65 protein-coding genes and 1 other annotated feature (1 of these 66 cut by a window edge) are annotated in these 57671 nt (G+C 44.9%); of the genes, 4 read left to right on the top strand and 61 right to left on the bottom strand.

The window, feature by feature from the left end; translation table 11 throughout:
* The 5 genes from bshB1 to ASD24_RS14375 form a co-directional block, all read right to left on the bottom strand.
* On the bottom strand, positions 1 to 497 hold the 5' portion of the coding sequence (gene bshB1, locus ASD24_RS14395; protein WP_056696775.1) for a bacillithiol biosynthesis deacetylase BshB1. Its footprint begins 205 nt before the window's first position; the window shows 497 of its 702 coding nt (coding positions 1–497); the start codon lies at positions 495 to 497; its stop codon lies beyond the left edge, outside the window.
* A complete protein-coding gene (gene mgsA, locus ASD24_RS14390) occupies positions 494 to 934 on the bottom strand; it encodes a methylglyoxal synthase (RefSeq protein ID WP_056696773.1) in 441 nt (146 codons plus the stop codon). The genes bshB1 and mgsA overlap by 4 nt, the downstream gene beginning before the upstream one ends.
* A 54-nt stretch (positions 935 to 988) precedes the next feature.
* Complete coding sequence (gene dapB, locus ASD24_RS14385; protein WP_056696772.1) at positions 989 to 1792, bottom strand: 4-hydroxy-tetrahydrodipicolinate reductase; 804 nt, start codon at positions 1790 to 1792, stop codon at positions 989 to 991.
* Positions 1793 to 1869: 77 nt separating this feature from the next.
* Positions 1870 to 2394: a tetratricopeptide repeat protein gene (locus ASD24_RS14380; RefSeq protein WP_235540563.1), complete on the bottom strand. Its 525-nt coding sequence runs from the start codon at positions 2392 to 2394 to the stop codon at positions 1870 to 1872.
* Between the two features lie 51 nt (positions 2395 to 2445).
* On the bottom strand, positions 2446 to 2775 hold the full coding sequence (locus ASD24_RS14375; RefSeq protein ID WP_056696770.1) for a nucleotide pyrophosphohydrolase: 330 nt from the start codon (positions 2773 to 2775) through the stop codon (positions 2446 to 2448).
* Between the two features lie 219 nt (positions 2776 to 2994).
* Here ASD24_RS14375 and ASD24_RS14370 point away from each other — a divergent pair, with 219 nt between their 5' ends.
* Entirely contained in the window at positions 2995 to 3864 is an 870-nt protein-coding gene (locus ASD24_RS14370; protein WP_056696767.1) for a YitT family protein, read from the top strand.
* Between the two features lie 97 nt (positions 3865 to 3961).
* Here ASD24_RS14370 and ASD24_RS14365 read toward each other — a convergent pair whose 3' ends face one another.
* From ASD24_RS14365 to mtrB, 32 genes are all read right to left on the bottom strand, one after another.
* Positions 3962 to 4831 carry a sporulation protein YpjB gene (locus tag ASD24_RS14365; RefSeq protein WP_056696765.1) on the bottom strand — a complete coding sequence of 290 codons (870 nt, stop codon included), beginning with the start codon at positions 4829 to 4831 and terminating at the stop codon, positions 3962 to 3964.
* 65 nt (positions 4832 to 4896) lie between these two features.
* Positions 4897 to 5523, bottom strand: a complete 627-nt coding sequence (locus ASD24_RS14360) for a DUF1405 domain-containing protein (protein WP_056696763.1) — start codon at positions 5521 to 5523, stop codon at positions 4897 to 4899.
* 98 nt (positions 5524 to 5621) lie between these two features.
* Positions 5622 to 6506, bottom strand: a complete 885-nt coding sequence (locus ASD24_RS14355) for a menaquinol-cytochrome c reductase cytochrome b/c subunit (protein ID WP_056696762.1) — start codon at positions 6504 to 6506, stop codon at positions 5622 to 5624.
* A gap of 21 nt (positions 6507 to 6527) precedes the next feature.
* Entirely contained in the window at positions 6528 to 7199 is a 672-nt protein-coding gene (gene qcrB / locus ASD24_RS14350) for a menaquinol-cytochrome c reductase cytochrome b subunit (protein WP_056696759.1), read from the bottom strand.
* A gap of 15 nt (positions 7200 to 7214) precedes the next feature.
* Positions 7215 to 7757, bottom strand: coding sequence for a ubiquinol-cytochrome c reductase iron-sulfur subunit (locus tag ASD24_RS14345; protein ID WP_056696757.1), 543 nt, complete (start codon positions 7755 to 7757; stop codon positions 7215 to 7217).
* Between the two features lie 193 nt (positions 7758 to 7950).
* Positions 7951 to 8373 (bottom strand): DUF2487 family protein, encoded by a 423-nt coding sequence (locus tag ASD24_RS14340; RefSeq protein ID WP_056696756.1) that lies wholly within the window; start codon positions 8371 to 8373, stop codon positions 7951 to 7953.
* Positions 8374 to 8591: 218 nt separating this feature from the next.
* Entirely contained in the window at positions 8592 to 8771 is a 180-nt protein-coding gene (locus ASD24_RS14335) for an IDEAL domain-containing protein (protein WP_056696754.1), read from the bottom strand.
* 23 nt (positions 8772 to 8794) lie between these two features.
* A complete protein-coding gene (locus ASD24_RS14330) occupies positions 8795 to 9301 on the bottom strand; it encodes a gamma carbonic anhydrase family protein (protein ID WP_056696753.1) in 507 nt (168 codons plus the stop codon).
* A 44-nt stretch (positions 9302 to 9345) separates the two neighbouring features.
* Positions 9346 to 10476: a hypothetical protein gene (locus ASD24_RS14325; RefSeq protein WP_056696751.1), complete on the bottom strand. Its 1131-nt coding sequence runs from the start codon at positions 10474 to 10476 to the stop codon at positions 9346 to 9348.
* 251 nt (positions 10477 to 10727) lie between these two features.
* Complete coding sequence (locus tag ASD24_RS14320) at positions 10728 to 11327, bottom strand: histidine phosphatase family protein (RefSeq protein WP_056696748.1); 600 nt, start codon at positions 11325 to 11327, stop codon at positions 10728 to 10730.
* A gap of 41 nt (positions 11328 to 11368) precedes the next feature.
* The gene (locus ASD24_RS14315) at positions 11369 to 12004 is read right to left on the bottom strand and encodes a hypothetical protein (protein WP_056696746.1); all 636 of its coding nucleotides are present in this window, start codon (positions 12002 to 12004) and stop codon (positions 11369 to 11371) included.
* Positions 12001 to 12594, bottom strand: a complete 594-nt coding sequence (locus ASD24_RS14310; RefSeq protein ID WP_056696744.1) for an RNA polymerase sigma factor — start codon at positions 12592 to 12594, stop codon at positions 12001 to 12003. Before ASD24_RS14310 ends, ASD24_RS14315 begins: the two co-directional genes overlap by 4 nt.
* A gap of 713 nt (positions 12595 to 13307) precedes the next feature.
* Entirely contained in the window at positions 13308 to 14402 is a 1095-nt protein-coding gene (locus ASD24_RS14305; RefSeq protein ID WP_056696743.1) for a prephenate dehydrogenase, read from the bottom strand.
* 27 nt (positions 14403 to 14429) lie between these two features.
* Positions 14430 to 15530 carry a histidinol-phosphate transaminase gene (gene hisC / locus ASD24_RS14300; RefSeq protein ID WP_056696741.1) on the bottom strand — a complete coding sequence of 367 codons (1101 nt, stop codon included), beginning with the start codon at positions 15528 to 15530 and terminating at the stop codon, positions 14430 to 14432.
* A gap of 73 nt (positions 15531 to 15603) precedes the next feature.
* Complete coding sequence (gene trpA / locus ASD24_RS14295) at positions 15604 to 16410, bottom strand: tryptophan synthase subunit alpha (RefSeq protein ID WP_056696739.1); 807 nt, start codon at positions 16408 to 16410, stop codon at positions 15604 to 15606.
* Entirely contained in the window at positions 16407 to 17606 is a 1200-nt protein-coding gene (gene trpB, locus ASD24_RS14290; RefSeq protein ID WP_056696737.1) for a tryptophan synthase subunit beta, read from the bottom strand. Before trpB ends, trpA begins: the two co-directional genes overlap by 4 nt.
* Positions 17603 to 18301, bottom strand: coding sequence for a phosphoribosylanthranilate isomerase (locus ASD24_RS14285; RefSeq protein WP_056696976.1), 699 nt, complete (start codon positions 18299 to 18301; stop codon positions 17603 to 17605). The genes trpB and ASD24_RS14285 overlap by 4 nt, the downstream gene beginning before the upstream one ends.
* A gap of 38 nt (positions 18302 to 18339) precedes the next feature.
* A complete protein-coding gene (trpC, locus tag ASD24_RS14280; RefSeq protein ID WP_056696735.1) occupies positions 18340 to 19128 on the bottom strand; it encodes an indole-3-glycerol phosphate synthase TrpC in 789 nt (262 codons plus the stop codon).
* Positions 19118 to 20179, bottom strand: a complete 1062-nt coding sequence (gene trpD, locus ASD24_RS14275) for an anthranilate phosphoribosyltransferase (RefSeq protein ID WP_056696974.1) — start codon at positions 20177 to 20179, stop codon at positions 19118 to 19120. The genes trpC and trpD overlap by 11 nt, the downstream gene beginning before the upstream one ends.
* 49 nt (positions 20180 to 20228) lie before the next feature.
* The gene (gene trpE / locus ASD24_RS14270) at positions 20229 to 21800 is read right to left on the bottom strand and encodes an anthranilate synthase component I (RefSeq protein ID WP_056696733.1); all 1572 of its coding nucleotides are present in this window, start codon (positions 21798 to 21800) and stop codon (positions 20229 to 20231) included.
* Positions 21801 to 22274: 474 nt separating this feature from the next.
* A complete protein-coding gene (aroH, locus tag ASD24_RS14265; RefSeq protein WP_056696731.1) occupies positions 22275 to 22652 on the bottom strand; it encodes a chorismate mutase in 378 nt (125 codons plus the stop codon).
* 4 nt (positions 22653 to 22656) lie between these two features.
* Positions 22657 to 23751, bottom strand: a complete 1095-nt coding sequence (gene aroB / locus ASD24_RS14260) for a 3-dehydroquinate synthase (RefSeq protein WP_056696729.1) — start codon at positions 23749 to 23751, stop codon at positions 22657 to 22659.
* A 1-nt stretch (position 23752) separates the two neighbouring features.
* The gene (gene aroC, locus ASD24_RS14255) at positions 23753 to 24922 is read right to left on the bottom strand and encodes a chorismate synthase (RefSeq protein ID WP_056696727.1); all 1170 of its coding nucleotides are present in this window, start codon (positions 24920 to 24922) and stop codon (positions 23753 to 23755) included.
* Between the two features lie 265 nt (positions 24923 to 25187).
* Positions 25188 to 25982: a CheR family methyltransferase gene (locus ASD24_RS14250; RefSeq protein ID WP_056696724.1), complete on the bottom strand. Its 795-nt coding sequence runs from the start codon at positions 25980 to 25982 to the stop codon at positions 25188 to 25190.
* A gap of 23 nt (positions 25983 to 26005) precedes the next feature.
* On the bottom strand, positions 26006 to 26449 hold the full coding sequence (ndk, locus tag ASD24_RS14245; protein WP_056696723.1) for a nucleoside-diphosphate kinase: 444 nt from the start codon (positions 26447 to 26449) through the stop codon (positions 26006 to 26008).
* Positions 26450 to 26609: 160 nt separating this feature from the next.
* Positions 26610 to 27584, bottom strand: coding sequence for a polyprenyl synthetase family protein (locus ASD24_RS14240; protein WP_056696721.1), 975 nt, complete (start codon positions 27582 to 27584; stop codon positions 26610 to 26612).
* 334 nt (positions 27585 to 27918) lie between these two features.
* Entirely contained in the window at positions 27919 to 28536 is a 618-nt protein-coding gene (locus ASD24_RS14235) for a UbiX family flavin prenyltransferase (RefSeq protein WP_056696719.1), read from the bottom strand.
* Positions 28537 to 28538: 2 nt separating this feature from the next.
* The gene (locus ASD24_RS14230) at positions 28539 to 29405 is read right to left on the bottom strand and encodes a UbiA-like polyprenyltransferase (protein ID WP_056696717.1); all 867 of its coding nucleotides are present in this window, start codon (positions 29403 to 29405) and stop codon (positions 28539 to 28541) included.
* The gene (locus ASD24_RS14225) at positions 29398 to 30126 is read right to left on the bottom strand and encodes a demethylmenaquinone methyltransferase (RefSeq protein ID WP_056696715.1); all 729 of its coding nucleotides are present in this window, start codon (positions 30124 to 30126) and stop codon (positions 29398 to 29400) included. Before ASD24_RS14225 ends, ASD24_RS14230 begins: the two co-directional genes overlap by 8 nt.
* A gap of 11 nt (positions 30127 to 30137) precedes the next feature.
* Entirely contained in the window at positions 30138 to 31001 is an 864-nt protein-coding gene (locus ASD24_RS14220) for a heptaprenyl diphosphate synthase component 1 (RefSeq protein WP_056696713.1), read from the bottom strand.
* Between the two features lie 103 nt (positions 31002 to 31104).
* Positions 31105 to 31656, bottom strand: a complete 552-nt coding sequence (locus ASD24_RS14215; RefSeq protein WP_056696712.1) for a hypothetical protein — start codon at positions 31654 to 31656, stop codon at positions 31105 to 31107.
* A 98-nt stretch (positions 31657 to 31754) separates the two neighbouring features.
* The gene (mtrB, locus tag ASD24_RS14210; protein ID WP_056696710.1) at positions 31755 to 31976 is read right to left on the bottom strand and encodes a trp RNA-binding attenuation protein MtrB; all 222 of its coding nucleotides are present in this window, start codon (positions 31974 to 31976) and stop codon (positions 31755 to 31757) included.
* Between the two features lie 149 nt (positions 31977 to 32125).
* On the opposite strand from mtrB, the gene ASD24_RS30310 reads away from it, so the two are divergent.
* Positions 32126 to 32287 (top strand): hypothetical protein, encoded by a 162-nt coding sequence (locus ASD24_RS30310; protein WP_156395447.1) that lies wholly within the window; start codon positions 32126 to 32128, stop codon positions 32285 to 32287.
* 67 nt (positions 32288 to 32354) lie between these two features.
* Here the strand turns inward: ASD24_RS30310 and ASD24_RS14205 are convergent, their stop codons facing one another.
* The 21 genes from ASD24_RS14205 to ASD24_RS14100 all read right to left on the bottom strand — a co-directional run bounded on the left by ASD24_RS14205 (position 32355) and on the right by ASD24_RS14100 (position 52108).
* On the bottom strand, positions 32355 to 32627 hold the full coding sequence (locus ASD24_RS14205; protein WP_024630670.1) for an HU family DNA-binding protein: 273 nt from the start codon (positions 32625 to 32627) through the stop codon (positions 32355 to 32357).
* A gap of 219 nt (positions 32628 to 32846) precedes the next feature.
* Positions 32847 to 33833: an ABC transporter permease gene (locus ASD24_RS14200; protein WP_056696708.1), complete on the bottom strand. Its 987-nt coding sequence runs from the start codon at positions 33831 to 33833 to the stop codon at positions 32847 to 32849.
* Positions 33830 to 35347 carry a sugar ABC transporter ATP-binding protein gene (locus tag ASD24_RS14195; RefSeq protein ID WP_056696706.1) on the bottom strand — a complete coding sequence of 506 codons (1518 nt, stop codon included), beginning with the start codon at positions 35345 to 35347 and terminating at the stop codon, positions 33830 to 33832. Before ASD24_RS14195 ends, ASD24_RS14200 begins: the two co-directional genes overlap by 4 nt.
* A gap of 168 nt (positions 35348 to 35515) precedes the next feature.
* Entirely contained in the window at positions 35516 to 36610 is a 1095-nt protein-coding gene (locus ASD24_RS14190; protein ID WP_056696704.1) for a sugar ABC transporter substrate-binding protein, read from the bottom strand.
* A 218-nt stretch (positions 36611 to 36828) separates the two neighbouring features.
* Complete coding sequence (gene spoIVA / locus ASD24_RS14185) at positions 36829 to 38307, bottom strand: stage IV sporulation protein A (protein ID WP_056696702.1); 1479 nt, start codon at positions 38305 to 38307, stop codon at positions 36829 to 36831.
* 483 nt (positions 38308 to 38790) lie between these two features.
* Positions 38791 to 39561 carry a hypothetical protein gene (locus ASD24_RS14180; RefSeq protein WP_056696700.1) on the bottom strand — a complete coding sequence of 257 codons (771 nt, stop codon included), beginning with the start codon at positions 39559 to 39561 and terminating at the stop codon, positions 38791 to 38793.
* Positions 39562 to 39643: 82 nt separating this feature from the next.
* Entirely contained in the window at positions 39644 to 39997 is a 354-nt protein-coding gene (locus ASD24_RS14175; protein WP_056696698.1) for a 2Fe-2S iron-sulfur cluster-binding protein, read from the bottom strand.
* Between the two features lie 17 nt (positions 39998 to 40014).
* Positions 40015 to 40632 (bottom strand): hypothetical protein, encoded by a 618-nt coding sequence (locus ASD24_RS14170; RefSeq protein ID WP_056696696.1) that lies wholly within the window; start codon positions 40630 to 40632, stop codon positions 40015 to 40017.
* A gap of 87 nt (positions 40633 to 40719) precedes the next feature.
* Positions 40720 to 40899 carry a DUF2768 family protein gene (locus tag ASD24_RS14165; RefSeq protein ID WP_056696694.1) on the bottom strand — a complete coding sequence of 60 codons (180 nt, stop codon included), beginning with the start codon at positions 40897 to 40899 and terminating at the stop codon, positions 40720 to 40722.
* A gap of 172 nt (positions 40900 to 41071) precedes the next feature.
* Positions 41072 to 41347: a stage VI sporulation protein F gene (locus ASD24_RS14160; protein WP_056696692.1), complete on the bottom strand. Its 276-nt coding sequence runs from the start codon at positions 41345 to 41347 to the stop codon at positions 41072 to 41074.
* A gap of 96 nt (positions 41348 to 41443) precedes the next feature.
* The gene (locus ASD24_RS14155; protein WP_056696690.1) at positions 41444 to 42484 is read right to left on the bottom strand and encodes an NAD(P)H-dependent glycerol-3-phosphate dehydrogenase; all 1041 of its coding nucleotides are present in this window, start codon (positions 42482 to 42484) and stop codon (positions 41444 to 41446) included.
* Entirely contained in the window at positions 42477 to 43100 is a 624-nt protein-coding gene (gene plsY / locus ASD24_RS14150) for a glycerol-3-phosphate 1-O-acyltransferase PlsY (protein ID WP_056696688.1), read from the bottom strand. The genes ASD24_RS14155 and plsY overlap by 8 nt, the downstream gene beginning before the upstream one ends.
* An 11-nt stretch (positions 43101 to 43111) precedes the next feature.
* A complete protein-coding gene (gene der / locus ASD24_RS14145; protein WP_056696686.1) occupies positions 43112 to 44434 on the bottom strand; it encodes a ribosome biogenesis GTPase Der in 1323 nt (440 codons plus the stop codon).
* Between the two features lie 186 nt (positions 44435 to 44620).
* Positions 44621 to 45835 (bottom strand): 30S ribosomal protein S1, encoded by a 1215-nt coding sequence (gene rpsA, locus ASD24_RS14140; protein WP_056696682.1) that lies wholly within the window; start codon positions 45833 to 45835, stop codon positions 44621 to 44623.
* A gap of 142 nt (positions 45836 to 45977) precedes the next feature.
* Positions 45978 to 46565: a lysophospholipid acyltransferase family protein gene (locus ASD24_RS14135; protein ID WP_056696680.1), complete on the bottom strand. Its 588-nt coding sequence runs from the start codon at positions 46563 to 46565 to the stop codon at positions 45978 to 45980.
* On the bottom strand, positions 46562 to 47266 hold the full coding sequence (cmk, locus tag ASD24_RS14130; protein ID WP_056696678.1) for a (d)CMP kinase: 705 nt from the start codon (positions 47264 to 47266) through the stop codon (positions 46562 to 46564). Before cmk ends, ASD24_RS14135 begins: the two co-directional genes overlap by 4 nt.
* A gap of 394 nt (positions 47267 to 47660) precedes the next feature.
* The gene (locus tag ASD24_RS14120; RefSeq protein ID WP_056696675.1) at positions 47661 to 48314 is read right to left on the bottom strand and encodes a flagellar brake protein; all 654 of its coding nucleotides are present in this window, start codon (positions 48312 to 48314) and stop codon (positions 47661 to 47663) included.
* 154 nt (positions 48315 to 48468) lie between these two features.
* Positions 48469 to 49815: a germination protein YpeB gene (gene ypeB / locus ASD24_RS14115; RefSeq protein ID WP_056696673.1), complete on the bottom strand. Its 1347-nt coding sequence runs from the start codon at positions 49813 to 49815 to the stop codon at positions 48469 to 48471.
* Positions 49816 to 50212: 397 nt separating this feature from the next.
* A complete protein-coding gene (gene prsW, locus ASD24_RS14110; protein WP_056696672.1) occupies positions 50213 to 50908 on the bottom strand; it encodes a glutamic-type intramembrane protease PrsW in 696 nt (231 codons plus the stop codon).
* 43 nt (positions 50909 to 50951) lie between these two features.
* Entirely contained in the window at positions 50952 to 51566 is a 615-nt protein-coding gene (locus ASD24_RS14105) for a genetic competence negative regulator (RefSeq protein ID WP_056696670.1), read from the bottom strand.
* A gap of 188 nt (positions 51567 to 51754) precedes the next feature.
* Positions 51755 to 52108 carry a hypothetical protein gene (locus ASD24_RS14100; protein WP_056696669.1) on the bottom strand — a complete coding sequence of 118 codons (354 nt, stop codon included), beginning with the start codon at positions 52106 to 52108 and terminating at the stop codon, positions 51755 to 51757.
* Between the two features lie 95 nt (positions 52109 to 52203).
* On the opposite strand from ASD24_RS14100, the gene ASD24_RS14095 reads away from it, so the two are divergent.
* Entirely contained in the window at positions 52204 to 53112 is a 909-nt protein-coding gene (locus tag ASD24_RS14095) for a polysaccharide deacetylase family protein (protein WP_056696972.1), read from the top strand.
* A 73-nt stretch (positions 53113 to 53185) separates the two neighbouring features.
* Here ASD24_RS14095 and ASD24_RS14090 read toward each other — a convergent pair whose 3' ends face one another.
* On the bottom strand, positions 53186 to 53641 hold the full coding sequence (locus ASD24_RS14090) for a hypothetical protein (protein ID WP_056696667.1): 456 nt from the start codon (positions 53639 to 53641) through the stop codon (positions 53186 to 53188).
* The gene (locus tag ASD24_RS14085) at positions 53638 to 54231 is read right to left on the bottom strand and encodes a CPBP family intramembrane glutamic endopeptidase (protein ID WP_056696666.1); all 594 of its coding nucleotides are present in this window, start codon (positions 54229 to 54231) and stop codon (positions 53638 to 53640) included. The genes ASD24_RS14090 and ASD24_RS14085 overlap by 4 nt, the downstream gene beginning before the upstream one ends.
* A gap of 343 nt (positions 54232 to 54574) precedes the next feature.
* Positions 54575 to 54806 (top strand) — a binding site (T-box leader).
* A 199-nt stretch (positions 54807 to 55005) separates the two neighbouring features.
* Here ASD24_RS14085 and serA point away from each other — a divergent pair.
* On the top strand, positions 55006 to 56598 hold the full coding sequence (serA, locus tag ASD24_RS14080; RefSeq protein ID WP_056696662.1) for a phosphoglycerate dehydrogenase: 1593 nt from the start codon (positions 55006 to 55008) through the stop codon (positions 56596 to 56598).
* 102 nt (positions 56599 to 56700) lie between these two features.
* On the opposite strand, the gene ASD24_RS30305 is transcribed toward serA, so the two are convergent.
* Positions 56701 to 57671 (bottom strand): BclA C-terminal domain-containing protein (locus ASD24_RS30305; RefSeq protein WP_056696659.1); only part of this gene is annotated, 971 nt, incomplete at its 5' end.

Raw genomic sequence — 57671 nt, 5'->3', positions numbered from 1 at the left:
TGTTCATAGTGTTCCGAAATATCTACAATCAAATCCGTTTTGCCGATATCGTTAATAAAGTAAAAATAACATTCCTTCACTTGCACAGCTGGCAATTCCGGCATGTAATTTCTTAGTTTCGCATTAAATACAGCTTCCTGCACAATTTTACTGCACATCACATGATCCGGATGGCGATCCTCCCAATATGGAGCAAATACCACATGTGGGGCATGGCGACGAATCTCAGCCGTTACCGCTTGAATATGCTCTGGCGTTATGTATAGGCCTCGATCAGGCAGTCCCAGATTTGACCGACACGAAAGACCGAGGACGCGGGAGGCTTCCTCCGCTTCCTCGGCCCTGCGCTCCACCGTACCGTTCGATGACATCTCAGCTCGGGTTAAATCGCACACGCCAACCTTTAATCCGGCTGCCGTGTGTTTCGCGATAGTTCCACCCATACCAATTTCCGCATCATCTGCGTGAGCGCCAAAAATGAGTATATCTAAACTCATTGCGTATCACCCGGTTCTATACCCGCCTCTGGCTTATATTTGTGAACAAGCTCTCTCCATGCAAAATCACCACGATCCAATGCTTTAACAAGAATCTCGGCTGTTGCAATATTGGTTGCCAGAGGAATGCCTTGAACATCACATAGACGAAGAAGTGCATTAATATCTGGTTCGTGTGGCTGTGCCATCAGTGGATCACGCAAGAAAATAATAAGATCCATCTCATTCTGCGCAACCAACGCACCAATCTGTTGATCTCCACCCAGCGGACCGGATTCGAATCGGTGGATCTGTAGAGATGTGCCTTCCATTATACGAAGACCTGTAGTGCCGGTGGAATATAATTGGTGGTCAGTAAATACAGGTTCATATGCTGTCACGAAGTTGACCATTTCTTCTTTTTTGCGATCATGGGCAATAAATGCAATTTTTAACATGACAATCTCCTTTTGGGTTCAGGTTCAAAACGTCCGGGTTTTGAACAGCCTCTTTTAGTCGATAAAGTTATCGAAACCGTAGATGAGTCCTGTATATTCCATAACTTTTTGGATACCAATTTTAACACCTGGCATATAACCTGCACGTTCATAGGAGTCATGACGAATTTTGAGCGTTTGGCCAAAATCACCAAATACAACTTCCTGTTGTGCAAATACGCCCGGTAGACGAACGCTATGAATGCGGAAGCCATTATAATATCCACCACGAGATCCCTCGATAAGCTCTTCTTCATTCGGGTTACCTTGGCGAAGTTCCTCACGGTTGGCTGCAATCAGCTCAGCCGTTTTGATGGCCGTTCCTGAGGGAGCATCCAACTTCTGATCCCCATGATACTCAATGATCTCCACATTAGGCATATGTTTGGCTGCTTGTGCCGCAAATCTCATCATTAAAATAGCTCCAATGGAGAAGTTAGGGGCAATCAAACCTCCGATACCTTTGTCCTGACACTGCTTGTCCAGTTGCTCAATTTGTTCGGTTGTAAACCCTGTAACGCCCATAACGGGTCTTACCCCATATCGGATCGCAATTTCAGTATGTTTAAACGCATATTGTGGGATTGTAAAATCAACCATAACCTGCGGTTTAGACTCAGCAAAAGCCATTTCAATATCGTCGGTCACCAATACTCCACACTCTGGAAGACCGACGAGTGTTCCGGCGTCTGTGCCGGCGCCGGAACGGTTAACTGCTGCTGCCAATTCTAATTCAGGATCTTGAAGCACCAATTTCACCACTTCTCGGCCCATCCGGCCAGCCGCTCCAATTACGGCAACTCTGATTGTTTCACTCATCTTGGCTGCATCTCCTCGCTATGTTTGATCAGTAGTCCGAATCCGTTCTATGCTAATGTCGCCATTAGAATGGATTCTTATTGAATAGAATTCATACGCTGTTTGATTTGGTCGAGCAATAGATGCAATTGCCTATTCTGCGGATCCAGAGACAATGCATCACGTACAGCCTTTGTTGCAAGATCGAACTCGTTCAGATCGCTGTATGCAAGAGCTAGCATCACATGTGCCTCCACAGATAAGGGATCAAGCTTAACGGCTTGCTTCAGCAGCCTAGCGGCTTGCACATAACGTTCATGTGTCCCACTTCCTGCCTGTTCTAACATGCCCTTTGCTTGAATGCTCAGTTGCTTCGCTTCGAGCGTCTGCAAATGCAATCTGTACTCCTCCGTGTCCTGAGACAACTCCACAGCCTTGCGAGCATATTGCAATGCAGGACTAAGGTGCTGACTGCGCGCATGCGTGATGGAACAGCGATAGTAGAGCTCCGCATGTTCCGGGTGAGCGTGAATGGCTGATTCGAACCACCGAATCGCCTGCTCAAAATCATTTTGCAAAATACAGCGATATGCTTGCTGCATGTAATCTTCCGGCTTCATCATCCAAGCTGTCCCTCCCCAATCGGGTGATGGTACAGCATATGTAATCTACGCCTAATCGGTGTTTTTTGGAGTCCACCGATTAGCATCGCGTGTATTAAATTTATGCATGACTTTATCGTGTGCCTGAGCCAGGTCAATGCCGAGCGAATTGGCAAAACAAATCGTGATAAATAAAATATCTCCAAGTTCCAGTTCAATCGAGTTATCTGCTTCAGAAGCCTTCTTCGGCTTCTCACCAAACTCATGATTCACTTCCCGTGCAAGCTCCCCTACTTCTTCTGACATGCGAGCCAGCATGGCGAGTGGACTGAAGTACCCCTCTTTGAACTGTGAGATATAGAGATCAACCTCACGCTGCATTTCTGCGATGCTTTTCTCCATGAGAACGGATTCTCCTTTTGAAATAATGTCGTATTTGTTCATAATAATATCAGTTATTTAGATACACTTCCACAATATAAACCACAAATCATTTTTAAAGAATCTACAAAAAGGTATACTAAGATGGGAATGATTGCTGTAAGTGCGTGTTCAAAAAGGAAAGCTGACTTTTTGAACAATCTCTTTAACATTCTAAATTTACATACGGTGAGGGATCTTATGAGTACAGTTAAATCGTTGGTGCAATTCAAATTAATTCTGCCTATTTTGCTCGGTACAGCCTTGTACGCATTCGGACTGCTCTATTTCATCATCCCTAACCAGTTGATGGAAGGCGGAGTCACCGGAGTCACCGTGTTGGTTAACTATGCATTTGGCATCTCTCCTTCACTCACAACCTTAATTCTGAACGTGCCACTTTTCCTGATTGGACTCAAAATTTTGGGTGGCAAACAGATGATCTATACCGGCGTGGGGATCGGCGCGCTCACTATTTTCCTATGGTTGTTTGAAAAAATGATTCATTTGGGGTGGATTGAACCCCTCCATACGGAAAATGACCTCTTGCTTGCTGCGCTATATGCTGGTGTTACACTTGGCGCAGGCCTCGGGATCGTCTTTCGCTGGGGCGGAACGACAGGTGGTTCTGATATTATCGCTCGCATTCTGAATCGAAAATATGGCTGGAGTATGGGACGTATACTGCTGGGGATTGATTTTATCATTATCGGGATCTCTCTGATTTACATCCCAAAAGAAAAAATTCTGTATACGCTTGTGGCTGTGTTTATCGCTTCAAAAGTCATTGATTTTATTCAGGAAGGGGCTTACTCTGCTCGTGCGTTTATGATTATCAGTGACCATGCTCCCGAAATTGCTGATCTGATTACCCGGGAAATGGATCGCGGAGTAACACTCATTCCCGCTATTGGAGCCTACTCGAAACAAGCTAAGCACGTGGCATACTGCGTTATTTCTCGTCAAGAATTTAGACGTTTGCAAACGATCGTGCGTTCTGTTGATCCACGTGCATTTGTCATTATCAGTGACGTACATGACGTGCACGGTGAGGGTTTCAAGGAAAACTAAACTACTCATAATGAAAAGACCTCTAACCCAAGAAATCAGCCGTACGACGGCCTTCCTTGTGGACAGAGGTCTCTTCATATCTTAGATGTATTCTTGCTTATCTCCGAAAAGGAAATATTCCTTGTTGTTGAGCCCGATATTTCCGAAATCCTGCGTAACTTAGAGCCGCAACAATCACTGACGTAATTAACATCCCTGCTGCTCTCCGATCCGGCCCTTGTACAAATGGAACGAAGGCACTTTCGTCTTTTTCACGTCCGAACAACTGATTCACCAACTCTTCACCATGTATCATCATAGCCTGTAGTTGTGAGAGATCAGGTTGTTTTCCCATCGTTAGCCCTTTTGTATGGGACAGCCAGGCGTCCAGTTGCGCAATCTCGTAGGGTTCACGCCGAATCAGTGCTGCTGGACGAACGGTCTCATAATGCTCTTCCAGCGCAGCATACCGACTTAACAATGTCGCAGCATTTTGTCGCTGGTTCGCCGCTAAAGACAAAGCCTGAAGATCGTCTTTTATAATTTTATAGTACTGAAGCCATAATGGTTTTGCAGGATTAGCCAGGCTATCGGCAGCCAGTCTTAATTTAGCTGAAGCTTGCTGTAGAGCTGTAGTATCACTTTTAATTCGTACAGCAGCCTCTTTTACTTCAACCACCGTCTCAGATAAGGCATGAATGCCCTCCACCGTCGTTTGACCTTCGAACGATATATGTTCCAGTCCATTACTGATCCTAAGAATACTGCCTCTGACCTTCTCCACATCCTGCTCCAGTGCGTAACGGTATAATAGAGCTGCTTCTTCATTCATCTGCTGAATCGAAAGATTGGCTGAAATAGATTCTTCGACTTGACCATTCTCACCATTACTTTGCGCAGAACCACTATATGACAAGTTCGCCCAGAACAGTAGAGCCATGAACGATATTATCCATAACCTTAATGTACTCTTGAACTTTCTCTTCATGGACATCCCCCCCACCATCAATCTATGGCAGGTTTTCCTTCCTTAGAACAGGCTCGTACGTGAAATTAACTCCGTTTGGCTTGCCTCAATGCAAGCCATGACACCAGAATACTTAGTAGCGTTAAGACCACTGTAAAATTGCGCACCAGATCTACATGATCCCAGAGTGTGTAAGGTAGCCATGGGTAGATATCATACGTGTAATCCATCGCATCATTAAGTAAGGTCCACAACGCCGCAATTAGAAGTGCCACCCAGCGGAAACCGAAAAATCGAACATACAACAAAGCTTCAATGGCCATAGCACCATGTGATGCAATCAACATCCAATCCTGCCAAGCTGCCGCATTTCCCTGCGACCATCCAGCGAAAATGATAGAGATCGCCCACACACCATACTTAACTGAGGTCACTACCGCTAACGCTTGTATCACATGTCCAATACGATTAACCCATTGCGATTTCGGTTTATACAAAATCCATAATAAGGACAGCGTAAAGAATAAGCTTGCCGTTGGGCTGTCAGGCACAAATACAATTTGCCAAAGCGGCTGCTTCTCTAGCGTGTCTACCAACTGATTACCATACCATATGTATCCATATACTGTTCCTAATGCATTACACCAAAATAGAAGCCACAGGAAATAACGGTTAGTCAGAAATTCCCTACTCCAAAAAAACGATAAAGACACGTTCGCTTCCCCTTCCTACATCCTTGTTTTCAAGTATAGCTAAAGTCTCCAAAAAACCTGACCGTATAAACGATCAGGTTTCATTGGTTAATTCGATTTTACTGTTCTGCCTTCTGTTTCGCAAGCCATTCTGTCAGATGGGTAATCTCCTCATCTGTAACGCCTTGAGCAATAGCTTGGTCATACATCTTAGGCATCGTATTATATCCTTCTTTGATAATCGTCAGAATCTCTTCCTGACTATGTTTGTCACCTACACCTCGGAGAGATGGGCCTGCTGCTCCACCCTTCATATCAGCTGCATGACATCCAATACAGCCCGCCTTCTTGAACGTTTCCATCGCTGGATCATCCTTTTCGACGATAGCAACTTCCTGTTGCTGTCCTGGTGCATTCGAAGTAGGGAGTCCCTGTTCAGCCCTCTCGTGCGCTTCTTCTTCCCGTTGAATGTGCTCAGGCTTCTGACCTGACGCCTCAAGCTCATGCTTGTAGTGCGTCCAAGCAACATTCGTGAGATAGAATACAGAAAGGACAGACAGAATCATCAGCGATGAAGCAATCGGGCGCTTATAGAAGCGACGCTCCTTACCAGTGTCCAGAAACGGCGCCAGCAACAACGCACCAAAAGCAACTCCACTTACCCCCAGTACGCCGAGCAACACATAGTCACCAGAGGCATACGGATATTTCAAGTACTGATACAGAAATAGGAAGTACCAGTCAGGCATCGGAATAACCGATGCGCTAGGATTGGCCGGATAACCTAAAGGTGCAGGTTCGGATATGGTTAGTACGAGAATACCGACCAATACCACGACACCAACCATCCATTCCTTCAGCAAAAAGTTAGGGATGAACGCCTCAGACTTGCCCGGATAAGCCGTGTAATCTGGTGGCGTGATGAAACCCGCACCCTTGCGGACACGTGAATCACCAACATAGATAATCTTTTCCTCATCCTCTGACTTCGGTCCGTGAGCCATTACGATTCCTCCCTTCTCAAATTATAGTGGTCCTGAAATACCCTGTCTGCGGATCATAATAAAGTGTCCGACCAGTAGCACTAGAAGCACTGCGGGGAGGAAGAAAACGTGTAGGGCGAAGAAACGTGTTAACGTTTGTGCACCTACAATGGTACCGCCTTGTAAAAATTCTTTAATAATCGGGCCGAGCCACGGAACTGTGTTGGCGATTTCCAAAGTAACTTTGGTAGCAAAGTACGCTTTGTTATCCCATGGCAGTAAGTATCCTGTCAAACCAAGACCTAGCATGACGAAAAAGATTAACATTCCTACTACCCAGTTCATTTCACGCGGTGCCTTGTAAGAGCCTGTAAAGAACACACGCATCGTATGTAAGAACATCATTACGATGACAAGACTCGCTCCCCAGTGGTGCATTCCGCGTACAATTTGACCGAAGGCTACTTTGGTTTGCAAATACTCGACACTCGCATAAGCATTAATAATGTCAGGCACGTAGTACATCGTCAGAAACATTCCTGACAAAATTTGAATTACAGTGATAAAGAACGTCAACCCACCAAAACAGTACACGAATGCGGAAAAATGATGTGCCGGGTTCACGTGCTCTGGAACCTCATGATCCGCAACGTCCCTCCAGATGGGCGTGATATCGAGACGTTCGTCAATCCAGTCATAGATATTTTTAAACATCTGCGTCCACGCCTCCTAATTCACTCTGGTGTTCGGAACGATCTCGCCGAGGTATACCCAGCCTTGTTCCTCTTTGACCACGTACTCATCCAGCGGTTTCGGGGCCACGGCAAGATTTTTCCCTTCCTTGTCATAATGCGCACCATGACAAGGGCAATGATACTCATCAGGATAATTTTTGTCGCTGTTCCAACCTACGGTACAACCTAGATGTTTGCAAATAGGCGAAAGCGCATAAATCTTACCCTGCTCGTCTTTGCGAATCCAAGCCACCAACGAAGCATTGCTAAGATACCAACCGTCCTGTTGTTGTAGTTCAAATGTAAATTCTTGAGGTTCAGTTGTAATTTTGCTGATTTCTGCTACTTTGACAGAGGTACCTTCTCCCTTATGCTGCAAAATCGGATCCACCGCAAAACGGATCATGGGCAGAACTGCACCGGCGGCCATGTAGGCTGTAGCTCCACCAAGCGTGTACGTCAAAAACTGCCTGCGTGACATTTCCATCCTGCTTGGCGGTCTCTTTGAGTCTTCGTGCTGGTCATGCTCACTGCTCATACTGTCTCCAACCCCCTTTTTCAGCCAACTCTCTCAACCGTTTTCATTATCAGAAATTCCACGTCTTACTAGAACATACATAATCATATAGTAGCCCTAGAACACCGTCAAGAATTTGTCACACTTTTTTAAGGTTCAATTGTAAGCGTTATTACAAAAGTGTCGATTTTTTGTCACATTTACCAATTAGAATTCATCTTTTCCATAACTCACGGATTTTCTCCCCGATATACCGAGGGATTTCGTTTTTTTCCACGTTCTGAACGATATCTGAGCGAAGTAAAATCAAATCAGCATCAGGCATTTGTTCTTTATCCAATCGTCCATCTGATGACATTATAACCACATATTTGAAACCAGACACTTTAAGCTGTTTACACACTGTGTTTAATGCCATTGACATTTCCGGAATTTCAAAATGGAACGCCGGATAGGTCATAATTCGCCCTTTGAATGGGATTTCTACCAAGTCTAGAAAATCTCGAAGCCGCTCCAACGCTTCGGTAGCATCAACTGGCGATTGATTTCCTCTGAGTGCTGTATAAGGAATTAGACAGGTGTCCAGATAGAGTTGCAGCTCAGCCCAACTGTCTTGAGTCATCTCACTGAATTTCACTTCCCTATTTCCCCTCTCCATCCATTTTATTCCCATATTATATATGAGCATTTCACATAAATCTATTGATTTAAATTTGACCTTTCTTATTAACACCGCATAATTCGTACCAAACAGGGTTACCGATCTCAAAAAAATTCAATAAAAAAACAAGGAATGCGATATACACACTCCTTGTTGGTTCCATTCTATATGAATGTTTATTTAAACATTAAATATCAGCTTATGGCCTTCAGTTCATCCGTTAGACTCCGGAAAGCTACTTCGTCTCCAGTAGCCAGCGCTTTGTCGATTTCCATATACAGCTTTTCGCTACGCTGTTTACGAAGCGCCTCGTCCCACACCATCTCAGCAGCCAGCCCCAACATGACTTCATACGTAACTTTCATTTTATCCAATAGGATGCACCTCCAAAACGGATTTAAGAGCTCCTATATTCCTTTCCTTTGGCAACATAACCTAGTGAAGTTCTGGACATCCGCTCAAGATCAGCATCCGTCAATTCACGTATCACTTTGGCTGGTGTTCCCAAAGCAAGAGTATAGGGCGGAATTTTCGTATTCTCAGTAACTACTGAACCGGCGCCGATTAAGGAGTGTTCCCCTATTTCGGCTCCATTAAGAAGTATGGCTCCCATACCAATCAGTGAGCCAGTTCCAATCTGACAGCCATGAATAATAGCAGAATGTCCGACTGAAACATCATCTCCCAGAATCAAGGGCTGTTCTGTATTCACGTGACCAACCGTATTATCTTGTATATTACAACGCTGTCCAATGATGATCGGCGCTAAATCTGCCCTTAGCACAGCGTTAAACCAAACGGTAGACTCCTCGCCCATTCTCAAATCGCCAATAAGTTTCGCACCTTCAGCTACGTATACTGAAGGATGAAGCTGCGGCAGTATGCCTTGATATGGAATTATCATTCGTATCACTCCTTAATTTGGGAGTGATTTTAGCAACTTGTCCTTCATTTGTCAAACAAAACGGGTGAGATGTCTCCAGAAAGCGAACGACAGGATGCAGCAAGACGCGAACCCCATGCCGTCATTTGTACAGTTCGTCCATTCGCAACTTCCCCCATCCGAAGCATCCCGAGATGCAGCATCATTTTGATGATCCGGTTGTCGTAGATTGTCTCGGGCGTATCGTAGTAGAAGGGCTGAATGAACGTGCCTATTTGGCGAAACAGCGACTCTGTACTAGACCATTCATCGGCACATTCCCCTGTCCAATATACAATGGAGGATAGGTTTGGAATAGCACCTTTATACAGTCTTAACCAAAATCGAAATAGCTGTATCATTTCCGAAGTTTTCTCTGTTGAATTCTCAGCAGCTCGTTTTTCCTCGCCAGCGGACGTCAGTTGCAGTATTCCTTGTTCCTCACGGATGAGCCGATAGTGAAATGCATAGTCATACATGAAGGCGAATCGATCTGGATAATCCTTGAAGGAGCGACCATAGCCAAATCTCCAGCCTGCTTTGCCAACTAGCTCTTCGCTAACATGTAGATGCTCCATCACCTGCTGCTGTGAACGACGATACATCATGCCTTCAGCATTAAGTGCAATCTCATGTTGCTGCACATATTGCAGAAACAACCGAAGATCATCGACAAGCAAGTGATATTCGTCCCTATACATTGTCGGTTCGCTTGTGTTCGCAATGCCGGCTCTCAGATGGTTCGATAACACATCTCGGAATCTTAATTTCAGATCAAGAGGGACTTGGTACAAATATTTTGTATGCTGCGTCGTTCCATTGAACAACCAACCACTCTTATGGAAACGAGTGATCAGATCACGTGGACTAGCACCTGTCTCGTTTTCCTTTTTATCCATAGATTGACGTGCTATAGCAACCAGTTCCTCAATACCGAGATATTGGCGGGAATCGAATAACAGATTGTTCAAAAAACGTAATTGAACGGGATTCAGTTCATGAACCTGTTGTTCAAAAAAAGATCTGCTTCCCAGTGTGGTGAGAATACTCTGGATGAGTTCATGTTTGGAATTGGGCTTACACTCACACTGGTAATAATCTGCTATTCGATTCAGTTGGCCAATATCTGCAAAAGTAAGCATATCCGCTAGATTCATGGGTCATCGCCTCGCCAGCTAACTACTTATGACTATTTATTCAGAGCCTAGAGTAGTTTGGTTTTGTAAACATCGTTGACGGAATTCCCATGATCTAAACCTCTTTTTCAAATCTTTTATTAAATCTTTTATCTGTTAGTAACCATCCTATGCCTAGATGTGACTGATCAGAAGAAAAACAAGAGACAAGTATTCCTATTAGTCCTACTTAAACAATTCGCAGAAGACAAAAAAAAAACAACCCGAGTTCATTACTCAGATTGTTTGGCTGAATTCATTATAAGATGTTCTGTACAGTTGTATAAGAGAGGACTCCAGTCACACTGGGTTTTCTCCAGAATCGTAAGTGAGAGATTACCTATACGCTCTGTATACCGGTCTTTAAATATAGCGGATAACAGATTTGCCAGAAATGCTCCATGGGATACAATCAGGACATTCTTGTCCGGATATGCCGACCATAGATCCTCCAGAAACGCCAATGCACGCGCTTGGATATCCAAGATATGCTCCTGTCCTAGATCCAGTGACTCCCAGGTTGCACCCCAGCGAGCGATTCGTTCTTCTGAGGTTAAACCTTCGATCTGGCCGAACGCTCGCTCCTTAAGCCTTACATCCGGTTCTAGCATGGGTACATTCAGCAGCTTGGAAATAATCTCACCCGTCTCCTGAGCACGAGATAAACCACTAGTAATGATATAATCCCATTGATACTTCTCAGTGAGAAGACGTCTACCCAAACGCTCTGCTTGTTCACGACCTTCTGCATTCAAAGGGATATCTGTCTGCCCTTGAATACGTCCTGCAGCATTCCAATCTGTTAAACCATGACGTATAAGCCCGATCCGCATCTTATCCCTCATTTCTCAATACACGGTAATGATCATTGAAACTAAGCACGTGCACCCTGCTTACGCTTACTCGTTGTACGATGCATACGTCCAAGCGAGAATAACGCCATGCCAATGGCCAGTAAGGATAGAGCCATCCAGTATCCTGGATAGGTAGGACCCATACTCACGACAAACGGTTCAATGATGCTACCCCGATCCGCCCCTGGCATATTATACTGATACATCCCAGATGAAGATGGTTCGCTGCCAGCAACGGCTGTCTCCAAAATACCTGTGGAGATGACGCGTGGTTGCTCTGCTTCCGATACAGCCGGCTTAAACATCGCCATGTACAGGAAACTGCACAAAAAAATAGCCAGAAACGCAGCAATCCACAAAGACATATGCTTGCGCACTGCAGCAGAGAATCGATTTACTTTTGCCTCTTCAGGCAAGAGCCATGGTGACTCCGCATAAATGCGATCCATTACATTTCGATTTACTCGCTCTGCTTGTTGCTCTGTTACGGGTGTCGGTATGCTATGCAGCAGAAGTTGAGCTTCATGCCAAACTTCAAACTGCTGTGAGCACTCCTCACAACCAGCGAGATGAGCATGAAATGCAATCTGCTGAGGATGAGTTGCCGGCAAGTCCCAAACCATTGCAAACAGTTCCTGGGCTTCATTGCAATTCATCGGTTCTTCATCCCTTCATATGGCTCGTACACCGGTTCGAAGAAATAAGGCTCCAATTGAGTTTTTACGCTTGATCTTGCTCTGAACAATAACGATTTTACAGAACTTACGCTCTGCCCAAGAATATTAGCAATCTCTTGGTAGTCTAACTGATCATACTCACGGAGTATAATGGCAGAACGCTGCTTCTCCGGCAAATTGTTAATGGCATCCCTAACCAGCATCACCCGCTCACTGCGCAATACAGCATGCTCTGGAGCATTCTCCAAAGGAGCAATTGGCACAACGCCACTCTCTTCGAGTGGAACATTACCACTGCGCTGTTTGCGAAGCTCACTCAATACCGTATTTCTCGCAATGGTGTACAACCACGTAGAGAAAGAGGCATCCACCTCACGAAATGAGTGTAAACTGCGGAACGCCTTATAGAAAGTCTCAGAACAGAGATCTTCCGCAAGCAGCTCCATATTGGAACTTTTCAACATATGATATACGAAAGCCAGTATTTTACGCTGATAACGACGCATCAGCTCGGAATATAACTCCAGGTTACCTTCCTTGATCTCTCGAATCAACTGGGAATCCGTCATTTGAGTGCGACCCCTCCTCGCCCATCCATGTGCTTCTCCCCGTTCGACTCTATCCATGTATTACCGAACAGGCACAAAAAAGTTGCGGTTCTCACCGCATATAAACAGCGTTCAGCGCCAAATCAGGCCTTCCCGCCAAATTCCCCTATGTAATGGCAATTTCCCCAACGTTTCTACATTAACAATATTTATTGTACAACGGTCAGCCGTTGCTGGCAAATCTATTCCGTTCAACAGGAACCCGACCAGACATTCATATGCTTTCTTTTTCTCGTCTATGACCCCGTTGACTCAAAATAATCCTCCAATACCAATGAACCACCATTACAGAACTCTAACAGGAAACGAACCCCTATTTCACTCAGGCTTGTTTCGTCTCGTAATACCTTCTATATCTTCAAACGTAATAAGAATGAAAATGGTTGCGTTTATACAAACTTTTTCCTGAATTGACGGAAGCTATGATTATTTAAAATAATTACGCTTTATCTGTTGACAAAATGAAAACGTATACATATAATAAAGGTACAGTATGGTTTCTCTCCACTCCTATCCAATAACTGTATTGCTCCACGTGAGCAATGGCCGCTTATGTAAGCGGTCTTTTTTTTGTGTTCTTTTCTCAAATTTCAAGTAACAACTTAAGAACAAGCGAATTTTGCACGCAAATAAAGAGGGCTGTCGCCCTCTTCTTCACTTTCCTCTATGCATGTTTAGACCCAAACTTGATATCCAAGGGAAGCAAGTAATGTTCTCGCTCGCTCCATATCCTCTTCTTGTCGGAAGGATAGCCGCATGATGCCAGGGACGTCCACACGATTCTCGATAATTTCCAAGTTACTCAAGTTAATGTCATTTGCCCCAAGTTCGGTAGCAATCTTACCAATCATACCTGGCGCATCCTGAACATCCGTGTACAGATCATATAAAGACGAGATCATACCTTTCCGGCGCTCAGGAAGCACACTTCTGAACTCCCTGGCTTGACGAAAAGCCTCTTCAATCCCTTCCCCGTCCTGCTGTTCCAACATATCGGTGAACGCAGACATCTGGCTGTTCCAATCCTTCATTAAGCCTAGAAGTACCTCTCGGTTGCTAAGCAAAATGTCTCTCCATACAATTGCATCGCTTGATGCGATCCGGGTAATATCCCGGAAACCACCTGCTGCCAGCATTTTATAGAGTGGATTAGATTCGTTGTACTCCCGCACCTGATTGACAAGTGCTACTGCGATAACATGTGGCAAATGACTGATTGCTCCCACAATATCATCATGTAACAGGGGTTCGACTCGAACAATCTGTGCTCTAGTATATGTTAGGAGGTCAGACAATCGACTATAAGCTTCCTCGGGTACATGCACAGAAGGAGTCAATACATAATAAGCATTCTCAAACAATACAGCAGAAGCTGCGTCAACGCCTGCACGCTCTGATCCAGCCATCGGATGTCCTCCAATGAAATAGGCATCGGTCATTCGGACATGCTCAGCACACGCAGCAATTGAAGCCTTGGTGCTGCCAACATCCGTAATGATGCATCCTTTCTTCAAGGGAAGCTTCGCTAATTGTTGAAAATATGATTCCAATAAACCTACAGGTACACACAAAAAAATGAAGTCGGCATCCTGCACCGCTTCCTCCAGTGATAGCGTAGCATCATCTACTACACCACTTGCTATGTACTTGTCCTTAAGTTCAGGCAGATGGGCGTAGCCCATCACCGATACACCTGGCTTGCCTTTGAAGCAAAGCGCCAGGGAACCACCGATGAGCCCTACACCAATCATTGCAATTTTTAGTTTCATGTAGTCCTCACTCTTTCATCGCTAGAATTAAGGGCGTGCTACCGCCTTCTCTGCCAGCGTGTTCTCCAGTGCCGCAATAAATGCACGGTTCTGTTCTGTTGTTCCAACGGACACACGAATGTAAGTTGGATACACTTTGAAACCTGGACGCACGATAATACCTTGCTTAAGCAAAGATTGAAATGCTGTCGCTGATGGCATATCCAGATCAACCATAATGAAGTTACCTTGCGATGGGAAGTATGGCAAGCCAAGACGTGAGAACTCATTTTGCAGGAATTCACGTTCCTCCGTATTGCGCTGAGCACACTCTTTCACAAAAGCCTGATCCCTGATCGCTGCTGTCGCTGCCACCTGACCGAAACGTGAGGTGTTAAATGGCTCACGCACACGATTAATTAAGTCGATGATCTGCGGGCTCGCAATACCATATCCGATCCGCAAGGAAGCCAGACCATAGATTTTGGAGAATGTCCGCAAAATAACCAAGTTAGGATAGCGATCTAACATAGAAATACTTTGAGGATAAGCCTGATCCGTTACGAATTCATAATAGGCTTCATCCAGCACTACCATGACATGGGAAGGCACCCGATCCATAAACGCAGTCAATTCCTGTTCGGAAATGATTGTGCCTGTAGGATTATTAGGATTACATACCCATACCGCTTTTGTTTTATCATTGATCTGTGCCAGCATAGATGCCAAATCATGTGTCCCATCCTTCAATGGAACCTCAATGCTAACCGCACCCTCAATATCGGCGTTGCTTTTATACACCGAAAACGTCTGATCTGCCATGATTGTCTCGTCTCCCGGAAGGAAGAACGCCCGCGTAATCAGAGCAATGATCTCATCTGATCCGCAGCCAAAAATCAGATTATTACGATTCACACCAAGGTGCTCAGCAAGAACCTCTGTAAGCTCGGCAGAGCTGCCGTCCGGATATATGCTAACATTCACAACTTCCCTAGTTATAGCTTCCACTGCAGCAGGAGAGCTACCGTATGGATTCTCGTTGGAAGCCAGCTTGATGACTTGCTCAAGCCCCAGTTCACGTTTCACTTCTTCAATCGGTTTGCCTGGTTGGTACACCGGCAAATTAACAATCTGGGATTTAGGTTTCAATCCGACCACCGCCTGTTCATCAAATAAGGATCATGATGCCATTACATAACGAGGGAAAACTAAAGTAAAGTCCCTATCCTTTTAATTGTGCCACAAAGTTGCGAATTTGCAACAGCCCTGCCTGATGAGTCTCTGGATTCTCCAGGAGCGGGATGGCTTCCTCCACCTGACGAACAATGGCACTACCCACAACAACCCCATCACAAATACGGGAGAAATGCGCTACCTGTTCACGGCTAGAGATACCGAAACCAACAGCTACCGGAATGTCAGTTAAGCTTTTTACTGTTTCAATAAACTGCTCGACTCCTTCAAAGAAGGATGCTCTTTCTCCGGTTACACCCAGGGAAGATACGCAATAGATGAAGCCGCGTGCACCTGAGACGATACGCTCAATTCTCGCATTGGACGTAGGAGCAACCAGCGGTACCAAATGCACCCCAGCTGCTTCGGCACGGCGACGCATCTCTTCAGCTTCTTCAATCGGAAGATCCGGGATAATCATGCCACTGATGTCATGCTTGAGCAATTCATCAAAAAATACATCAAGCCCAGTCTGCAATACAGGATTATAATACGTAAACAAGACAAAAGGCATTTTCACTCCAGCCTCGCGCGCCTTAGCTGCCGTCTCCATACAAGTACGAATGGTAATTTGGCTTTTCAGTGCCCGCTCGGAAGCACGCTGAATGACAGGGCCGTCGGCAAGAGGATCTGAGTAAGGTACACCTAGCTCTAGAATATCTGCGCCTGCTTGTTCAAGCTCCTTAATAATCTCTACCGTTGTATCCACATTGGGATCTCCAACGGTTAGAAAAGGAATAAGTGCTGTCCGATTCTGCTCTTTCAATTGTTGGAAGGTTTGATCCATTAAATTCATGCGAATTGCCCTCCCGTATACTTCATGATGGATTCAACGTCCTTATCTCCACGACCTGATAGACAAATCACAACAATATCATCAGACGTGAGTTCAGGAGCAAGCTTAACTACCTGTGCAACGGCATGAGCAGACTCTAGAGCAGGTATAATTCCTTCGGTTCTTGAGAGCAATTGCAGCGCATCCAATGCTTCCTGATCTGTGATCGGAACATATTTCGCACGTTCGATATCTTTAAGATAGGAATGCTCTGGTCCAACACCCGGATAATCTAATCCAGCAGAGATGGAATGAGCCGGCTGAACCTGTCCATATTCATCCTGCAGCAAATAGCTCATAGAGCCTTGGAATACACCATGTGTTCCTTTGCTCATCGTTGCCGCATGAAATTCAGTATCCACACCTTTGCCTGCTGCTTCGACACCCACAAGCTTCACATCTGCATCACCAATAAATGGATAGAACATACCGATGGCATTACTTCCTCCACCTACTGCTGCAACAATAACATCAGGCAGACGACCTTCAAGCTCTTGAATCTGACGACGAGTCTCATCTCCAATCACCCGTTGGAAGTTACGCACCATCATTGGATATGGGTGTGGCCCTACAACTGAACCCAAGACATAGAATGTATCTTCTACGTTGCTAACCCAATAGCGCAGAGCTTCATTCCCTGCATCCTTCAATGTCCTCGTTCCTGACGTTACTGGTATTACTTCTGCACCGAGCAACTTCATCCGGAATACATTCAATTGTTGACGTTCTGTATCTTCTTCACCCATGAATACCTTACACTCTAAACCAAGCAAAGCAGCAACCGTTGCTGTAGCTACACCATGTTGACCTGCTCCTGTTTCAGCAATAACTTTCTTTTTGCCCATCCGTTTAGCAAGCAAGCCTTGCCCGATGGCATTATTGATTTTATGTGCACCCGTATGGTTCAGATCCTCGCGCTTCAGGTACACCTTAGGGCCACCCAAACGACGAGAGAGCTGTTCTGCATAATACAGTGGTGTCTCGCGACCAGAATACTCACTAAGCAGATAGTTTAATTCTTTATTGAATTCCTCATCTTCTGAAAAGCGGCTGTATGCTTCCTCTAGTTCAATTAATGCGTTCATTAGTGTCTCTGGAACAAAGCGGCCTCCGAAGGAGCCGAAACGCCCATGTTGATCCGGCAATTGATGTGTCATGCCTGCTTCACCCTCTCTACAAATGCTGTAATTTTTGCGATATCTTTTATTCCGTCCGTCTCTACTCCACTTGAGACATCAACACCATTCGGTGCATATGTCTGAATTAATTGTTGAATATTATCAGGCTGCAAACCTCCAGCCACAAACAAGACAATGCCGTGATTTCTCGCCCACTTCGCATAGGTTGGAATCCGCTCCCAAGCAAAGGTATGACCAGAACCACCCACATATTGAGGATCATACGTATCGAGTAATATAGCATCTATTGTGTGCACGTAACTATCAAGTATCTTTAACGTGGTATCATCCGCTTCGGTGCCCGACTCACTTTTCGGGAAAGAAAAAGCTTTGAACACTTCAGTCTGCCAACGTTGTTTCACCTGCTCACAGAACGCCGGCGTTTCCTGTCCATGTAGCTGTATCACGTCTAATTGTACCGCGTCCATGACGTGTTCAAGCTCTTCTAATGTAGGATTAACAAATACCCCGGTTAACTTCGGTCGATCCAATGTCGTCCACGCAAGCAATACTTCTTTTAATTCAGCAGCCCGCTTGGGTTCAATGCGGCGACGGGATTTAGCAAAAACAACACCAATATAATCAACAGGCAAGTTTACCATCGATTTTAGCACTTCAACGTCCTGAAGTCCACAAATTTTTACGGCCGCAGCCGGTTGCTTGTGCAGATTCATGTCTCTGCTCCCCGTACCGTCGTTTGTATATTCATTCATCATCTAGAACCCATTAATTCGTTCACAGCCGCTTCAACATCATCCTTACGCATCAGATGCTCCCCAACGAGGATTCCGTGAACGCCCGCTTTAATTAGTTCCTCCAACCGTTCAGCACCATCAATACCACTTTCGCTGATGAGTGTCACCCCTGATGGGATCAACTTCATGAGATCCAGCGTTGTATTCAGACTGGTCTCGAACGTTTTTAGGTTTCGATTGTTAATCCCGATTAGCGTTGCCTGCGGTATCTCCAATACTTGCTCTAGTTCAGCTTGATCATGCACTTCAATTAAAGCATCCAGACCTATACTTTTGGCAAAATCCAAGTAACGTCGAATCTGATCTTGTGTCAATATACTTGCAATCAGCAGAATTGCATCTGCTCCTAGCAGTCTTGCCTCGGCAATCTGACGCTCATCTATAATAAAATCTTTACGAAGCAATGGAATATTCACAGCTTGGTGGATCTCCTTCAAATACGCTGCACTTCCTTGAAAATAAGAAACATCTGTGAGTACAGAGATACAATCTGCTCCAGCTCGTTCATAAGCTAATGCAATGTTCACCGGATGAAAGTCCGGTCGAATTAATCCTTTGGACGGGGAAGCCTTCTTCACTTCGGCAATAAGCCCCAGTTTCCGGTTACGCCGCTCTGCTAACGCCCGTTCAAACCCACGTGTTACTGGCAACTGCTCAATCTCTTTAAGCGCCTCATCCATGTTAAACGTTTGTGAGAGCACTTCGACTTCCTGCTGTTTGGTTGCAACGATTCGATCAAGATACATGACTGTACGCCTCCGTTGTGTATATTAACTGCTCCAGTTTCCCAGCAGCTTTCCCTGTATCTACAGCCTCAGCAGCCATAGTCACACCTTCCGCAATGCTATCCGCAAGACCAGACACATAGATACATGCCCCAGCATTAAGCAAAACAACATCACGATACGCGCTCCGCTCTCCCTGGAAGATCCGTTTAATAATTTCGGCATTTTGGGCTGCATCTCCTCCCAATACCGCTTCAAGTGGATGCAAGTTTAATCCCATACTGCGTGGATCAATGTCATACGTATGAACTTCTCCATTTCTCAATTCCGATACTTGCGTAGGCGCAGAAATACTGATTTCATCCAATCCATCATGACTAGCAACTACCAATGCTCTCTTTAAGCCCAGACGATTCAAAACTTCAGCAATCATCGGTGTGCGGCTGCGGTCATACAAACCAAGCAGTTGGCGGTCTGCGCCCGCAGGGTTAGTTAATGGTCCGAGCATATTAAAGATTGTACGCACACCCAGCTCTTTGCGCGGTGCAGCTGCATGCTTCATTGATGGATGATACACTTGAGCAAAACAGAAACAAATTCCAATCTCTTCAAGACATTGTCTCGCTTGCTCTCCATTCAGATGTATATTAACCCCCAACGCCTCAAGCACATCCGCGCTGCCTGCTTTACCTGATGCAGAACGATTGCCATGTTTGGCAACCCGAACAGAAACTGCTGATGCTATAATTGCCGAAGCTGTGGAGATATTGAATTTGTGAATTCCCGAGCCTCCTGTACCACAAGTATCTAACAGCCCATTACCATCGGTAAGAATTCTGCCACTTTGACCGCGCATTGCTTCGGCAAAACCAGTAATTTCATCCACGGTTTCACCTTTCATCCGCAGCGCCATCAACAAACCTCCGATTTGAGCCGGAGTAGCTTCACCTTTCATAATGGAGTACATCAGGTCACGTGCTTCAGCTTGCTGAAGATCATGTCCCTCCAAAATTTTAGCTAAACCTTGTTTCATCCCCTCTTCCGATTGAGGCTTTGAAGTCAATTGCTGCATGTTATCATTCATTACAGGATTCATGTTCATATCCGGTCTCTCCTCTCTCTCAGTTTTTTGCGGCGCCTGCTGGACTTACAAAATAATCAGCATTGGCAAGTTTCAATCCATGATGTTTGCTCTTGGCTGGGAACATCGCTTCCGCTGTCCGAATCGCCTTGAGTAGCGCTTTGGCTTTATTCACCGTCTCTTCATATTCCTTCTCAGGCACAGAATCCCATACAATTCCCGCTCCAGCCTGCACATAAGCTTTTCCCTTTTTGAAAATAATGGTTCGGATCGTGATACAAGAATCCATATTTCCCGAGAAACCAAGATAACCGATCGCTCCCGCGTATGCCCCACGTGCCTCACGCTCAAGTTCCGCAATAATTTCCATTGCCCGCAGTTTCGGTGCACCAGATACAGTTCCCGCAGGCAGACAGGATAGAAATGCATCGAAGAAATCTTTATCTTCTCTAAGCTCACCTGTCACATTCGATACCATGTGCATAACGTGAGAGTACCGCTCGATCTCCATAAACATGTCACACTTCACGGTGCCAAAGTTTGATACCCGACCCAGATCGTTACGACCTAAGTCAACCAGCATCAAATGCTCTGCACGCTCCTTCTCATCCTGTAGCAAATCTGCAGCAAGCGCACGATCTTCACTTTCTGTTGCACCTCTTGGACGTGTGCCAGCAATTGGTCGTGTCGCCACACGATTTCCATCTATTTTAACCAACGCCTCAGGCGAGGTTCCTACGATAATTTCATCATCCATCTTCAGATAGTACATATAAGGTGATGGATTCAACGTTCTCAGCACTCTGTATACGTGAAGCGGAGAAACTTCAGTATCAATGTGAAAGCGCTGGGATAGTACCACTTGAAAAATGTCTCCCGCACGGATGTAATCTTTAGCCTGCTCCACATTGCCAATAAATTGCTCTTTCGTCAGATTGGAACGAATATCTCCTAGCTCAACATCACCTGGGATCGAACGAGGATTCAAGTTTTCACCAGGCCCTTGTTGCTGCAAACGCTCCGCAGCCTGCTCCAGCTTCTCAGAAGTAAGTGCGTAAGCTTGGCGTATTTCATCATCCGTAGCTCCATCTCTTATATGCACATTACCTACAAGCAGCATCTGTTGCTTCACATGGTCAAAAACGATAATTTGGTCACAGAACATGAAGCGAATATCATCCATATTGAGATCATCCAGTGTGTGTGCTGGAAGCTTCTCATAATATTGCAGAAGGTCGTAACCGAAAAATCCAATCGCTCCGCCTGTAAATGGAGGAAGCTCATCATCTTTAGGACTACGGTACTTTCGCAAAAGAGCCTTCAGTTCTTCAATCGGCTTGCCGGGAAGCTCCCGAGTATGCCCCGCCTCTTCTACCACGATTCGGCCTTTTTTGGCGGAAATCATCAGGAACGGATCTGTACCGATAAAGGAATATCTCGCCCATTGAATTCCACCCTCGACACTTTCCAACAGGAATGCTCGATCATTGTCGGCATAACGGCGGAAGATTCGGATTGGCGTCTCCATGTCAGCCAAGATCCGTTTAACAACGGGAATCAGATTATATTCATTTGACATTTTCAGTACTTGATTAACGTTTGGCGTTATCATTAGATCACGTCCTTTCAGATTAGGTACATATATACAAAAAAACCTCTACCATCAGGTAGAGGTTTGGTTATAAGCTGTATTCAACAAGTTCGTGTTTTATAAATAACAAGTCCCTATACATCATTTGCTGGATCGATCAGGTTATCGGTAGATTAAACGTACATCCATTAACACGTGTTCCGTTCAGGTGCACTGAATCAAATCCATTCATCCATGAGAATACTCATAGAATCTGTCTCAATTTGACCAGGTTATACCAAAACAAAACGATGTCACTAGACACGTCTCTTTCCTCAATCCTGTAATCCTCTAGCGCGACGTACCGCGAATCAGTTGACCGGCCTATGTTACTCCGGCTACCACCCGCTGGACTCTGCTATTACTCCACTAGCTCAGCTGCTCTCAGCTCAATCTCAACTCTACTCAACTGCTTCTCACTATACATGATTCCATTCGGTTTGACAACCACTGGGATTATGAACCGGAAGGTGCTGCGAGATCTGGACGCAATGCCTGCGCACCATTCAGGTAAACATGATTTATTTCATTCTGTGCTTTGGCTGTGTTCACATGCACCATAAAACGAATACATAGCGGCAATGCCCCTTGTACTGGAACCTCCAGTGCGCACATTAGCGGCACTAGCTCCCAGCCTTCCAACTGGCGAATGGCCTTTGCTGGAAAAGCTGCGTCCAAATCTCCTGTCATCGTGATCCAGACACTACAGATATCTTCTGGCTTAATATCATTACGATCCACGATCTCTTGTAACAATACGGCCGTTTCCTGCAAAATATGTTCTTCGGTGTTATGCGTGACTGTTGTAGCCCCGCGAATTCCGCGTGTCACCATGTTGTTAATCTCCCTTCTTAAGCAATTCAATCACTTCGATGACATCTGACACCGGCACGTCTTTTACAATGCGAGCTGCGCCAATGCGATCAGGAATAATGAAGACCATATGTCCTTCACGAAACTTTTTGTCATGCATCATTGCTTCCATTAATGCCTCTGTTCCCAGATGGCTCGGCAAAGTTACGGGAAGGCGTAAGGCACGAAGCATACGGACCGTATCATCATACAGTCCCGCTGGGGCACCCAGCTTCTCTCCAAGTAATGCTGATCCAGCCATACCAATCGAGATAGCTTCGCCATGCAGGAATTCGCCGTATCCAGCAATTGCTTCAATAGCATGACCAATCGTATGACCCAGGTTTAGCAGCGCACGTTCTCCGTTTTCGCGTTCATCTCTAGATACAATCTCTGCCTTAATTCCGCATCCACGCTCAAGTCCATACCCAAGAGCTTCTGGATCAAGTGCAAGCAGCTGCTCTGCATGCTCTTCACACCAATGTGCAAACGCTTCGTCACGAATCAAGCCATGCTTCAACATCTCGGATAAACCAGCAGACACATCACGAGGTGGCAACGATTGCAGTGTATCTACATCGTAAAGTACAAGCTCCGGTTGATGGAATGCACCGATCATATTTTTGGCAAGCGGATGATTGACAGCAACCTTACCGCCTACACTGCTGTCATGAGCCAGTATCGTAGTGGGCACTTGAACGAACTTAACTCCACGCATATATGTAGCTGCAACGAATCCAGCCAGATCACCAACCACACCACCGCCTAGAGCAATAATGGCTGAGCTTCGATCTAGCTTGCCTTCAATTGCAGCTGTCATCATATCTTGGTAAACGGATAGTGACTTCGATGTTTCACCAGCAGGAACAACGGCTGAGACAACTGTAAATCCAGCCGTGCTCAGCGTTTGTTCAAGCGTAGACAAATATTTAGGAGCCACATTTGCATCCGTAATAATTAATAGCGGGCTCTTCTTCGTTAGGCCATACTGCTCAAAAAATTGAGGTGCTTGTGCCAATAAACCAGAACCAATCAGAATCGGGTATGATCTTTCCTCCAATTGAACTGTTAGCTGGCGCATTTTAGTAGTTCTCCAATTGAGCTTGGTAACTTGCAACGTTCGCGCGGATTTCCTCCATGGAGTCTCCACCGAACTTCTCTAGGAATGCTTTTGCGATCTCCCATGCAACCACATGCTCCATAACAACACTCGCTGCTGGAACTGCACATGCATCAGAACGCTCAACCTGAGCTGAAAAAGCTTCCTTGGTATCGATATCCACGCTCTGAAGCGGCTTATAAAGAGTTGGAATTGGCTTCATTACGCCTCGTACAACGACAGGCATGCCGTTAGTCATACCACCTTCAAATCCACCCAAACGATTCGTTGCACGATGGTAGCCGCGCTCATCCGTATGCATAATCTCATCATGCACTTGAGATCCACGAATCGTGCCTGCTTCGAACCCGATACCGATTTCTACCCCTTTAAATGCATTAATGGACATTACACCTTGAGCAATTCTAGCATCCAATTTGCGATCATACTGTACATGACTACCCAGACCAATAGGTACACCTTCAACGATACATTCAACAATACCGCCGATCGAGTCGCCTTCTTGTTTGATTTGATCAATGTATGCTTCCATCTTCTTCTCCGTCTCTGCGTCCGTTACACGTACTGACGAAGCTTCTGTTACCTCGATCAATTCATCGATTGGCAGATCACGATACGGAGCCTCAATCTCTCCAATACGTAGGACACGTCCAGCAACTTTGATTCCGAATTCTGCTAGAAATTGTCGTGCAATTGCACCACATGCTACACGTACTGTAGTCTCACGTGCACTAGAACGCTCTAGTACGTTACGCAAGTCCTTCAGATTATATTTGAGTCCACCGTTCAGATCAGCGTGTCCTGGACGTGGACGATGCACACGACGCTTCTCTTCGTCACTGCCTTCGATTGGCTCGATGTTCATAATCTTCTGCCAGTGCTTCCAGTCATTATTTTCAACAACAAGTGCTACAGGTGCTCCTGTTGTATATCCATGGCGAATTCCACCAACGAACGTTGCCTGATCCTTTTCAATTTGCATCCGGCGTCCACGACCATATCCTTTTTGGCGGCGGTGAAGCTGGAAGTTCAATTCTTCAAAGTCAATATTCAAATTGCTCGGCAATCCTTCAATAATAGCTGTCAATTGGGGTCCGTGCGTTTCCCCTGCGGTCAAATAACGTAAACTCATAATACGTTCCCCCTTTAAACTGTTAAACTGCACATTGCTAAAATCCCATAATTTCTTTGCTCATTATAGTATAGCTGACCCGCTTTGACAAGAAAGCACACGTTTTCTTGCATCAAAACGAATTTTCGACTCCGTTCATTCTTCTGAATTATTGTACTGCTCTCGATTCATTTCTCCTTGCTTTGCAAAATAACCGCCTGAGCATACACATGAACATGTGTAACCCAGACGGTTATGAACAATATTTAGTAATTGAGAAATGAACTTATTTTTTACGATAAAAGAATGTTTCCGCTGTCTCCAAGCCATACTGCCCAGGAGAGAAAATCTGCTCCGTACTACCCACGAATAAAACACCGCCTGGACGCAAACTTGCTGCAAACTTGTGATACAACAAGTTTTTGGCTTCCTCGGTGAAATAGATCATTACGTTCCGGCACACAATCAGGTCGTACCCATCATCAAACCGATCCAACAACAGATTTTGCTTCACAAACTTAACCGAACTTTTGAGCTTCTCATCAATTCGGTACACCAAGCCATCCTGCTTGAAGTAGCGCTCAGCCGTTTCCTTAGGTACATCTTTGAGCGAACGCTCCATATAACGACCTTCTTTGGCTTTGGCAATTGCTCCTTCGTCCAAATCACTTGCTGTGATCGAGCTATCCTTGAGAATCCCCATCGTATCAAGAATCATAGCTAACGTATACGGTTCCTCACCTGTTGAACAAGCCGCACTCCATACCTTCGCTTTACGCTTGGAACCTACCAGTTCAGGTAAAATCTGATCCCGAAGCACTTCCCAACGATTCGGATTACGCCAGAATTCGGATACGTTAATCGTCATACGATCCAAAAATTCATAGAATAGGGACTTATCCTTCTGCATTGCATCAAAAAAAATAGAAAATGTATTAAATCCGTTTTTGTTGCGAAGTGTGGTCAGCCGTCTTTTCATCTGGCCTTCCTTGTATTGAGCAAGGTCAATGCCTGTGCTCTCTTTGATTTTACGAATGAATCCGGTATAGTCCGGGTCTAGTTGTTGTTCCTGCTCTAGCATCGTATCACCCTTCTGGTAATAAATTACAACCAGGCTGCGATGCTCTTGTCGTACGTTACCAATTCCTCAGAACTAAAGAAGTTTGCTGCTTCACGGGTAGCACTTTCCGGCGAATCTGCCCCATGAATTAGGTTATGCGGTGTGTGACTAGCAAAATCTCCACGAATAGTACCTGGAGCTGCTTCTTTCACATTGGTCTTGCCGATTACGATCCGCGCTAATGCCACGATATCGTCACCTTCCCAAACCATCGCAAATACAGGTCCAGATGTAATAAATCCAACTAATTCATCGAAGAACGGCTTGCCTTCATGCTCGGCATAATGTCGCTTAGCCTGATCCTCCGTCATCTGCACCAGCTTGCCCGCAACCATTTTAAACCCTTTGTCCTCCAGACGGCTAACAATACGCCCTATCAAACCACGCTGCACACCATCAGGCTTCACCATTAAAAATGTACGATCCATTGGCTCACTCCTCACTCACGGTTCAAAGTTATTTCAATATGTAGACGCAATCCCTTTGATTGTAACATACAAGTGCATTTCCTCCCAATGAGGATTGTCACTTCTACATTCGTTCATGAGTCATTCAACTGCCAATCCTAAATTGAATCGACACCTGAAATTAATGAGTACGTTTAACGACAAAATGAGCAATATCACGTAAATTCTTACTGGTCTTGATGTTAGGCAGCTGATCCAGAGCATCGAGCGCTTTCTTCATATATCGGTCAGCGAGTGCTTCTGCTTTAGCAATTCCTTGACTTTGGCGAATCATTCCAATTGCATCTGATGCGCTTGCACGTCCGTCCTCGTGCTGGACACGAGCAATTTCTTCTAGTAGTGGTTCACGTAACTGCTGTTCTTGTAATGCATAGAGCACAGGTAACGTAATGTTTCCCTGCTTCATATCACTGCCTGGAGGCTTACCCAGTTGCTTCTCTGTTCCGACCAGATCCAGCACATCGTCTTGAATCTGGAACGCCATGCCCACATTATATCCGTAGGTATATAGCAGAGAAGAAACTTCCTTGGGTGCACGAGTCGCAAGAGCTCCCAATTGACAGCTCACTGCTATCAGCAATGCCGTTTTACGCCGAATACGAAGAAGATAATTACGTACACTTTGTCCAGTGTTAAAAAAGTCGCGAATCTGCTCCATCTCACCGATGGACATCTGAACCATTGCCTTGGCCAGAATACGATGAATTGCCGGGTCGGATAAACCGGCTGTCAGTTGGAGCGCTTTCCCATAAATATAATCCCCGGTGTACATAGCAATCCGATTATCCCACTTGGATTTCACTGTCGGCTTACCTCTACGGGTTGCCGCATTATCAATGACGTCATCATGCACAAGGGAAGCCGAATGTATCAATTCGAGCGGAACCGCAATGAGCTTTAGCCGCTCAATATCATATGTACCATATTTCCCACCAAGCAGCACAAATACTGGGCGCAAACGTTTCCCACCTGCTTTGAGCAAGTGGAGTGAGGTTTCACTCAGTAACTTTTGTTCCCCTTGAACACTGCGATATAACTCTTTTTCAATGTAATCCATATCTTTTTTTAGCAACCCGAAAATATCTAATAGTTTCATTCGTTCACCCGTATCAGCGTATTGTCAGTCCAAAAATCCATGCTTACCTTCCCCTCCAGCAATTCCGGCCTGCAGGCATAACGAAAGCCCGGGCTCGCCGTCCCTACTTGTGTTCTATATGTCGTGCCACATTTCTTCGAATGCCATGACCGACATCCGGGATTTAAACTCTTCGACGTATTCTGAAACAAGGATACAGAAGTTGCCGGAGTATGGGTCAAGGCTGTGTGCCATCTCGAACATTCATCAGCACTCACCAATACCCCGGGTGCGGGGCAACAACCAGAAGCATAATCTTCTTACTAGCCACAGGGACATAGCCAGCTTCCAGTTGTTAACCCCGTTCATCCGGTTCTCCCCATCGCTTGAAGAGCTGATGCGGTATGCGCAGATTATCCAGCACCTTACCGACCAAAAACATAATCAACTCTTCCATACTCTGAGGTTTGTAATAAAAAGCCGGCATCGCCGGAATCATGCGTACACCTAATCTAGAGAGCTTCAACATGTTCTCCAAATGGATTGCATGCAGCGGCGTCTCTCGTGGAACGAGAATTAACGGTCTCGCTTCCTTCATCATCACATCAGCTGCGCGAGACATCAGATTATCAGATGACCCTTGCGCGATAGATGAGAGAGTTCCCATGGAGCAAGGCATAATAATCATACCATCGGCAAGATAAGATCCACTTGCAATGGAAGCTCCAATATCGCTAACGGGATGGTAGATGATTGAGCCAGAACGACCGCCGAATTTTTCTTCAAGCACAGCGTCACGGCTCGTAATATCCCAGTCCATTTCCTCTTTTAATACACGCCAGCCCGCATTAGAAATCACGAGATGCACTGTGTAGTTCAGATCAAGTAACGTTTCAATCAGCCTAATGCCATAAATGCTTCCACTGGCTCCAGTTATACCAACGACGAGGCGTTTATTGTCCGGCTGCTGCATCGTTACTTCACCGCCAGATCAATCAAAGTGAACGTAAACACCACAAGGCTGAGCACACTATTCATCGTAAAGAATGCCGTTTGAACTCGGCTCATGTCATTAGGTGATACGATGTAATGCTCATAGAATAGAATACCGTACGTAATCAACATACCCGCACCATACCACCAGCTCAGATCCGTCATTAACAAGAGTGCTAAGAAACCGATCGCCGTAATGATATGGAAGAACCTTGCGATCTTCAACGACTTAATCAATCCAAAGCGAGAAGGAATGGAATGTAAGCCTTCTCCCTGATCAAACTCCAGGTCTTGACATGCATAGATGATATCGAAGCCTGCTGTCCAGAATACAATCGTAACGTAGAGTACAATAGCTGTCCAATCCATCGAACCCGTAACCGCCACCCAGCCTCCAAGTGGAGCAAGACCAATCGTCATACCAAGCACGATATGACATAGCCATGTGAATCGTTTGGTATATGAATACAGTACTAGCATAAATACAGCAATAGGCAACAATTGCATGGATAATACATTAAGATTGGATGATGCCCAGAATAACAATACAAATGAGACGATAATGAAAATAATAACTTCGCCGTTCTTCAGCAATCCAGCCGGAATAGCTCGCATTGCCGTACGTGGATTCTTGCCGTCAATGGCCTGGTCAATAATACGATTAAGACCAAATGCTGCACTTCGCGCACCTACCATAGCTAGTAGTACCCAGAAGATTTGCATCCAGGATGGAAACGTGCCATTGACTAACATGGAACCGAGAATAGCTCCCATAAAAGCAAAAGGTAATGCAAAAAGCGTGTGTTCAATCTTGATCATTTCTAAAAAGATACGAATTTTCCTAAACATGCTGATTCTCCTTGGTTCCAATATGCAGTGCCGCGATGCCTCCGGTCAGAGGATAGGCCTGCACTTGCTGTAATCCGGTTTCTTCAAAAATGCTCGCCAGTTCCTTTCTTCCCGGAAATAGTGCCAGCGAGTCTGGTAGCCATTTGTACTGCTCATAACGCTTAGCAAATAGCTTAGCCATATTAGGCAACATATGTTCAAAATAAAAATAATAAATGCCTTTAAAAGGCTGCCATGTTGGCTTGGATAGCTCTAGACATACCACCTTGCCTCCAGGCTTCACAACTCGTTGCATCTCAGACAGAACCTGTCTCAGATCCGGTACATTCCGAAGACCAAAACCGATCGTCACGTAATCAAACGTATTATCGTCAAATGGAAGTGACATTGCATTCCCTTGCACAAGTGTAATCTGCTTATCACGATTCACTGCATTAATCTTCGTTTGACCTACCTCCAGCATGTTACTGCTGAAGTCGAGACCATGCATGTGACCCGTTTCACTTGCTTCCGCCATGGCAAGTGTCCAGTCGCAGGTTCCGCAGCACAGATCAAGTCCTGTGTCTCCTTGGGACATGTTCATCTTTTTCATGGTGAATTTACGCCAAGCTTTGTGCCTACGAAAACTTAGGATATCATTCATGACATCATACTTACCCGCAATACTCTGAAAAACCGAATGGACAAATTCTTCTTTCGGTTTGGTCTCTGTGCTACCCATTCGTCTCCCCCTCAATCTTCCCTAACTACCGCATGTGAAGGCTGCAAATAGGTGAGGTAAGGTTCTAAAATTGCCTGCACTTCATGCAAACTTTCACCCTCCACCTTATCTTGCAATAATTGCTGTATGCGGTGTGTGCTATTACGAAGCATGTCCAGCAAGATTTCACCAATTCGATACTTCAGAACCAGTCCAGCCCACGCACGCATATCTGGCTCAGGTTGACGAAGAACCTTCCGTTCCTCATCACTGCCCTGTACATTAATACTCCAGAAGGCATAACTGTAAACAAAGCTTTTCTCATCATTTAGCTTCTGCAATTCTTCCACAATGTTCTCACAGGTGCTAAATTCAGCAAGCAGATGCTTCCAGATCGACTGATCCTTTTCTCTGATTATGTCTGTAAAAGAAAGAAACAGCTGCATTTTCAGCTGTACCGTTTCACGTAAGTATTCATCAGGCGAAACGACGAGCTTCTTCATCCGTTCATATAATGACATCTTACCCACGTTAACCTCAGCGACTGCACCACTAAGTTTACCAATCATTTCGATCCGGTTGGCATGGGCAAGCAATTGATAGAATCGACTACTGAAATAATCGCCAGCGAGCACATTCAACTGACGAGATCGCATCTCCTGTTCTCTACGTGCTCCGGATAAAGTATCAATACGATCATGCGTATCCATGGCCAACTGAACGAGCGAGGTAGCTAAAGCATAAATTTCATCATGCTGCTTCTCATCTGTGCGACTCACAAACACCTGCAACAGACGCGCTCGGCTATCCGGAAACGGTGGTATTTCCGTATGTTGTCGAATCATGTCGTAATCCGTATATTTTTTTGCTAGTTGGGGTACGCGATATGAATTCATTCTCCAGCCTCCGAGACTTTGCATTGTTAAACCTTTTTCTGCACTACAATCTTATATATTATAGCATATGTTTATCGGACACGCACTGAATCCTGCTATTCTATTACCCCTGGTTCAACATTTCGAACTGCTTCCTCCAGAGTTCCGTCTCCATAATATGAAACCAGGCTTTTAATTCGTCAGATAACGCTGGACTATTCCAATTTCGCAGGCTATCAATTGCTTCCATCGGCCATTCATTGCGGCGAATATCCGCGGCAAGCAACAGATGTTGTTTATGCAGCCATTCATCCTCGGCCATAACACGAAGCAATACTTGTTCCACATTGTCCAAGCTCCGAAAACTCAGCTCGGCAATCGCGGCCATGTTGGCGTATATTTCACTATAGCTTGTTCCCGTTCCAATTACCTTTAAATCGAGTTTCAAAATGGATTGCTTCCATTCTACTCTTGCGATGGGAGTTGTTAAATGCATAGAATTTAGCACATCTACCAAATTTTCATCGGATAATTCGTCTGGTGCTTTTGTTGCTGTGACTGGCAGTACGTGATCCTCGCCCCATGTACGTATATGTAAATTCTGTATCGCCACCAGCAGAAAAACTGCCGCAACCGTTGCTAACACTGAAGTGGTAAGGATCATTCCGGGTTTCATAAACGCCTCCCTGCCCTCACCTGTTAGTGTAGTCTGTCCGGTAAAGGCTCATACCTCATTGTACAATGAAAAAAAGCAGGCTATGCCTGCAATTTTCATTATTCGGACTGAATTTCACCATGCTTGGTAATCAGCGTAGCTTTGCCCCGGATTTTGATGGCAGAAGTATGATTCGTGAATTGAGCAAACATTACTTCCCCCTTGTCGAGCTTCTCTGTATGGTGAAAACGCGTGTCCTGGCCCCGAGTTAAGCCGATTACCTGTACACCGTTCTCTTCCGCTCGAATGACAATATAATCACTGCCGGTTGGATGGTCCATCACGTAACGTCCCCTCTCCTAGTTCAATAGCGTTAATGATGATTAAAATCGTTGCATTTGTCAACAGAGTCCTATCCATATGAAACGCAACAATTACTCAATGATGGGTCATACTACAAAATATATAGTTACAGAAAGGAGAATTACTCTTGAAATACACTCCAGCAACACTAACAGAAGAACATGTGCACCAGATTCAAGAGGTTGAACAGCATCTCTCTGATGCTGCAGGCAAAGAACTGATTTTAATCGCTTATACCCTGCAGCCAGAAGAAACGAATCCGTCAGACAGCCGTTCAGATCCACTTTAAAAGGGCAAAAGAAAAGGCCGTGAACAAGTCACGGTCTTTTTGTCGACATATGGAATATGTAGAAATCTTATTTAATTCCGTCTTTGAGCGCTTTACCTGGTTTGAATGCAGGAATTTTGCTCGCAGGAATTTCGATTTCTTCACCTGTTTGCGGGTTACGTCCTTTACGAGCAGAACGTTCGCGAACTTCGAAGTTCCCAAAACCAACCAATTGTACTTTGTCTCCGCTTTGAAGAGCCTCAGAGATTGCTTCGAACACGGCATCAACCGCTTTCGTTACATCCTTTTTGGACAGTTCAGTAGCTTCAGACACGTGTGTAATCAAGTCTGATTTATTCATTTGTTTTTCACCTCCTGAATCAATGTCCTGAATGTTATACTGTGTTTCCGTTTTATCGCGAAATATACGTTCATACGCAAAAAATCTACGTACATCTTGAGCGTGATGAACACCATTCTCCGCTTGCGGTTAACAGTTCTTTCCGGCAGAATGCCGCCTGAAACCAAGCGCGCTCCATACGCGGAACAAATTTTATACTAATACAGACAGCACACAATTTCAAGTGCGGTTGCGGTTTAACACGTAAAATGTAACGGCTAAGGCTAGGACAAGAACGCCACCTTTTACAATATCGTGTGTAAAATACTGTACATTCATCATCGTCAAACCATTGACCAAAACACCAATTAAAACCGAACCTATAAATGTTCCAATCACGTTTGGTTTACCCGCACCGAACACAGAGAACCCTACAAATACAGCCGCTACGGATTCCATTAACAACGGAGAACCCGCATCAATCTGACCAGAACCAACCTTGGATGCATAGATAATACCACCGATTGCAGCAAATACACCTGCTGCCACATAGGCTAGTGTTCTTACCTTTTTCACCTTGATTCCAGACAATCTTGCAGCCTCTTCATTCCCCCCCGTAATGTACATTTGGCGGCCGTACTTCGTATACGTTAAAAAGATGTGAACGCCGATTACCGCAATGAGCAAAAGGATAACCGAGATCGGCATGCCCAGCCATTTACCCTGTCCAATCTGCAAAAACGTTGGATCCATCTCCCCCGCAGCTTTGCTTCCATCCGGAAATTGCATGTGATTATAGATGGTATAGCCTTGTGCGTACGTTTTGTGAATCCCGCCGATGATATACATCGTGGCTAGTGTAGCCAGTAGATCAGGGATACGCAGTTTCACAATAAGCAGCGCATTAAGGAGACCAATGACAGCGCCGATCACCAGCGGAACGATGATAACGACTGCTAACGGCTGTTGGTACCAGATCATCAAAGAGGCAGTAACCACCGTCGTTAGTGATACAGTTGCGCCTACAGAAAGGTCGAATCCATCCACAATTAGAGATAATGTGACACCAATCGCCACGAATGTCACGATCGAGATAGAACCTAGAATATCGGTTAAGTTGCTGTACGTAAAGAAATAAGGCAATTTAATGCCGAAAAATGCAATAACTCCAATAATAACGATAATCGCTCCATAACGGAACGCAAAATCTAATGATTTGTCCTTCATGCTTGCACCTCTTGTCCACCGCTTGCATAGTATAGCAGCTGTTCTTGGTTAGTTTCGCCTCGTTTGAATTCCTTTACAATCTCACCTTCACACATCACAGCAATCCGGTCTCCAATTCCAAGTCCTTCATCCAGTTCACATGTGAAATAAATGACCGCTTTTCCTGCAAGAGCCAGTTGGTTAATGATCCGAAAAATATCACTTTTAGCTCCGATGTCTACCCCTTTTGTTGGCTCATCAAATATAAATACATCGGCCTCCGCGTTTAGCCATTTACCAATGGCTACCTTCTGCTGGTTACCACCACTTAAATACTTAACCTCCTGACGAACAGAAGAGGTCTTGATACCAAGTTGTTGAATCAATGATTCCGCGTTCTCTCTTTCCCTTTTACGACTTACAAAGCCAAGCCTGCTGAGCCTGCTAAGCAATGGTAAGCTTAAGTTCCGTTCAACATTCTCATGAATCAGGATACCCTGCTTACGACGTTCTTCAGGCACAGAGACGATTCCCACTGCCGCAGCATCAGCGGGTTCCGCCATCCGAAGCTTGTTATTGTTCAACCGAATCTCGCCTGCCTCCAGCCGGTCTGCCCCAATTAAGAGACGTGAACATTCCGTCTTGCCCGCACCTACAAGCCCTACTACAGCAAGCACCTCACCGCGGTGTACAGATAGATCAACGCCTTTAACCTTCAGCCCACGACGGAGTCCACGCGCTTCAAGCAACAGATCACCGATTGGTGCCTCAGTCTTAGGAAATTCTTCATCAAAGGACTTACCTAACATCTGAGTAACCAGATCGTTAATCGTCAATCCATTGGTATCCCCTGTAAACACATGCTGACCATCTCTCATCACCGTCACTCGATCACAATGACTCGTGACTTCAACAAGGCGGTGAGTAATGAAAATACATGCGACTCCGCGATCCTTCAGCAAATGCACGATACGAAAAAATGCATCCGTCTCTTCCTGACTAAGGGGGGCTGTCGGCTCGTCAAAAATAATAACCTTGGCTTCTTGAACCAAGATACGCGCGAGCAAAATCATCTGTTTCTCTGCAAGTGTAAGGTCGGCCACTTTCTTGTGCACAGAAATGTCTGCTCCCAACTGCCTCAACACCTCGCTAGCGCGCTGCTGCAGTTTTCGCGGACTCTTCCACCATCCCCCAGCAGAAGAGGCAAGTTGATCTAACATAATATTCTCTGCTGCGGTTAATTGAGGCACTAGGGCTGCATCCACTTCTTGGTACACACAGTGGATCCCCTGGCTTTTAGCATCACCAGGAGAGTTCAAGCGTAGGATCTGGCCGTTCAGGTTAATCGTGCCCTGATCCAGCGGATAAGCACCGGACAATATCTTCATTAATGTACTCTTTCCGGCTCCATTAGCTCCAAGAAGTGCATGAATCTCTCCACCTTTTACAGCGAAATTCACATCTTTAAGTGCAGGAACGCCAGCAAACTGTTTATGGATATGTTCCATTGTCAGCAGAATAGATGCCGTTGTCATGATGTGTACCTCCAATCACTTCCTATGGGTGTATTTGTTGTTTTCTTTTTTATTCGTTAGAGCTTACTAACCTATATTCGTCTGATCTTCTGTTGCTGGAAAAAGCGCGCCTCTCGGCGCGCTCGACTAACGCTTGTTGATTGCTATTAATGAACAACAGGATCAGGTTTATTTGGCCGTAATGCCGTAATCCTTCATCCAATCCTTGATACCTTGCGTACTTCCACCCCAGCCTTCTACATACTCTGACAGCTCGGAAGTAGAAATTTGTTTCTCAGGTAATGCTTCACGTTGCACATAAACCGGATTGAGTACCACTGCATCCTCTGTCTCGTCACCATTAATCTTCTGATAAGCATAACGAACTTGTACTCGTCCAATGTCAGTTGGATCAACTGCTGCAGATGCAACCCATGGATTTTTAGGATCTTGGATCATTTGCAAATCTTCATCACTCATATCGATACCATAAACTTTAATTTCATCACGACCAGCTTGTTGAATTGCACGTGCTGCACCTTTAGCAAATTCATCCCATGCCGTCCACACTGCAGTAATTTCACCTTTTGGATATTGCTTCAGAATGGCTTCCATTTTTGCTTGAGTATCAAGTGCTGGATTTTGAGCAGAGCCAAATGTAGCAATTTCTTTAATGTCAGGATTTTCACTCATAAACTTAGCGTATGACACCTGACGGCGTTCCATCGGTGCAAATCCAGCTACCCATACTTTAACAATATTACCTTGACCATTAATGTCTTTTTTCATTTGTTCTAAGGTAAGTTCAGCCATCTTTTGATCATCCTGAGACAGCACTGTAGCACCTGGAACGCTGATATCCGCGTCAAATACTACAACTGGAATGTTTTGTTCTACAGCCTTTTTTACACCTGGTTCAAGCAATGAATCACCATGATCCGTCAGAATGGCATCAAACTTTTGATTAATCGCACTATCGAGCAATGATACCATTTTCGCTTTATCGTTATCGGCAACAAACGTCGTCAGCGTGCCGCCGAATTTTTCAATTTCTTCTCGAACACCTTGTACGTATTGTTGTGAGAATGTACCTGTGTTGAATTCCATAATAAGAGCAACTCGTTTACCACTTAGCGGGCCAGTAACTGCCTCAGTCGCAGGCTTGTCCTCCGCGCCAGAAGCTGGTGTTGCTGCTGGCTCTTTTTTAATTCCGCATGCGGACAGTGCCAATGTAAACACGAGCAGTACACTTAACCAAACCCATTTCGTAGCTTTTCTCTTCATCTCTATTCCCCCTAGTCATTCTCTCTCTGTGTGATCTTGATCACAATAGTTGAATATTAATATAACGGCTAATCCCTAGTATGTAAATGGGTTTTAGTAATTTAAAGCTAAAACTCGCTAAGTTTTTTTCGGAAAAGCTAGACTTCCATCCAAATCCACCAGAATCAAGAAAAAAGAACATTAAAAAGACCGCAAGGCATCCCTTGCGGTCTTTGATTTTACAGTATGATGGCGATCAATCCGCCTGATCCTTCGTTAATGATTCTTCCGAGCGTTTCCTGCAGCTTATAGCGTGCATTATCCGGCATCATAGCAATCTTGCCCTGAATGCCTTCTCTCACAATGGAATGCAATGAACGTCCGAACATATCTGAATCCCATACCTTGATCGGATCATTTTCGAAGTCCTGCATCAGGTATCTCACCAGTTCCTCGCTCTGTTTCTCCGTACCGATAATAGGTGCGAATTCAGACTCCACATCGACTCTAATCATATGGATCGAAGGTGCGGTTGCCTTTAAGCGAACTCCGAATTTAGTCCCTTGACGAATCAGTTCAGGTTCATCCAACGCCATCTCAGCCAGAGAAGGTGCCGCAATGCCGTAGCCGGTCGTTTTGACCATCTCCAGTGCCTCAGCGAAGCGATCATACTCTCTTTTGGCATGAGAGAACTCTTGCATCAGTTGTAACAGATGATCTTTGCCTCGAATCTCGATCCCCACAACTTCCACGAGGATCTGATCATACAACTCATCCGGCGCATACAGATCAATCTCAGCTACACCCTGACCCATATTCATTCCGCTCAGTCCAGCGCGGTCAATGAATTCGTATTCCATGAACTGAGCTACTACTCGATCCACATCACGCAGTCGACGAATATCCTTCACAGTGTCACGGACAGAATTTTCATAGTTGCTACGCAACCAGTGTGTATCATTCAGTACCATAACCCAGCTCGGTAAATTCACATTCACCTCATGTACTGGGAATTCATACAATACTTCACGAAGAACACCTGTCACATCGTCTTCCGTCATTGTCGCTGCACTCAGCGTCATCACTGGAATGTCGTATTTCGCGGCAAGCTCGTTACGCAATTGAAGTGCCTCTTCACTGCGCGGACGAGTAGAGTTGATGACGAGCACAAACGGCTTACCCACTTCCTTCAGTTCAGCAATAACACGCTCTTCGGACTCTACATAGGAACTCCGTGCAATCTCAGCGATTGTACCATCTGTTGTAACAACAACGCCCAGTGTAGAATGTTCCTGGATAACTTTGCGTGTGCCAATCTCTGCCGCTTCCTGGAACGGAATTGGCTCATCGAACCAAGGTGTAGAGATCATACGTGGGCCATTCTCATCCTCGTATCCCTTAGCTCCCTCTACAGCGTAACCTACACAGTCCACAAGACGTACATTGACATCCAATCCTTCGGCGACTTTGATCTGAACTGCGTTATTCGGTACAAATTTCGGCTCGGTGGTCATGATCGTTTTACCAGCTGCACTCTGTGGAAGTTCATCCACTGCACGGGCACGATCAGCCTCACTTGCGATGTTAGGCAGTACGATTGTTTCCATGAATCGTTTAATAAATGTTGATTTCCCCGTCCGGACTGCGCCGACAACCCCGAGATAGATATCCCCTCCGGTCCGCTCAGCAATGTCCTTAAAAATGTCTACTTTCTCCAATGAAATCCCCTCCCTAAATTACTCCGAAGGAAAAATGCTAAAGAGCATCCGCTTCGTTTTTTCAATCAGAAGACTGAAATCCCTGCAACGGTAGAGCCGCCTTTGTGAGTGCCCGGAAGTCGTCCGCCGCCGAACGTTGCATTCTGATGAAACCGGCGAAAGCGGCGTTAACTCGTACATGCAATTGGACTAGTATCATCTTATGTATCCGTATGCAGCATTATGACGCGTATTTTTGTTTTTTTCTTAAGGTTTTTGTCCTCAGAAAATTGCCCAGCTCCCGGACTGCGCGTCTTTATTACAATCTACCTTATGAGCGCTGTGCAATATTTATGACGCTTCGTTTTTATTGGATTTCAGTGAATTTCATTGGAGACGCCTAACAGTCAAGGAACCCGGCTTTATTCGAACCAACTTACACCAAAAAGGAGATATTCCTTGGATTGGAACTCTCCCTTTTAGCTGAAACCTATCTCATATAGATTATAATGTATTACTTTTTGCTACAGGAGCATTGCTCTCCCAAACATAAGTGACTGATTTTACAGGAACAAAATACGAGTGTTCCAACAGATAGTCCCGTACGTCCGTCGTTTCTGTAGGTGATTCTTCTGATTTCTCCACAGCCTGCATAATGTCAAAAGCATAATCCACATATACATTGCCTACCTCATCCACCATAAAGGGCAGCTCTTGCCCCGAATACACACTATTAAGTGTTACCTCAGGTGCCCCAGCAACAGCAGCTTCTTTCATATTTACAACATGCAGACCAGGATATAACTCTTCTCCTACAGGTAACTTGCCATTATGTACGGACTTATACTGGTTAACCATTCGTTGTACATCATTAACCTTCTGCACAGTCTGCAGATCCATAACTTTGATCGTTGGCTTTACCTCTTCATTCTGTATTAAGAAGTAAGCGCTACCACCGTTCTCAAAAGCCGTTACCGGTATTTCATCGATGTACCCCTGCTGCTTCAGCTTAGCGAGATCAACTCTGAACTTTTCGAATTTGGGCGTTTCCTCACCCGCATTAAGGATAGGTAATATTCCCTGATCTTGCTGAAAGGCTTCCACTGCAAGCTGTATTCTGCTAACACTTTCCCGATAGGCGACTTTGGGATCTGCACCACTTTGGGATTGATACATACAGCCACTACCCACAAAAGCAAATAACAGAAATAAGAATAAAGCGCTAATGTGCCGTCTTCTTCTACTCCACTGCGTGTTAGACGAGTTCTTGATCATCCGTATCCTCCTTGGATCTCATGCATGAAGTACAACGTAATTAACCAAAAAAATATTAAACTATCTGGCTGTTAGAATAAGTTTAGAACCAGTCATCATCTTCCTTTTGCTGACGCTCCAGTTGTTTACGAATCGCGGCTTTGAGAGGATCTTCAGGCACGTGAACAGACAATGAAGCCCCGACCTTGGCTTGGCAGGCCAGTCTCGTTCCTTGTTCCAATAACTGCCCCAGTTTACGTTTCTCTGCATCGGTCGGAGGGTACAACGCATGGGCATAGTCTTCATCGACTCTCACTTTACACATCAGGCAAGCCGCCTTCCCGTCGCAACGCGTCGTTATTTTTACGCCTGCACGGCGTGCGGCATTCAGTAAGGTTACGCCTGCTTTCAAACGAATACTCTTCTGATCAGGCAAAAATGTAATGATCTGCTCCATGTGCTCCCTCCTTTCTATTACGCATGCCAATCAAACCCGATAAGTTCACTAACTTCGGATCGAAAGCGACTTGTCCACACATTTTGCTCACTGAGTAAAAGCATGAGGGATTGATGTTCATGTGGCTGCTTCCGAATCTGCTTCGCAATTGCTTCATACCGATCCACGCGTCCCCTCAATACGTTGAATAACAATTCATGAGCTAGCGGCATTAGTTTGACTGTGAATGCACCCATCTGAACACAGGGCGCATGTGCAGCGAGTAAACGATCAATTTCTACCCGATACCAGCTCTTTCTTGCCCATATCTCAAAACCACCGACCAGTTCCAACGCACACTCTCCCACCTGGTAATGGCTAAGTAAGGAAGCGTACGGACCTGTCTTATCGATCTGTGGTTCATCCAGAATTGTTCCAGGTGCAGTTCTATGTAACATTTTGGCTGCAGCAATATCCGCATAAATATCAATGTCTCTTGGCGCCTGTTGCAATTCTACCTCTTGCAATAGCAGCCCACAACTCCCGCCGAGCAGCCATGTGAATGGTTCATTACTCCAGACCTTCGCGATTTCCAGCAGAGCAGCATGTAATACCGGATAATCCGCTGTTCGTTCCCCCGTTTTATTCAGCTCCATCCGGGCTCACCTTCTTTCATCCGTGTTCATTGTGTCAGTTCTTATGATGTGCTTATTCGGATGTTATCCCTCAGGCTCTGGAAAGGCTCAGGTTAGAGATGCAATTCCGCCGAAAAAGCCAATTAACATAATCAGAAATGCAATAAGGGACAATACCCCGCGTATAATACCTTTCGTTTTGGCACGAGCAAACGTAATTAGGAATACAGATAAACCCATAATCAGAATCGCAACCAATGACAGCCACATCTTGTCCATTGCGCTCATAATCCAACAGTCTCCCCTTCAGTCCGTTAATTCATCACTGACACCGTGACAATTGCAATTATTATAACACGAAATTCAACGGTTTTTTCCAAAAAAAAGACAAAAAGCAAGCTGGCAGAAGCCAGCTCACTTTCTCATCTTATTCATCCACTGCCTATGCAGGCACGATCTATTATTTTTTCATCATCATTTTCATAAGCGATTCCATGCTGTTCGGGTTCAATCCGCTCTTCTTGACCGCACTTACAATATCCTGAACCGTATCTTCCGACACCGGAACTTTCGCCATAGCGGATACCTGCTTAATCAATTGGCGCAACTGAGCTTCGTTCTGCATTGTGGATGGTTTCACTGTGCTGGCCAACTTCTTGACAGCACCTTCCGTAATCGTTTTGCCTGTTTTTTTGTTGATCGCTTTCAGTGCATCCTTAGAAATATTGTTACCCATTCGTCTCCCCTCCTCCGGTAATACTCATGTGTATAGTATGAGTGCACCGCAGAAAAGGTGAATAAGCTTCAAGATCCGTTCAACAAGACACACCGATTAGGAGTGCCATTGCTCCCAAGTTTCAAGTTTCATGACTTCCATCTCCGTTTTGGGATCTCGGCCCATCAGAGCCTCAACCGCATCTCGTGGCAGTCTCTCCTGAAAAAGAACATGATACAATTGATCAGCAATTGGCATTTGCACATTATATTTTTGTGAAATAAAATAAGCAGCCTGTGTAGTACGAATTCCCTCAACCACCATGCCCATTGAGTTCAAAACATCGTCTAATTTCTTACCTTGACCCAGCATAGAGCCTGCTCTCCAGTTTCGACTGTGTTGACTGGTAGCTGTAACTACCAGATCGCCGATCCCTGCCAAACCAGAGAACGTCAGTGGATTCGCACCCATCTCCACACCAATGCGTGTAATTTCAGCAAGACCACGTGTTAATAACGCCGCTTTGGCATTATCACCAAACTGAAGTCCATCGGACATTCCCGCACCTAGTGCAATGATATTTTTGAAGGCTCCTGCCAATTCAACACCAAGCATATCTCGGTTCGTATACACCCGGAAATAGGAATTCATAAACAATCCTTGGGCTGACTCAGCAGCAGTCTTGTCCAGTGATGCGACAACTACTGTTGTTGGGCAACGCTTCACCACTTCTTCCGCATGACTCGGACCTGAGAGGACAACGACTTGTCCTTCTTCACATTCAAGCTCTTCGGAGATAACGGTTGACATCCGTTTCAGACTCTCCGTCTCAAACCCTTTGGTTGCGTGAATAACGAGCATTTCCGGCTTGTAGTGAGCCTTAAGTTGTTGTGCCACCGCTCTCATTGCTGAAGAAGGCGCTACAATGACGATTGCTGATGCCCCTTCAACCGCAGCACCCATATCCGTCGTTGACTGAATCAGCGGAGATAGTTCTGCACCAGGGAGAAAGCGAGCATTCGTATGCTGCTCATTAATTTCCGCAGCTTGTTCTTCCCCACGTGTCCACATCATTACATTCAACTGATTCGCAGCGAGCACACTGGCAAGAGCAGTTCCCCAACTGCCCGCAACCAGTACAGCAACTTTTTTAGACAACGCGTTTTCCCCCTCCAGGGTTTTTCGATCCCAATTTATTTTCCTGTCCTTTGGCGAGCTTCGCAATATTGGTACGATGTCTCCAGAATGCAAACAGACAAATAATCAGACTTCCCCAGAAGATGGTCATTGAATATCCGGGTAAAACAAGAATAAAGATAGGTGTCAATGCAACAAAGATCAGTGATCCCAATGAAACATACCGTGTCAATACGATGGACAGGATTGCGAAAACTCCGGCGCACAATGCAGGAACAAGAGAGAGTGTGGCAAGTACACCAATCGCCGTTGCAATTCCTTTTCCCCCGCGGAAACGGAAGTATAGTGGCCAGTTATGCCCTGCAATAGCTGCTATACCACAGATCGCTGGAATCCATTCCGAACCGCCGCTAAGCCAAACTCCGATCCATACCGCAGCGATCCCTTTGAGCACGTCAAGGAGCAGAACCAGGATAGCTGGCCCTTTCCCCAGAATACGCAATGTATTCGTAGCTCCTGCGTTACCGCTGCCGTGTTGACGGATATCGATCCCCCGAATCGCCTTGGCAAGGAGGACACTAAAGCTGATTGAACCGAGTAGATAACTCAGTACAATCGCTGCGATTTGTAAAATCACAAACTTCTCCCCTAACTTTCGTCGGACTTCTTCCGAGTAAATATACGAATTGGCGTACCTTCAAAGTCGAACGCACCACGGATTTTATTCTCCAGGTACCGTTCATATGAGAAGTGCATCAACTCTGGGTCGTTTACGAAAATAACCATTGTTGGTGGTTTAACTGCTACCTGTGTTACATAGTTAATTCTCATTCTGCGACCTTTATCCGTTGGTGGTGGATTGATCGCAACAGCATCAGATACGACATCATTAAGCAGATGCGTCTGAATACGTAGTGCATGTTGCTGAGCCACATGTTGAACAACCGGTAGCAATTTTTGTAAGCGTTGTTTTGTTTTGGCTGACAAAAAGACCACGGGAGCATACGTCATAAACAAGAAGTGATCCCGAATTTTTTTCTCAAATTCATTCATGGTCTTATCTGTTTTGTCCACAACATCCCATTTGTTCACTACAAACAGTGAAGCTTTGCCTGCTTCAAATGCATAACCTGCAATATGTTTGTCTTGTTCAATAATGCCTTCTTCACCATTAATGACAATCAAAACAACATCGGCACGTTCAATAGCACGCATCGCACGCATAACGCTATACTTCTCAGTCGTTTCGTACACCTTACCACGTTTGCGCATACCTGCTGTATCGATTAATACATAACGCTGACCATCCTTTTCAAACGGGGTATCAATGGCATCACGCGTAGTTCCCGCAACATCACTAACAATAACCCGCTCTTCGCCCAGGATCGCATTCACAAGTGAGGATTTACCTACATTCGGACGGCCGATCAGTGCTACACGAATAACATCATCATCATAAGTCTCTTCTTCAAGTTCTGGTAACTTCTCTACGATTGCATCGAGAAGATCGCCTACACCTGTACCATGGCTACCTGAGACCCCAATTGGATCACCGAACCCGAAACCATAGAACTCATAAATCAGTTCGCTGCGCCCGATATTATCCACTTTGTTAACGGCTACAACGATAGGCTTACCTGAACGGTACAGCATCTCTGCAACTTCTTCATCCGATTGCGTAATACCCGCTTTGGCATCACACATAAATACAATAACATCCGCTTCTTCAATCGCAAGTTCTGCCTGCATACGGATGGATTTCATAATGACGTCCTCGCCGTCAATCTCGATACCACCTGTATCGATAATACTGAATGCTTTGCCGTTCCATTCACCGATTCCATAAATCCGATCTCGGGTAATGCCCGGCTTGTCTTCCACAATGGCCAGCCTGTCGCCGATAATCCGATTAAATATAGTGGATTTACCCACGTTCGGTCGTCCGACAATTGCCACAACGGGTCTTGCCATACATTCCACTCCTCCTGTCCATACTTTACGATACTCATCATAGCAAAAAACACTTGTCTTGGCTAACCTTTCGTACCGTTATCCTCGTAATAACAACAATCGGCGAACCCGCCTGGGGCTCGCCGATCTTGCTTTTATTGTTCAGCAAAATATGCAGTATATAACTAAGAACCATGCACAGATAACTTATTTGAATTTGCTGAGTTTGTCTCCAAACAGTTCGCCTAGCGTAGTGCTCATACCTTGATTGCTCAAGGAAACGTTAGGGTTGTTGATTTCTTCACGTGGAGCATTGTTTCTAGCAGGTCTTTCTGTTTTAGGTGCTTGGGCTGGAGCTTCTTCTGTTTCTTTGATGCTCAAGCTTACACGTTGTTCAGAAGGGTTCATGTCCAAGATTTTAACTTGAACTTCTTGACCTTCTTTCAACACTTCATGTGGAGTGCCGATGTGTTTGTGGGAGATTTGTGAGATGTGCACAAGTCCCTCAACGCCAGGAGCGATTTCAACGAATGCACCGAAGTCAACCAGACGTTTTACAACACCTGTTACGATATCGCTAGCATTGAATTTGTCGCCAGCTGTTTCCCAAGGACCTGGTTGAACAGCTTTCATGCTCAGGCTGATTTTACCTTTTTCAGGATCAACTTTGAGCACTTTCACGTTAACTTTGTCACCTTCGGACAGAATGTCAGATGGTTTTTCAACGTGAGTCCAAGCAAGCTCGGATACGTGAACCAAGCCATCAACTCCGCCTACATCAACAAATGCACCGAATTGTGTCAAGCGTTGAACTGTACCTTCGATAACTTGACCTTCTTGCAAACCAGCCATAACTTCGACTTTGTTTGCTTCGAATTCTTGCTCCAATACGTCTTTTTGGGAAAGGATCACTTTATTGTTCTCACGGTCGATCTCTTTCACTTTAACACGCAGTGTGCGGCCTTTGTAGTCGCTGAAGTCTTCAACGAAATGGCGCTCAACCATGGATGCTGGAATGAATCCACGCACGCCCACGTCTGCAACCAAACCGCCTTTAACTACATCAGCTACAACAACTTCGAATACGTCTTGGTCTTCAAAATGCTTTTGCAATTGATCCCAAGCGTTTTCGCTGTCGATTGCACGCTTAGACAGAACGAGTTTTTCTTTCTCGTCGTCAATAGTGAGGACTTTTGCCTCAACTTCTTGCCCAACTTCAACTGCATCAGACGCGCTGTCTACATGCAAAGAGGACAATTCACGAATTGGAATAACACCGTCATATTTATATCCAATGCTTACATAAGCTTGGTTATCTTCCAATTTGACGATGGTTCCTTTTACGGTATCTCCCTTTTTCAAGGAAACGAATTGATCCAACTCATCTTGGGTTGCTTCTTGATTTTTAATTTCTTCCGACATGTCAAATACCCTCCTCAATTCAAAAACCCCATTATATTCAAACCTGCCTATAGCAGAGTTCAAAACACTTTCAGTACTAGATGCTTCTATAGCTTCCCACAGGTAAAATGGAAACATACACCCAGCAATTCAGGTCATAACCTTATTTACTCGGTACGCCTGTTTTAACCATTTCATTGATTTTGGACATGATTTTCTCAGTTGCTCTTTCGAGTGCATCACCCGAAGGGTCTTCCTTGAACTCGTCCAAATTCACAGGTGCACCATACACCACTTTCATCTTACGAAAAAGCTTGTAGTTGCCGATAATAGCAGTAGGGATTACAGTAGCACCACTTCGAAGAGCAAAGCTCGCTGCACCTTTTTTACCAATTCCACCATCATTGTGGCGACTTCCCGAAGGGAAAATCCCTAGCACTTCACCACCACGCAAAATATTGAGTGAGGTTTTGATGGATTCCTTGCTTACGCCTCCCCGCTTAACAGGAAAGGCTCCTACAGCCTTGATAATACGGCCGAAGACGGGAACATCAAACAATTCGCTTTTGGCCATGAAACGAACCTGACGACGAATCTTAATTCCCACCGTTGGCGGATCAAAATTACTGATATGATTAGAACATAAAAGTACGCCGCCTTCATTCGGGATATTCTCCCGACCAACTGCTTCAAGACGGAAAAGAATGGTGTAGATGATCCGCAGTAAAGTGCTGCAAAATGTGTAAATCATAGACCGATCTCTCCTCTGACCATTGTGCAATAAGATACGATTTTGTCAACCACTTCATGGATGCTCATCTCAGTTGTGTCAAGAACAGTGGCGTCCTCTGCACACCGAAGTGGGGAAATCTCCCTCTCTTCATCCAATTTGTCACGGGTGGCAATGTCTCGCTCTAGTTGCTCCAACGTCAGTCCTTCAGAGGGATCCAGTTCTTTGAAGCGGCGAAGTGCACGCTCTTCCACACTGGCAGTCATGAAGATTTTCACTTCCGCATCGGGCAGTACTGTCGTTCCGATATCGCGTCCATCCATAACGACGCCCTTGCGCAAAGCCATTTGCCGCTGAGTATCCACTAATTGTGTACGCAGCCCCTCGATTTGCGCATATCGTGACACGATTCCCGTTACTTCACGGGAGCGGATTTCCGAGGTTACATCTTCCCCATTACAGAACACTTTCTGTCCGTCGGGATCCGGTTGTAATTCAATGACCAGCTTCTGGGCTTCCTGAAGCACCTCTGTGACATGCTCCGGCTTTATTTCATTCCGAATCATGTGAAGAGTTACCGCACGGTACATCGCGCCAGTGTCAACGTAAATGTACGCGAGCGCCTCTGCAACTAATCGAGCCACCGTGCTTTTCCCGGCACCGGCAGGACCGTCAATTGCGACGTTCATTTTCCCGTTCTCTGATGTGTTCTGGCTTGCCAACGGGGCATTCCTCCTCAAACGTTAAGCCTCAATAAAAAAACAGGCATTGCCTGCATCGTGAAAATTATACCACACTATAAAGAGGGATGCAAAAACAGGCAAATCAATAATTTTGTTGCCATGTCGAGATTTGGTTCTGAATCGGCGTTCCTTCCATGTGATCGATTATCGTCATTTTATTTCTCAAATACGGAATTTGCAGAAGCAATTGATATAAGATTAGCAGCAAACAAAGAACCGCAATCAGTTTGAGAAATCGTTTTTCCATACGATGAGACCACACATAATAGAGGCGTTCGTATCGAAGAGAATTCCGGTGGTTATCCATAACGCGCTCCTTTGTTTTTCCATTACGTTACCCACCGCAATCCGTATTTATCCAACATTACAACTATTATTTGGTGCGATAATCGAGTTGGCGCTCGAAACAAAATTTAATGATTTTCTGCCGCTCAGAATCCGTGATTTGCACAAACTTCAGCATACAGAGCTGTCTGCCTGTCTCTAATTCTTTGATTCGCACAACCTCTGCCTCAAAAGCGACATGTTCGATTGCAGAGTTGCGATAAGGAACGAGTAACCAACAATTCAACTTTTGTCCTTCAACCAGCGAGAAATTAGGTTCCCCGTAGATAGATAAACCCCCACCACCAATATCCTCAGTCAGAGCTACTGCTCTCGTCAGATCCTCAATTTGAATAGCTAATTCAAGATTTGCGTGAACACGTAAGAAGCTTCGGCGCTGAATTTTGGAAATTTCATCTGGTAACGGTTTGCGAATACGAACAAGTCGAACGATATCTTCTTCAAAACCAGTAACATACGTATTAAAATAATGCCGGACGCCATCTTCAGTAATATAATAAATCGATAATTCCTCACCAAAAAAGAGTCTTTTCAGTCTGCTGCTTCCTTGCTGCATCGGAACTTCAATCAGAAAACTGTCATCTTCCACATCAGCAATACGGGATTTGTATTCTTTGATCGCTTCTTTTTCATCTGCTGAGGCTATTTGAATGAATAAGATTTCGTTTATTTTGGGATACACGATTGCTCACCGTCACTTTATGTATTGTCTTCATATGTACAAGGACCATTATACCATGACCTTTATCATAGTGAATAACAAAATAAAAGAACAGACCGTCTTGCGATCTGTCCTTTTATTACTAAAAATTAGGTGAGGCTCTTAAGTGAATATCCTACGAAGTCGCATTCACCGGTTTAATTTCCTCAACAGCTTCTTCCATGCCTGTGTCCGCATTAATGTAGATTCGGTATCGGGTTCCATTGATCCGTCCACCGAATTCGTAACACAGCACTTCCTTACTGAATTCATTCTCAATAAGTGATTTACGGACATAACTCTCTTCAAAATCAGGATTCAATTTCTTCCGAGCTTGCTCAGCTGTAAGACGCGCTTTTGGAATGTTGCGTTGATCTTTATGTTCGTTGACAAAGTCACTTGCTTGAAAACCCGTTACTTCACCTGTATCCAAGCCAGCACGAACAGAAATTTTCTCAGGATAAATCAAGGTATCGCCTTGCTTGCGCACATAGGTCAGGTTAGCCAAGTTCCCATACTCATCGTAATTGACAGCTTTCATATCTTTATACCCTTTGTCGGACAAAAATTGATCCGCTTTAGCCATAACCTCATTACGTGAAACTTTCTTTGTTCCAATCTGACGTGTGTCGCTATACGAGATCAGCATTCCACCATTACGTGTGAAATCCATCATGAGTTTACTGTCTTTCGCCTGTCCGACAGACGCAGTAAATGATTCCCATTCTGTACCCTTGCCATTCTCTTGTACTTGGATATTATCCACCGATTGATTGGAGAATTTAGCAGCTTTATTCTGAATCTGTTCTTTGGTCATTGGAATACCATCTAGTTTCTTCACTGTTCGTTTGGTGTACATACTAGATACCGACGGCCCCCAGTCCAATTCAGGGTACTGTTGTACCTTTTGGTTAACAGACCGGAATCCATCTACAATCGTATTGTCATTGACTTTACCTTGGGCTGCCATAGCTGTTTCTGCATCCATCCACCGCAGACGATCCGATAGAACTTTTTGCTGCACTTCTTTTAAGTTCTTCGTAATCTCAGATGAATTTTGGTACAGCTGCTTCAGGTTGCCCAGTTCTTTTTGACTCAAAGGTTCATTCGTTAGATCTCGCATCGATGCCTTATAGGCAAAGTTAGAGATTCGCGAAAGAAAATCATCAGTTTCATGGAAAGGCAGCATGGTCAAGGGCAACTGACTAATCTCATTTTGAGCCTCACTGGTAAGTCGCCACACGTTCATCAGACCTTTACGATGCATTCCAAGTGAGCTTGTGTGAACAGCAAGGGTATTACCAATCTCGGAATGCAACTTATCCATATGAAAAGATAGATCGTGAAAAGCACGTTGATATTGATTCTCCGCTTTAATTAGAATCGCGTTTTTCTCCTGGTTCTCTTGGTAACCCCAAACGAGAGCACCGATCAACAGGACTGCGACGATCGGAAACATGACTGAACTTAAACGTTTATACATCGGAAGTCTCCTTTCTTCTGAACCGCTATCTATATTGTGGATCGAAGAAAGACCTCTTATGCATCGAATTTCCAGTTCAGTCACATGCCCTAGTAATCACACTCATCTAATTTAATTGTACCCATGAGGCTCTTCCTTCTTCTTCAATCTCAAATTGATCCCGATTATCGCAGAGACATTGCTTAAATCCCGTTTCAATCCGTCCTCTTTCTTTCTTCCCCCTCAACGTAAAACGCTCCCCACACTGCTTGCATCTAATTTTAATTTTAATCCGCATAATAAGCTTAATCCCCGTTTCTGTTAGAATTCCCCGGAGATCTTCTATTCTTCATACAAAAAAACACACCGGGGCATTGTGCGCAGCATGCGCTTCATGTCCACCAGTGTGTCCGTATTTCTATAATTTAACCTCTTCCTCTCGCTTCACAAAACGAAATGGAGAACGATTATTGGCTCGTGTAATTTTGCCGATTGCACCATACCACAATCCCGCCATGAGCGGAGCAATAAACCATAGCCAATGATTAACCATCGTGTTCATAATCACATCGTAGAGTGCATGCCAGAAAAACGGTAAGATCAAGGATAACATTAGATACCAACGCTTTTTCTTACCATCGGTAAACTTAGCCCGCCCCATATAGTATCCCATAATCACTGCAAACATCGCATGACCTGAAACAGGGAGCAGTGCACGGAGAAACATCGCTGAGACTGAGGCATTCCCCGCAAAGGCATACAACACATTCTCAACAGTTGCGAATCCGAGCGATACCGCTACTGAATACAATATCCCGTCATAAGGTTCATCAAATTCGGTGTGATTATAAATGATGTGATATATCACAAACCATTTGATAAATTCTTCAACACCACCAGAGATTACGATGGATTCAAGATAAGGATTGTCTCCGAGCCAAATCGTCATGCCACGTTGAATGATCATGATAGGTAACACCATCAAGACACCCATCACGAACACTCTCAATACCATGTGAAGTGGCTCAGAATCATAACGGTCTTTCAGATAAAAGTATGTTAACAAGGCGAGACCCGGAGCTACTGCTGCCGCTAATACCGAGAACAAAAGCACCGAAAATTCCCTCCTCTGACTAAGACGCGATTACAATGATGAACTAATCTTGACGTTTGAAATGTGTACAGATAACCTCAATGGCTTGTTCAGGAATGATCACTTTCCCGTACTCTTCCATCACTGCCGGTGTAACGGATGATCCCTCACCAAATTCAGCGAGCAATGCGATCAATGCTGCATGTTTGGTGGAATCAACATCATCGGGCTCCAAGTGTAGGAACCATTTGTTTTTATATGAATACAGTGTTCCGGCGTTAGTGACATGTTGACGCAGCATATGCGCTGCTTCAATGAGCACCTCGAAATCTTTGAAGGCGTAAACGATGGTATCACTTTGTTCAAGCGTAACTTCCATCTCATATACTTCCTCAGGAAGATCATCCTCGTTGCCTGAGCCATATTGTTGCGGATCATATTTCCCACGGGTAACAATGACAACCATACCTTGAGCGGGAAGTGCGAATACTTCGACAGCAAGTGGACCTGTGGCATCAAACCCAAGTTCGGAATAAGCCTGATCCATCATTTCAGTGAACAGTTCATGAACTTTAGGTATCTCCTGCCACATATCTTCTTTTTGTATTCCGCGCTCGCTCAGATCGTCAAAGGTCAGGAAAATCCGTATCTTATCGTGACTTAATCGTTCTATTTTCATACAGGATCTCCCCTTTATAAGCAAGTCTTATAACAGATTATGAAGCACAAAACAATATGTGCTGAAAATAAATCTATGTAGTTATGTTATCATTTTATACCTGTAAATGCACGAAGTAAAATCGACAAAAAAAAGAATCAATCCACAGTAAATAAAGACTGTGGTTGATTCTAAACAGAAGTTTTGGTTTATAAACCCGGTACAGTTGTGTGTGTTTGACTCAAAATTTGCTCAACTTCATTTTTCACTTCTGGGTTAGAACGAATAAAATCCTTGAGCATTTTCATATTTTCTTCTTTTTCTTGCGGCGTAACTGGTCTTGCTTCTTTCTTTAATGGGCTCTTATGGTTGTCACTATGTGCATTCGGTTTAACATTAAATCCGTCCATGCCTGGAAATGTCATTTCCATCATTTTATGCTTAGCCTGATCCATCATGTTACGTGACGAACCAGAAGACAGCATGGGTACTTTGCCTCTGGCGATCCATGAGCTTGCAGCAACGCCAATGACGATACCCCAGAAAAAGGATGAAGCCTTCATTACACCAACCTCCTCTAAATGTTAAAATCATAACTATTGTTTGCTGGATGACAGCATCTCATTCCGCATAAATACAGGAAAGTGAGTTGTTACTGATGTTTAGACTTACCGCGACATGCTTAATCGCCACTTGCTTGCTTCTGACAGCTTGTGGCAACGAAACCGAAACGGTTGTTCAAAATCCTAAGGATACGTCTAGCCCAACCGTTGATACGACTGCCAACTCCAATGAAACCGAAGATACAGATCAAGTTAACAATCCTGATAAGTCTAAACCTTCGGAGGCTTCTTCTTCGCAAACTGCCCGTGAAGAAAATTCTGATACCATGCAGAATGCTGACGCAGAATCGACACAAGCAGAAATCCCAAAAATGTATCATATGAATGAAAATTATTTTATTAAGCCCAATGACGATTCTGTAGAGAAAAAAGTGGTCTTGTTGACATTTGACGACGGCCCTAAAGAAGAAGACATGATTAACCAATTAATCGACACGTTGGATAAACATGATGCAAAAGCAATTTTCTTCGTTAATGGTTATCGAGTCCAAAACAATCCGGACTTACTCAAGCTCATCCATGAACGAGGTCAAATCATAGGTAATCACGCATGGGATCATGAAGATCTCAAAAAAATGTCCAATGCCGATGCTGTGAGGCAGGTGGAATCCGTACAAGATATCGTTAAAGAAACGATTGGCATAACGCCTCAATTTTTCCGTCCACCCTTTGGTTCTGGGAATGATGCACTCAAAGCGGTTGTCGATAAAAACGACATGCTCTACATGACTTGGTCTAACGGATCACTTGATTGGGATAAAAGCGCGAAGGATCGACCGGATAAAGTGATTCAAAATGTGCTAGATCAACTGAACCCTGGGAGCAACATATTAATGCATGAGCTGCCATGGACGGTTGAAGCTTTAGATGAGCTACTCATAAAACTCAAAGAGAAAGGATACTCCTTTGTAGATCCTCGCTCCATCGAACTGAAAGTACGTTAAATAACAAAAAAAGCAAAAAACAGCCTAACTAAAGGCTGTTTTTTTGCTTTTTCTTCATTTCAGACGATGCCTACTACCCCGGCCAAGGTAAGAACGTATGCAGAGGCGGTGCTCCTTTTACTCCCCACCACACTAAACTAGCCGTGAGAAGAACGAAAAGAAGGATAAGCGAATTAACAAAACGTTTGCTTAACCGCAAACGGCGAGAAGGATGAAGCTCCGTACGCGTAGGAAGTGAACCTGCTTCAGATACGCTTTCTTCTTCATTCTGCTTCTGAGATGTTTTGGAGCGTGCTGGGGCACGGCTTGGAAGTACCGGGCTCTCCAGTGATGCTGATAGGGGTTTGCGTTTGGATCTAGGTATGGAGATAGCAGTAATCGGCGCTGCTCCCCCTTGGTCAACGGCTACGGCCGTTTCAGCAAACATGCTCACTTCTGGCGTCAAAGTAGGCTCGGATTTCTCTTTTTGTTCCAAGTTCCGATGACGCTGACTTCCGTATGTTTTCATTCTACTCAATTGCTGGTTCATGATTCCCTCCGAAAACGTATCGCTAATCCGGACACCAAATCAATTATAAAGTGACATAGTATAGGCGCCCACAATGTGCCGGATTGCAAGTATATCCAACCCAATCCATAGCTTGAAACAAACACCCACCCTGTTGGAATCCAATGCCGTAAGTAACGTATGTGGATCACTGCAAATAAAATACTTGTCCAGTAAGGGCCGATTGCATGTTGTATCGCTCCACGAAATAACAATTCTTCGCAAATCGCGACAACGGCTGCAATACATACAATGTGCCAAATAGGTCGATTCTTGAACAACATCTCATTAATGCCGCCATCATCCATGCTTTCCTGAGGAATGACATAAGACAAAATCAGATCCATAACAAGCATAGTCACTGCAAGACCAAGTCCCCACCAAATAAAATGAAGATTGTCAGGCAATGCAAGCACATCAAGCAAATTTCTCTTCTGCAATAAAATCCACACAACGCCAATAATTAAAGTCAAACCTTGTGTAAAGTATAAATTGATCAGAAGTAAGCGCTCGGTAAGTTGTTGGGGTTCAGCCTTCTGAATCTTAAACTTGGGAAACTTCCATTTTTTCATTGACTGTGTCTATCCTCTTGACTTAAATTTGATGGATGAAAAAACCGATCCCATAGGATCGTATACTAAATGATAGCCAAAAAATCAAATTGGTTCAAGACCTGCCCCAAGTCCCGGTTTAAGAAGCCTATAAACTCATATAAGCTCAAAAGCGAATTTTGAAAACTTATTTCACAAAACAATTAGTAAATAAGCTAAATATATGCCGTAGATAACCACATTCATAAAAAATCATTCGTGTTTTCCATGATAGGCAAACTGTATCTACACTTTCAAACTAAAACATTTATGCCTATTGACACGGTCATGTTAGCCATGATACATTATGAAAAAATTAGTCACGTTAAACACGATGATGGAAAAAAGATGTTGCTGTGTCTTTCAGAGAGCCGATGGTTGGTGAGAATCGGTGGCTGGCAAATGATCTTGAGCGTTCCTGAGTTATTGCATTGAACATTGGAGTAGGTGCAATCGGTTTAGACCCGTTATCCTCTTCGGTCTTCATTGACCGCTAAGACTGTCGTTGCGAAACGGCGGTGAATTAGGGTGGTACCACGACAACTCTCGTCCCTTATTGCGCAAGCAGTATGTGGATTGAGAGTTTTTTGATTATTTTAGAAATATAGACGTGGAATTCACCCTATTGTTACACCTTTCCCCTCTGTTACGACACCGCGTTGTTGGAGGGAAGGATTAAACTGGTTTTAAGGAAATCCTCTTCGATGGGGAGTAGCCTTAACGATATAGATACACATACCTAAGGAGGAAGAAACCATGTACAAAGTGTTAGTGTCGGATCCGATTAGTGATCTGGGAATTCAGCAATTGGTGGATGCAAATGATGTGGTTGTTGAAAAGAAAACCGGTCTTAGTGAAGATGAACTTGTTGCCATTATTGGCGAATATGATGCCCTACTCGTTCGAAGCCAGACACGTGTTACCGATCGTATTATGACTGCAGGTACCAACCTTAAGGTTATTGGCCGCGCAGGCGTCGGTGTAGACAACATTGATCTGGAAGCTGCTACACAACGCGGTATTATTGTAATTAACGCACCTGACGGTAACACGATCACCACATGTGAGCATACATTTGCAATGATGATGGCGCTCGCGCGTCATATTCCTCAAGCTTATGCCAAAACCATTCAAGGTACATGGGATCGCAAAACTTTCTTAGGTGTGGAATTACGGAATAAAACATTGGGTGTCCTTGGTATGGGAAGAATCGGTAGCGAGGTAGCCAAGCGTGCCAAAGCATTTGGTATGGATATTCTTGCTTATGACCCATTCCTTACACAAGAGCGTGCAGAGAAGCTTCAAGTTAAGTTAGCTAGCGTTGATGATATCATTCGCAATGCAGACTTTATGACTGTTCACACGCCGTTAACGCCTGAGACTCGTCATATGATCTCGCGTCCTCAATTCGAAGTTATGAAAAAAGGTATGCGCATTGTGAACTGTGCCCGCGGTGGTGTTGTTGATGAAATGGCTCTCGTGGAAGCTATTGATGAAGGTATCGTTGCTGGTGCTGCCTTTGACGTATTCGAAAGCGAGCCGCCAGCAGCGGATCATCCATTCCTAAATCATCCGAGCATTATCGTGACACCACATTTGGGTGCATCTACTGTTGAAGCACAAGAGAATGTAGCGATCGACGTTTCGGAACAAGTGCTTCACATTTTGCGTAACGAACCGTTCAAAAATGCAGTGAACATGCCTGCGGTAGCTCCTACGGTTATGAACAAATTGCAGCCTTACTTTAAACTTGGCGAGACACTGGGTAGTTTTGCAGCTCAAATCACTCAAAATGCGGTTCAAGAGATCCGAATTGATTATGCGGGTGATCTGTCAGAGGTCGATACTCAACCATTAACTCGCTACATCGTAAAAGGCATCCTTGCTAGACATCTGGGCGGAGAAGCTAACATCGTTAACTCCATGCATTTGGCCAAAACAAGAGATCTGAACGTTGTAGTTAGCCAAACATCTACGACAAAAGGATTCACGAACTTGATCACCGTTACTCTGGTGACAACACAGGAAGCTGAAGAACGCCGCGTAGCAGGTACACTTCTTGCAGGTTACGGTGAGCGAATTGTACGTCTGGATAAATTCCCAGTGGATATCGCTCCAGAGAGCCACCAAATCCTCATTTCTCACAATGATAAACCGGGAATTATCGGACGTGTGGGAACCTTGCTTGGTCAAAATGACGTCAACATCGCATCCATGCAAGTAGGACGTAAAATTATCGGTGGAGCAGCTATCATGATTCTTACTGTCGATAAAGAAGTTCCAAAAGATGTCCTTGTTCAACTCACGGCTCTTCCAGAATTAAATACCGCGGTTGAGATCGTTCTGTAAATACGGGATGATAATGATCGGATTATTAAGAGACGAACCTTCGCAGGTTCGCCTCTTTTTTTTGCATCTGAAATTGCTAGCGACTAAAATGCTTCTTAATAATTAACTTAATCGAATAATATTCAGCGTAGCACCTGGCGGTGAAAGAACTGCTGTTGCGGCAATACCGAATAATTGGAGCTGAATCGTTGATCCTGCTGTCACTGTAACTATAAAGTCTGTACCTAACTGGCTCAGAGAAAGCAAAGGTGATATAACACTTGCAGGAATAGCAGTTCCGTTGAGTACTATACGTGTTTGAACAGCAAGGGCAGCTGTGAGGTTGACTTTGTAACTGATATAGTAACGACCTGCAGTGGCTAGTGTGAATGTCTCACTTCCACCGCTGACAGTTATCCCTGTTCCTATATTTTGGTTCGTAGGAAGGGGTACCGCTGTTCCCCCTAAGAGAACAAGAATCGTTCCATTGGAATTTTCTGCAAACGCTGATGTTTCAGTGACGGAGGTACCCGTAACACCTGTGATTCCTGTTGCGCCGGTGGCTCCGGTTACACCTGTTGCTCCTGTAGCCCCTGTTACTCCTACGCCTGTGGCTCCCGTTACTCCAGTCACTCCGGTTGCACCTGTTACTCCTACGCCTGTAGCCCCGGTAACACCAGTCACTCCGGTTGCACCTGTTACTCCTACGCCTGTGGCTCCCGTAACACCAGTCGCTCCGGTTGTGCCTGTTACTCCTACGCCTGTAGCCCCGGTAACACCAGTCGCTCCTGTTGTACCTGTTACTCCTACGCCTGTGGCTCCCGTAACACCAGTCACTCCGGTTGTACCTGTTACTCCTACGCCTGTGGCTCCCGTAACACCAGTTGCTCCWGTTTCTCCTGTTACTCCTACGCCTGTAGCCCCGGTGAAACCGGTCACTCCAGTTGCGCCTGTTACTCCTACGCCTGTGGCTCCYGTAACWCCAGTYGCTCCTGTTTCTCCTGTTACTCCTACGCCTGTGGCTCCCGTAACACCAGTTGCTCCTGTTTCTCCTGTTACTCCTACGCCTGTGGCTCCCGTAACACCAGTTGCTC

The sequence above is a fragment of the Paenibacillus sp. Root52 genome (assembly GCF_001426865.1).
Classification (GTDB): Bacteria; Bacillota; Bacilli; order Paenibacillales; family Paenibacillaceae; genus Paenibacillus.
This window is presented reverse-complemented; position numbering and strand designations above follow the sequence as displayed.

Bases quoted from the DNA above. Each gene is read 5' to 3' on its own strand.
- ASD24_RS14365 (WP_056696765.1), bottom strand. From the start codon at position 4,831: ATGAAGAGAAAGTTCAAGAGTACATTAAGGTTATGGATAATATCGTTC.
- ASD24_RS14235 (WP_056696719.1), bottom strand. From the start codon at position 28,536: ATGCAGCAGCCGGACAATAAACGCCTCGTCGTTGGTATAACTGGAGCC.
- ASD24_RS14205 (WP_024630670.1), bottom strand. From the start codon at position 32,627: ATGAATAAATCAGACTTGATTACACACGTGTCTGAAGCTACTGAACTG.
- ASD24_RS14250 (WP_056696724.1), bottom strand. From the start codon at position 25,982: ATGCTAGAGCAGGAACAACAACTAGACCCGGACTATACCGGATTCATT.
- trpE (WP_056696733.1), bottom strand. From the start codon at position 21,800: ATGATAACGCCAAACGTTAATCAAGTACTGAAAATGTCAAATGAATAT.
- ASD24_RS14165 (WP_056696694.1), bottom strand. From the start codon at position 40,899: ATGAGCGCAATGGACAAGATGTGGCTGTCATTGGTTGCGATTCTGATT.
- ASD24_RS14135 (WP_056696680.1), bottom strand. From the start codon at position 46,565: ATGATTTACACATTTTGCAGCACTTTACTGCGGATCATCTACACCATT.
- trpA (WP_056696739.1), bottom strand. From the start codon at position 16,410: ATGAATTTAATGGATCAAACCTTCCAACAATTGAAAGAGCAGAATCGG.
- ASD24_RS14285 (WP_056696976.1), bottom strand. From the start codon at position 18,301: ATGAATCTGCACAAGCAACCGGCTGCGGCCGTAAAAATTTGTGGACTT.
- ASD24_RS14310 (WP_056696744.1), bottom strand. From the start codon at position 12,594: ATGACGGATTCCCAGTTGATTCGAGAGATCAAGGAAGGTAACCTGGAG.
- ndk (WP_056696723.1), bottom strand. From the start codon at position 26,449: ATGGATCGTACATTTTTAATGGTGAAGCCTGATGGTGTGCAGCGTGGT.
- ASD24_RS14180 (WP_056696700.1), bottom strand. From the start codon at position 39,561: ATGATCAAGAACTCGTCTAACACGCAGTGGAGTAGAAGAAGACGGCAC.
- ASD24_RS14095 (WP_056696972.1), top strand. From the start codon at position 52,204: ATGTTTAGACTTACCGCGACATGCTTAATCGCCACTTGCTTGCTTCTG.
- ASD24_RS14330 (WP_056696753.1), bottom strand. From the start codon at position 9,301: ATGATAATTCCATATCAAGGCATACTGCCGCAGCTTCATCCTTCAGTA.
- trpB (WP_056696737.1), bottom strand. From the start codon at position 17,606: ATGACACATCAATTGCCGGATCAACATGGGCGTTTCGGCTCCTTCGGA.
- mtrB (WP_056696710.1), bottom strand. From the start codon at position 31,976: ATGGACCATCCAACCGGCAGTGATTATATTGTCATTCGAGCGGAAGAG.
- ASD24_RS14380 (WP_235540563.1), bottom strand. From the start codon at position 2,394: ATGATGAAGCCGGAAGATTACATGCAGCAAGCATATCGCTGTATTTTG.
- qcrB (WP_056696759.1), bottom strand. From the start codon at position 7,199: ATGTTTAAAAATATCTATGACTGGATTGACGAACGTCTCGATATCACG.
- ASD24_RS14215 (WP_056696712.1), bottom strand. From the start codon at position 31,656: ATGAAACCCGGAATGATCCTTACCACTTCAGTGTTAGCAACGGTTGCG.
- ypeB (WP_056696673.1), bottom strand. From the start codon at position 49,815: ATGTATAAACGTTTAAGTTCAGTCATGTTTCCGATCGTCGCAGTCCTG.
- ASD24_RS14220 (WP_056696713.1), bottom strand. From the start codon at position 31,001: ATGAATTCATATCGCGTACCCCAACTAGCAAAAAAATATACGGATTAC.
- ASD24_RS14200 (WP_056696708.1), bottom strand. From the start codon at position 33,833: ATGAAGGACAAATCATTAGATTTTGCGTTCCGTTATGGAGCGATTATC.
- ASD24_RS14305 (WP_056696743.1), bottom strand. From the start codon at position 14,402: ATGAAACTAAAAATTGCAATGATTGGTGTAGGGCTCATCGGTGGTTCC.
- aroB (WP_056696729.1), bottom strand. From the start codon at position 23,751: ATGCGCCAGCTAACAGTTCAATTGGAGGAAAGATCATACCCGATTCTG.
- ASD24_RS14230 (WP_056696717.1), bottom strand. From the start codon at position 29,405: ATGTTTAGGAAAATTCGTATCTTTTTAGAAATGATCAAGATTGAACAC.
- ASD24_RS14090 (WP_056696667.1), bottom strand. From the start codon at position 53,641: ATGAACCAGCAATTGAGTAGAATGAAAACATACGGAAGTCAGCGTCAT.
- ASD24_RS14240 (WP_056696721.1), bottom strand. From the start codon at position 27,584: ATGAAACTATTAGATATTTTCGGGTTGCTAAAAAAAGATATGGATTAC.
- ASD24_RS14320 (WP_056696748.1), bottom strand. From the start codon at position 11,327: ATGCGGATCGGGCTTATACGTCATGGTTTAACAGATTGGAATGCTGCA.
- ASD24_RS14100 (WP_056696669.1), bottom strand. From the start codon at position 52,108: ATGAAGGCTTCATCCTTTTTCTGGGGTATCGTCATTGGCGTTGCTGCA.
- mgsA (WP_056696773.1), bottom strand. From the start codon at position 934: ATGTTAAAAATTGCATTTATTGCCCATGATCGCAAAAAAGAAGAAATG.
- rpsA (WP_056696682.1), bottom strand. From the start codon at position 45,835: ATGTCGGAAGAAATTAAAAATCAAGAAGCAACCCAAGATGAGTTGGAT.
- aroH (WP_056696731.1), bottom strand. From the start codon at position 22,652: ATGGTGACACGCGGAATTCGCGGGGCTACAACAGTCACGCATAACACC.
- ASD24_RS14375 (WP_056696770.1), bottom strand. From the start codon at position 2,775: ATGGAGAAAAGCATCGCAGAAATGCAGCGTGAGGTTGATCTCTATATC.
- trpD (WP_056696974.1), bottom strand. From the start codon at position 20,179: ATGCAGCAATTGACTTCAAAGCCTCAATCGGAAGAGGGGATGAAACAA.
- ASD24_RS14355 (WP_056696762.1), bottom strand. From the start codon at position 6,506: ATGGCTCACGGACCGAAGTCAGAGGATGAGGAAAAGATTATCTATGTT.
- ASD24_RS14190 (WP_056696704.1), bottom strand. From the start codon at position 36,610: ATGAAGAGAAAAGCTACGAAATGGGTTTGGTTAAGTGTACTGCTCGTG.
- ASD24_RS14225 (WP_056696715.1), bottom strand. From the start codon at position 30,126: ATGGGTAGCACAGAGACCAAACCGAAAGAAGAATTTGTCCATTCGGTT.
- dapB (WP_056696772.1), bottom strand. From the start codon at position 1,792: ATGAGTGAAACAATCAGAGTTGCCGTAATTGGAGCGGCTGGCCGGATG.
- ASD24_RS14370 (WP_056696767.1), top strand. From the start codon at position 2,995: ATGAGTACAGTTAAATCGTTGGTGCAATTCAAATTAATTCTGCCTATT.
- ASD24_RS14345 (WP_056696757.1), bottom strand. From the start codon at position 7,757: ATGAGCAGTGAGCATGACCAGCACGAAGACTCAAAGAGACCGCCAAGC.
- ASD24_RS14195 (WP_056696706.1), bottom strand. From the start codon at position 35,347: ATGACAACGGCATCTATTCTGCTGACAATGGAACATATCCATAAACAG.
- ASD24_RS14085 (WP_056696666.1), bottom strand. From the start codon at position 54,231: ATGAAAAAATGGAAGTTTCCCAAGTTTAAGATTCAGAAGGCTGAACCC.
- trpC (WP_056696735.1), bottom strand. From the start codon at position 19,128: ATGTATCTTGATCGAATCGTTGCAACCAAACAGCAGGAAGTCGAAGTG.
- ASD24_RS14175 (WP_056696698.1), bottom strand. From the start codon at position 39,997: ATGGAGCAGATCATTACATTTTTGCCTGATCAGAAGAGTATTCGTTTG.
- der (WP_056696686.1), bottom strand. From the start codon at position 44,434: ATGGCAAGACCCGTTGTGGCAATTGTCGGACGACCGAACGTGGGTAAA.
- ASD24_RS14160 (WP_056696692.1), bottom strand. From the start codon at position 41,347: ATGGGTAACAATATTTCTAAGGATGCACTGAAAGCGATCAACAAAAAA.
- ASD24_RS14105 (WP_056696670.1), bottom strand. From the start codon at position 51,566: ATGAAAATAGAACGATTAAGTCACGATAAGATACGGATTTTCCTGACC.
- ASD24_RS14170 (WP_056696696.1), bottom strand. From the start codon at position 40,632: ATGGAGCTGAATAAAACGGGGGAACGAACAGCGGATTATCCGGTATTA.
- ASD24_RS14325 (WP_056696751.1), bottom strand. From the start codon at position 10,476: ATGAATCTAGCGGATATGCTTACTTTTGCAGATATTGGCCAACTGAAT.
- aroC (WP_056696727.1), bottom strand. From the start codon at position 24,922: ATGAGTTTACGTTATTTGACCGCAGGGGAAACGCACGGACCCCAATTG.
- serA (WP_056696662.1), top strand. From the start codon at position 55,006: ATGTACAAAGTGTTAGTGTCGGATCCGATTAGTGATCTGGGAATTCAG.
- ASD24_RS14315 (WP_056696746.1), bottom strand. From the start codon at position 12,004: ATGAATTGCAATGAAGCCCAGGAACTGTTTGCAATGGTTTGGGACTTG.